This window comes from Pseudomonas sp. HR96 (assembly GCF_034059295.1).
Lineage (GTDB): Bacteria > Pseudomonadota > Gammaproteobacteria > Pseudomonadales > Pseudomonadaceae > Aquipseudomonas.
Map to the genome: position 1 here is coordinate 4,597,481 of NZ_CP139141.1, position 55,911 is coordinate 4,653,391.

A 55,911-nucleotide genomic window follows, 5' to 3' on the forward strand; every position below is an offset into this window, starting at 1 on the left:
CCATTGGTTCGCCGCCTACACCCTGGCGCACCATCACCTGAACTTCGCCACCCCCGGCAGCACCCGGCGCCTCTGCGCCCCGGCGGTGATGGAACAGGAGCAGCGTTTCCTCAAGGCGCTGGAGACCGTGCAGCGCTGGGACATCCAGCCCAACGAGCAACTGCGCCTATGGCCGGAGAATGGCCAGCCATTGCGGCTCTGGCCCGAGGAAGGCTGACCAGGGTCAGGCAGGCCCGGCGGCCGCTCGGGGGCTTGGCCCCCTGCCAGGGCGGCCGCCACCGAGTCGATCCTACAACCCTCCGGCAGCCTTGAGCCGCGCCAGCACACTGCTCGCCGTCTGTTCCCCCAACAGCTGCTCGCGCACCTTGCCCCTGGGGTCGATCAGATAGGTCACCGGCAGCCCTTGGCTCTCCGGCAGGTCGAACCTGGGTGCGGGGTTTTCCGCCAGCACGGTGTAGTCGATGCCCAGGGTCTGGCTGGCCTTGCGCAGCTCCTCGCCCTGCAGGTTGTCGAAGTTGACCCCGACCACTCGCACCCCGGCAGCCTTCACCTGCTGCGCCAGGGCATTGAACTCGGGGATTTCCCGACGGCACGGGGCGCACCATTCGGCCCAGTAGTTGACCACCCGCCAATGCTGGTCGAGTTCCCCGGCAGCGACCTTGCGCCCGTGCTGATCGACACCGTAGTCGCCAGCGCCACAGCCCCCCAGCGTGAACGCCAGCAGTACCACCGCCAGCGCATGCGAAAACTGCCTTGCCACTGCCCTCTCCTCTTCATCGGGATGACGTATCACCAGCCGCCACGGTTAGAATAGCCACCTCTTCAGGCTGGATGCGACTGCCCCATGACCGATCTGACGCTGTACCACAACCCACGCTGCTCGAAATCCCGGGCTGCCCTCGAGTTGCTGGAGGCCCGCGGCCTGCAGCCGACCGTGGTGCGCTATCTGGAAACACCACCCGACGCCGCCACTCTCCAGCACCTGATCGACCTGCTCGGCATTGGCGCGCGGCAGTTGCTGCGCACCGGTGAAGACGAGTACAAGGCGCTGGGCCTGGCCGACGCCAGCCTGGATGACGGCCAGCTTGTCGCGGCCATGGTCGCCCATCCAAAGCTCATCGAGCGGCCCATTCTGGTCAACGGCAACCGCGCCGCCATTGGGCGGCCCACCGACAACCTGCTGGAGATCCTGCCGTGAGCGCCGGTTACATCCTCGTGCTGTATTACAGCCGCCATGGCGCCACCGCCGAGATGGCCCGCCATATCGCCCGCGGCGTCGAACTGGGCGGCCTGGAAGCGCGCCTGCGCACGGTGCCCGCCATCTCCGCCGAGTGCGAAGCGGTGGCCGCGGACATTCCCGAAAGCGGAGCCTTGTACGCCAGCATCGACGACCTTAAACACTGCGCAGGCCTGGCGCTGGGCAGCCCGACGCGCTTCGGCAACATGGCCGCGCCACTCAAGTACTTTCTCGACGGCACCAGCACGCTGTGGCTCAACGGCGCGCTGGTCGGCAAGCCGGCCGGGGTGTTCACCTCCACCGCCAGCCTGCATGGCGGCCAGGAGTCGACGCTGCTGTCGATGATGCTGCCATTGCTGCACCACGGCATGCTGATCACCGGCCTGCCCTACAGCGAGTCGGCGCTGCTGGAGACTCGGGGCGGCGGCACCCCCTACGGCGCCAGCCACCACGCCGGTGCCGACGGCAAGCGCGCCCTGGACGAACAGGAAATCGCCCTGTGCAAGGCCCTGGGTTCGCGCCTGGCCGCCACCGCTGCGCGGCTGGAACCCTGAGCGTTCGCCGCTGCCTTACGAAGCCCGGTCGAGGATGTGAAGTAGATGCAGGATTACAAATGGCTTAACGAATACTGCCTGAACCGGTTCGGCTCGGCGAAGGCGTTGCAGGCCCAACTGCCGGTAGCGCAGACCCCGGCCCAGCTGCGCAGCATTGGCGCCGATCGGTACCTGTCGACCATGGCCTTGCGGGTGTTCCGGGCGGGCCTCAAGCACAGCCTGGTGGACGCCAAGTGGCCGGCGTTCGAGCAGGTGTTCTTTGGTTTCGACCCGGAAAAAGTCGTGCTGATGGGGGCCGAGCACCTGGAGCGACTGATGCAGGACACCCGCATCATCCGCCACCTGGGCAAGCTCAAGAGCGTGCCGCGCAACGCCCAGCTGATTCTCGACGTGGCCCATGAGCACGGCAGCTTCGGCCAGTTCATCGCTGACTGGCCGGTGACCGACATCACCGGCCTATGGCAGTACATTGCCCGGCATGGCAACCAGATGGGCGGTCTGTCTGCGCCGCGCTTTCTGCGCATGGTCGGCAAGGACACCTTCATTCCCAGCTGGGACGTGGTCGCGGCGCTCAACGCGCAGAACATCGTCGACAAGGTGCCGTCGAGCAAGCGCGACCAGGCCGCCGTGCAGGCGGCGTTCAACCAGTGGCACGCCGAGAGCGGGCGACCAATGTGCGAGCTGTCGGCCATGCTGGCTTTTACCGTGAACCACTAGCCGGAGCGAGGGTAGCGTGGCTGTTTAGAGATTGACCACCGAAACGAACCGCGATGCCGCCGTCTCGTCGATCTTCAACCCGCCGAAATCGAACAGGTTGCGATCCGCCAGTTGCGACGGCACCACGTTCTGCAGGCCGCGGAAGATGCTGTCAGTGCGCCCCGGGTGCTTGCGCTCCCACTCCACCAGCATGTCCTTGACCACTTGGCGCTGCAGGTTTTCCTGGGAGCCGCAGAGGTTGCACGGGATGATCGGGAACTGCTTGAAGTCGGAGTAGGCCTGGATGTCCTTCTCGTTGCAGTAGGCCAACGGGCGGATCACCACGTTGCGGCCGTCATCGGCCCGCAACTTGGGGGGCATGGCCTTCAGCGAGCCATTGAAGAACATGTTGAGAAAGAAGGTTTCGACGATGTCGTCGCGGTGATGCCCCAGGGCCATCTTGGTTGCGCCGATCTCGTCGGCAAAGGTGTACAGCGTGCCGCGGCGCAGGCGCGAGCACAGCGAGCAGGTGGTCTTGCCTTCGGGAATCAGCTCCTTGACCACCGAATAGGTGTCCTTCTCGACGATGTGGTACTCGATGCCCAACTCCTTGAGGTAGGCCGGCAGCACATGCTCGGGAAAGCCGGGCTGTTTCTGATCCATGTTCACCGCGACGATCTCGAACTTGATCGGCGCCACCTTCTGCAGGTGCATCAGCACGTCGAGCATGGTGTAGCTGTCTTTGCCGCCGGACAGGCAGACCATGACCTTGTCGCCATCCTCGATCATGTTGTAGTCGGCGACCGCTTCCCCGGCCAGGCGACGAAGACGTTTCTGCAATTTGTTCTGACTGACCGAAAGAGTGCCCATCTGGAATCCGCGCGAAAGGTATGGCAAAGCCGGGCATTTTACCTGCAAAGGCCGAGCCGCTGTCACCCCATGCCGACCAATTACGCATTGCCGCTTACCGCCACAAGACATCAGATTGAAAGAGCGATTCGCTCTAAAAAACCTGCCCCCGCTGGCTCATACTCGTGGCAGGCATCCCATGGAGCACCGTCATGATTCATCACGTCGTGGGCTTGTTCACCCACCCCGATCAAGAATGGCAAGACATCCGTGGCGACAGGGAAGTCAGCCTTGGCCGGCTGTACTTCACCCACACCCTGATCCTCGCCCTTGTTCCGGCCATTGCCGCATTCATCGGCACCACCCGCACCGGCTGGGTGATCGGCGAGCGCCCTGCCGTACTGCTCAGCGGGGGTGATGCGCTGTGGATGGCCGGCATGTCGTACCTGGCAATGCTCGCCGGGGTGGCAGTGATGGGCATGTTCATCCACTGGATGGCCCGCACCTACGATGCCTACCCCAGCTTCGCGCGCTGCGTGGCCTTCGCCACCTACACCGCGACGCCGCTGTTCATCGGCGGTCTGGCCGCGCTGTATCCGCATCTGTGGCTGGGCATGCTGACCGGCACGGCGGCGATCTGCTACACCGTCTACCTGCTTTACGTCGGCCTGCCGACCTTCATGAACGTGGCCCGTGACGACGGCTTCCTGTTCGCCAGTTCGGTGCTCGCCGTCGGCCTGGTGGTGCTGGTGGCGATCATGGCGCTGACCGTGATCATCTGGGGGCTGGGGGTCGGCCCGGTGTATGTGCCGTGAGCATGCCGCATGTCGCCGGGGGCTCATCAAGCGGTCGGCAGCGGCCGGGTGATGGGGCATAATTGCTCGATCCGGAGATTGACCCAGCATGCCCGAGCAACTCGAGTCCCGCGTCGAAGCCTGTTTCCAGCAGGCTGAAGACTTTTTCAAGCGCTCATTCAAGCGACCGCACGTCAGCCTCAAGCTGCGAGGGCAAAAGGCCGGCGTCGCCCACCTGCACGAAAACCTGCTGCGCTTCAATTCGCAGCTGTACCGCGAGAACCGCGAAGACTTCCTGCGCCAGACTGTGGCCCACGAGGTGGCGCACCTGGTGGCCCACCAGCTGTTCGGCGACCGGATCCAGCCCCATGGCGAGGAGTGGCAGCTGATCATGCGCGGCGTCTACGAGCTGCCGCCCAACCGCTGCCATACCTACGAGATCAAGCGCCGCGGTGGCACCCGATATATCTACCAGTGCCCTTGCACGCCGGAATTCCCCTTCACCGCGCAGCGCCATGGCCTGGTGCGCAAGGGCCGGCGCTACCTGTGCCGACGCTGCCGGGCGCCGCTGGTGTTCAGTGGGCAGACGCGGGTGGAGTGAGTGTGGCCGTTGGTCAAGCCCGCGTTCCCTGGCTTGCAGGCGGAACAAACCGGCCTGGCGGCCTCTCGGGGGCTTTGCCCCCTCCCACCGGCAGGCAGCTTTGCCCGCCCAACAAAAAGCCCATCCGAAGATGGGCTTTTTTTGTCGCTAAATGACGCTTAGCGTTGGTTGACGACGGGTGCTTCAGCCACACCCAGGTCGTCTTCCGGCACCAGATTGGTCAGCGGCGGGCTGCCGGCGGCCAGTTCAGCGGTCATGCGCGACTCGTCCAGCTCGCCGACCCACTTGGCCACTACCAGGGTGGCGACGGCGTTGCCGACCAGGTTGGTCAAGGCGCGCGCCTCGGACATGAAGCGGTCGATGCCCAGGATCAGCGCCAGGCCGGCAACCGGCAGGGTGCCCACAGCCGAAAGGGTGGCAGCCAGGACGATGAAGCCGCTACCGGTAACACCCGCTGCGCCTTTGGAAGACAGCAGCAGCACCAGGATCAGGGTGATCTGGTGAGTGATGTCCATGTGCGTGTTGGTTGCCTGGGCGATGAACACCGCAGCCATGGTCAGGTAGATCGAAGTACCGTCCAGGTTGAACGAATAACCGGTCGGAATCACCAGACCCACCACGGATTTCTTCGCCCCCAGGCGCTCCATTTTCACCAGCATGCGTGGCAGGGCCGACTCCGAGGAGGAGGTACCCAGCACAATCAGCAACTCTTCACGGATGTAGCGGATCACCTTGATCACGCTGAAGCCATGCAGCCGCGCAATGAAACCTAGCACCAGCAGCACGAACAGCAGGCAGGTGATGTAGAAGCAGGCCATCAGCTGGCCCAGCTGCACCAGCGAACCCACGCCGTAGGCGCCAATGGTGTAGGCCATGGCGCCCAATGCACCGAGCGGCGCCAGCTTCATGATCATGTTGATGATGTTGAACATGGCGTGGGCGAAGCGATCGATCAGGTCCAGCAACGGCTTGCCGTAGGCACCCAGGCGATGCAGGGCGAAACCGAAGATCACCGAGAACATCAGCACCTGCAGAATGTCGCCGTTGGCGAAGGCGCTGAAAATGGTGTTCGGGATGATGTTGAGGATGAAGCCGACCACGCTCTGATCCGCGCCCGCCGCTACATAGGAGGCGACTTTGCTGACGTCCAGCTTGGTCGGATCGATGTTCATGCCGGCACCTGGCTGCACGACATTGACCACGACCAGGCCGATGATCAGGGAAATGGTCGATACCACTTCGAAGTACAGCAGCGCGTAGCCACCGGTCTTGCCCACCGACTTCATGCTCTGCATACCGGCAATGCCGCTGACCACGGTGCAGAAGATGATGGGGGCGATGATCATCTTGATCAGCTTGATGAAGCCGTCACCCAGGGGTTTGAGCGCAACGCCGGTTTGTGGGTAGAAATGCCCGATCAGGACACCGACGATGATCGCGAGGATCACTTGGAAATACAGGGATTTGTAGAGTGGCTGACGAGTCGTCATGGCAAATTCCTCAAGCGTACCGTTCGGCATCCATCCACTGGTGCCTTGATACCCGAACACGAACCCTCCTGCGCTGGAGGGATTTTTGTTTTGTCGAGCTGCTGGTGAGCAGGACTCTAGGGCGTTGTATCGCAAACCCCATGCCACAAGTCGAATTTGTCCTATTGACGTTGTGGCAAAGGCACCGGAACCGTTTGAGCACTGAATGCCGCGCCAGACATTCGGCGGTTTTTCGCCACATCAACGCCAAACCGGGTTCGCAGTGGCGGCAAACCGCCATCTCAGAACCGGTTCAGTCGAGGTCGATGTCGTCTTTAGTTACAGTTATAGCCCATGGCGAATGCATGGGGCGGGGGGGCGAGCGGCGAGCGGGGCCGCCAGGGTCAGACGGGTTGCAGGCGAACCCGGAAAGCGGCGCCGCCCAGGCTGGAGTCGCCCAGGGTCAACTGCGCGCCGTAGCTTTCGATGATGTCCTTGACCACCGCCAGGCCGATGCCTTGGCCGGGGTTCTGCCGGTCCAAACGTTCGCCACGCTTGAGAATGCGCTCGCGTTGACTGACCGGGATGCCGGGGCCGTCGTCTTCGACCCACAGTTCAAGCCCTTCCTCCAGATAGATCAGGCGCACACGCACTTGGCCCAGGCATAAGCGATAGGCGTTTTCCAGCAGGTTACCGAGCATTTCCAGCAACCCGCCCTGCTCCATCGGCACCAGCCCGGGGGCCGGAACATCGAAGCTGGCGCGCACGCGCTTGTCGCGATAGACCTTGTCGAGGGTGCTGCACAGGCTGTCGAGCAGCGGCTGCAGTGCCACCTGGTGGCGCACCAGGCCACTCTTGCGCAGGCTGGCACGCTGCAGCTGGTAGCCGATCTGCTGGCTCATGCGCTCGATCTGAGCCTGAAGAATGCGCGCCTGCTCCAGGTCCTGGGGGCGCTGGGCAATGGTTTCGCTGACCCCTTGCAACACCGCCAGTGGGGTTTTCAGGCTGTGCGCCAGGTCACCCAGGGAGTCGCGATAGCGCCCGCGCTGCTCACGCTCGCTGCGCAGCAGGCGGTTGAGTGAGTCGGTCAGGCGCAGCAGCTCGCGGGGGTGCTGCTCGCTCAGGCTCTCGCGCTCGCCCGACTCGATCTGGTCGAGCTCCAGGCTGAGCTGACGCAGCGCGCGCAGGCCCCAGGTCATGCCGCCCCAAAGTAGCAGCAGCAACACCAGCAGGGCCAGGCCGAAGCCGAACGACAGCTTGGAGCGCAAGCCGGAGAGGGTTTTCTGGTAGTCGCGCACCGGCTGGAAGGCGACGATGCTGTAGGCCGCACTACGGCCGCCGAGCAATTTGACCTCGACGTCGTAGACGAAGAATTCGGTGCCGTCGGGCTGATGGGCGCGGGAAAAGACGTTGCCGCCGCCGTCGTAGCGTGGTTTGTAGTCGATGTTCTCGTTAGCCGACGCCCGCGAGCGCCAGACCATGTTGCCCTGGCGGTCGTAGATGTAGCCCAGCAAACGGCTCTCGGGCAGGTTGAACTGCTCGTCGGGGAGCAAGGCTGGCATCTGCAGCTGGTCGTTCTCGATGCGCGCGGCAGAGATCAGCGTGGTCACGTCCGAGGCCAGGCGCTGCTCGATGGACTCACGCAGCGCCAGGCTGAAGGCCTTCTGCAAGGCCGGCAGCAGGGCGATCATGAACAGCACGGCGAGCAAGGCCGCCGCTGCCATCAGCCGCAAGCGCAGTGATCGAATCATCGGCAGCGCTCGGTAAACAGGTACCCCAGGCCCCTGACCGTGTCGATCGGACGAAACCCGCGATCGCCTTCGAGCTTGCGCCGCAGACGCCCGACCAATACCTCGATGACGTTGGGATCGCGCTCCTCGTCATCGGGGTAAAGCTGCTCCATCAGGCGGTCCTTGGCCACCACCTGTTGGTGATGGCGCATGAGGTACTCGAGGATGCGGTATTCGAAGGCGGTCAGCGCCAGGGGCTGCTCGTCGAGACTGGCCTGCTTGCGGTTGATGTCCAGTACCAGCGGGCCGGCGGTGATGGTCGATTGGGTGAAACCGCTGGAACGCCGCAGCAAGGCGTTCAGGCGTGCCTCCAGCTCTTCGAACTGGAAGGGCTTGACCACGTAGTCGTCGGCGCCGGTGGCCAGGCCCTGGACCTTGTCTTCCCAGTTGCCGCGAGCGGTCAGGATGAGGATGGGAAACGTCTTGCCCTCGGCGCGCAACTGGCGGATCAGGTCCAGGCCGCCCATGCCCGGCAGGCCGAGGTCGACCACAGCCAGGTCGTGGTTGTACTGCTGGGCGTGGTAAAGCGCCTCTTCGGCATTGGCCACGGCCTCGACCACATGGCCGCTGGCGGACAGTCGGGTCTGCAGGTGATGACGCAGCAGGGCCTCATCTTCAACCACCAACAATTTCATAGTGCACTCCGGGAATGTAGGCAGCGTATTGCAACGCGCAGCAGGCCGCCAGCTTAAGGGGGGAGCGCTGAACCCCTCCTGAACCCGAATAATCCTGTTACAACGACTTGTGCGGTGATTTGCGCTGCAAATTCGCGCAACCCACGGCAAAATGACGCCATGACTACCTTCACCCCCACCTGCTGCACCGCCCCTCGTCGCCACTGGCCCCTGCCGGTCAGCCTGCCCGGTGTGGTGCTCACCAGTTGCAGGTTTGACCCCAGCCTATGGACCGCCGACGACTTCACCCGCAGTGCCATCGAGGCGCCGGCGAGCATCCAGCGCTCGGTGGCCAAGCGCCAGGCAGAATTCCTCGCCGGGCGCCTGTGCGCCCGCGCGGCGTTGCAGGCGCTGGGCTGGCAGGGACCGGCGGCGGCCATGGTACCGGCGATCGGCGAGGATCGCGCGCCGGTTTGGCCGCCTGGCGTATGTGGAGCAATCAGCCACGGCGGCGGCTGGGCCGGGGCGATGGTGGCTCACCAGCAGGCCTGGCGCGGGCTGGGCATGGACATGGAGACTTTGCTCAAGCCCGAGCGGGCGCTGCACCTGCACGGTGAAATCCTCACGGCCCCCGAGCGCGCACGCATGGCGCAGCGGTCGGCCGACGAGGTGGGCATGATCGTCACCCTGACGTTCTCGCTCAAGGAGAGCCTGTTCAAGGCCCTCTATCCGCTGGTGCTCAAGCGGTTCTATTTCGAGCATGCCGAAGTGCTCGACTGGCAGGCCGACGGCACGGCACGCCTGCGCCTGCTGACCGACCTGTCGCCGCAATGGCGCGCGGGCGCCGAGTTCGATGGCCAGTTCCGGGTCGAGGATGGGCAGCTGCTGAGCATGGTCTGGGTGCCCCTGTAAGACCGGTCCTACAGGGAACCCTCGCGCAACTCACGGCGCAGGATCTTGCCCACCGGCGTCATCGGCAGTGAATCGCGCAGCACGATGTGCTTGGGCACCTTGTAGCCGGTGAAGTTGGCCTTGCAGTAGGCCTTGAGCTCTTCGAGCCCCAGCCCGCCTTCGCGTGGCACCACGAACAGCTTGACCGCCTCGCCGGTGCGCTCGTCGGCGATGCCGATGGCCGCGCAGTTGGCCACCTTGGGGTGGGCCATCACCACGTCCTCGATCTCGTTGGGGTACACGTTGAAACCCGACACGATAATCATGTCCTTCTTGCGATCGACGATGCGCACGAAGCCATCAGGGTCGATGATGGCGATGTCACCGGTGCGTAGCCAGCCGTCCGCACTCATTACCTCGGCGCTGGCCTCGGGCTGCTGCCAGTAGCCCTGCATCACTTGCGGGCCGCGAATGCACAGCTCGCCGCGTTCACCCTGGGACAGCTCGGCGCCGTCTTCATCGACCACCTTGAGGCCGGTGCCGACCACCGGAATGCCCACCGTACCCAGCCGCCCGCGCTCGCCATAGGGGTTGGTGCACGCCACCGGCGAGGTTTCCGTGAGGCCGTAGCCTTCGATGATGCGGCAGCCGGTGATCTGCTGCCAGCGGTCGGCCGTGGCCTTGACCAGCGCAGTGCCGCCGGAGTTGGTGACCTTGAGGCTGGAGAAGTCCAGCGCAGCGAAGTCCGGGTGCTCCATCAAGGCCACGAACAGCGTATTGAGGCCGATCATGGCCGAGAACCGCCACTTCTTCAGCTCCTTGATGAAGCCGCCGATATCCCGTGGGTTGCTGATCAGCACGTTGTGGTTGCCAGTGACCATCATGCACATGCAGTTCGCCGTGAAGGCGTACACATGGTAGAGCGGCAGCGGCGCGATCATCACCTCCTGGCCCTCCTGCAGCATGGGGCGGCCGAGCTCGTCGAGTTGCTGGAAGCAAGCCTGCACCTGCTGCATGTTGGCCACCAGGTTGCCATGGCTGAGCATGGCGCCCTTGGCCAGGCCCGTGGTACCACCGGTGTACTGCAGCACTGCGGTGTCCTCCAGCTGCAGCGCCACCGGCCGCAGCGCCTCGCGTTGGCCCGTGCGCAGCACGGTCTTGAATGACACCGCCTGAGGCAAGGCATAGCGCGGGACTTTTTTCTTCACCTTGTCGACCAGGGTGTTGACCAGCCAACCCTTGGTGCTGGGCAACAGATCGCCAAGCCTGGCCTCGATCAGAAACTCGATGTCGGTGTCCGCCAGCACCTGCTCGACCAGATGCCCGAACAGGTTGAGGTAGACCAGCGCGCGGGCGCCGGAGTCCTTGAATTGGTGACGCATCTCCCGCGCGGTGTACAACGGGTTGGTGTTGACCACGATCAGCCCGGCGCGCAGGGCACCGAACACGGCGATGGGGTATTGCAGGATGTTGGGCATCTGCACCGCGATGCGATCGCCTGGCTGCAAGTCCGTGTGCTGCTGCAGCCAGGCGGCGAAGGCCTGGCAATGGCGGTCGAGCTCGGCGTAGCTGAGGGTCACGCCAAGGTTGCTGAAGGCCGGGCGGTCGGCAAAGCGCTGGCAGGAGCGCTCGAACACCTCGACCACCGAGGCATAGCCGCCCATATCCAGTTGGGTGGGCACGCCAGGAGGGCGTTTGTCATTCCAGAATTCAGGTTGCATTATTATTGTCCTCTAGCCTGAACGAGCCGTTCTGCCCGCAACTTAGCAGCAAACGACAGGCGGATCTAACAACAATAAGGCGTCATCACGCTTGTGAATCGGCGGGCTGTCTTGCCGCCCGATGCCACTGGGCAATGCGCTACGCAAATGAAGGAACGCGATGGCCTCGCAGCGCTTTACCCTTGTCACTGATGACAGCTTGGATTTACACGTCCACAGCTGGCTGCCCGCCGCCAGCCCCCGCGCCGTGGTGCTGCTGGCCCACGGCATGGCCGACCACGCCGGGCGCTACGCCGCTCTGGGCGCAGCCTTGACCGCGGCCGGTTATGCACTGTATGCCCACGATCAACGCGGCCACGGCCAGACCGGCGCTGCCGGGGTGCCCGGGCTGTTCGCCGCCTGTGATGGCTGGCGCCGGGTAGTCGCCGACCTGAGCCTGCTGCGCGCCGAAATCGCCCGCCGCCTCCCCGGCACGCCCGTGGTCCTGCTGGGCCACAGCATGGGCAGCTATATCGCCCAGGCCTGGTTGATCGAAAACGCCAGCCAGGTCGCGGGCGCAGTGTTCAGCGGTTCCAACTATCAACCGGCGAGTCTTTATCACAACGCCCGCCACATCGCCCGCTTCGAGCGTTGGCGTCAGGGCCCCCTGGGACGCAGCGCGCTGATCGAGTGGTTGACCTTCGGTTCGTTCAACAAGGCGTTCAGGCCCAACCGCAGCGGCTACGACTGGCTCAGCCGCGACACCGAGGCCGTCGATCGCTACATCGCCGACCCCTTGTGCGGCTTTCGCTGCACCAACCAGCTGTGGTTCGACCTGCTCGGCGGGCTGGCGCACATCAGCACGGAAGCGAACCTGGCGCGCACACGGCCGGGCCTGAAGCTGCTGATTATCGGCGGAGAATGTGATCCGGTCAGCGCCGGCAAGCGTCTGACTGATCTGGGCAATGCCTGGCGCCTGTCGGCCAGGGCGCAGGTGCGGACAATTATTTACCCGCAGGCGCGCCATGAAGTGTTCAATGAGCTCAACCGAGCACAGGTCGTCGGCGACCTGATCGCCTGGCTCGACACCCTGGGCGCCACCGCGCCGACCGATGAGCCTATTAACCCGTAAGGATTGGATACCGATGACCGAGGTCAGCAATACGCCGTACGAAGCACTTGAAGTGGGCCAGACCGCCCAGTTCAGCAAGACCGTCGAAGAGCGCGACATCCAGCTGTTCGCTGCCATGTCGGGCGATCATAACCCGGTGCACCTGGACGCAGCCTACGCCGCTGGCACCATGTTCAAGGAGCGCATCGCCCACGGCATGTTCAGCGGCGCCTTGATCAGCGCGGCAGTGGCCTGTGAGCTGCCAGGGCCGGGAACGATCTATGTCAGTCAGCAGATGAGCTTCGAAAAACCGGTCAAGATCGGCGATACCTTGACCGTGCGCCTGGAAATTCTGGAAAAGCTGCCGAAGTTTCGCGTGCGCATCGCCACCCGCGTGTTCAACCAGCGCGACGAGCTGGTAGTCGATGGCGAGGCGCAGATCATCGCGCCGCGCAAGGGGCAGACCCTCACCCTGACCGAGCTGCCACCCATTTCGATTGGCTGAAGCCGCCCGTCCATGGCGCCTGCGTTGAACGGCTGCAGTCGCCGGCGAAGGGCTGCAAAGCGGCCCTGACCTCAGGCAAAGAGAGATCAGCGCTTCTTGGGTTTGTTCGCCTTTTTCGCCTTTTTCGCCGCCTTGCCCAGCGGCATGGCCTGTTCGAACTGCTGGCGCATCTCGTTGAGGCGCTTGTCCTTGAGATCATGGATGCGCTTGGCGCGTTCGCTGTTGAAGTCGATGATCGGCGTTTCGTCCTGGCTCATGGCTCTAAGTGCTCTGGTCGGTAAGGCATGGGCCATGATGGGGGTTGCGGGCGCCTCTGCCTAGATCTGAATATCCACCCACAGCCCTTGCCGCGGCTCGTTCTCGATCAATGGCGCGACCGGCACGGTATTGTCGGCGTTGAGTTCGGTGCCCGGAAGCGGCAGGTGCTGCTCGGGGTCGACGTGCTCGATGATCTGCCCGTCCTGGCGCTCGCGCTTCTGGCGGCGGCGCTGTTCCTCGCGCAGGCGGTCGGCCGACTCCTCGGCGTCGCGCTGGCGCAGGTCGACTTGGCTGTCGCCGGTCACCGGCTGCGCGGGCGCCACCGGCGGCACGATCGGCGCCGTCTTGGCAGGATCGAGCTGCGAAGTCACCGCGATCTGGTTCATGGGTAGTACGGATGACAGCATGAAGGGTCTCCTCTCTCAGTCTGTCTTTCGGCGTCGGCCAGCCAGACTTGAGCAGCACAATGCTCAATGTATCGACTCCGTCACACAACCACCAGGCGCGGATTCGCGGTAAATTGTCCGCTGGGCGCCGGAGTCTTTGGCCTCGGGGCCCCGTATCCGTTAGAATCGTCGGCTTTTTACAGGCGGGAGTCGAGCAACATGGCGCAGCAGTATCAACCAGGGCAACGCTGGATCAGCGACAGCGAAGCCGAGCTGGGCCTGGGCACGGTCCTGGCACAGGACGGGCGCCTCTTGACGGTGCTCTACCCGGCCACCGGCGACACCCGCCAGTACGCCCTGCGCAACGCACCGCTGACACGCGTGCGCTTCTCTCCAGGCGACCTGATCACCCACTTCGAAGGCTGGAAGCTGACCGTCCAGCAGGTCGAGGACGTCGACGGCCTGCTGGTCTACCACGGCCTCGATGGGCAGAACAAACTGTGCACCCTGCCGGAAACCCAGCTGTCGAACTTCATCCAGTTCCGCCTGGCCAGCGACCGCCTGTTTGCCGGCCAGATCGACCCGCTGGCGTGGTTCTCGCTGCGTTACAACACTCTCGAGCACACCAGCAAACTGCTGCAGTCCTCGCTGTGGGGCCTGGGCGGCGTGCGTGCGCAACCCATCGCGCATCAGTTGCACATCGCCCGCGAAGTGGCCGACCGCATTGCGCCACGGGTGCTGCTGGCCGACGAAGTGGGCCTGGGCAAGACCATCGAGGCAGGCCTGGTGATCCACCGCCAGCTGTTGGGCGGCCGCGCCAGCCGCGTGCTGATCCTGGTGCCGGAGAACCTGCAACACCAGTGGCTGGTGGAGATGCGCCGGCGCTTCAACCTGCAGGTGGCCCTGTTCGACGCCGAACGCTTCATCGAAAGCGATGCCAGCAATCCGTTCGAGGACGCGCAGCTGGCGCTGGTCTCGCTGGAGTGGCTGACCGAAGACGAGAAGGCCCAGGACGCCCTGTTCGCGGCCGGTTGGGACCTGCTGGTGGTCGACGAGGCGCATCACCTGGTGTGGCACGAAGACAAGGCCAGCCCGCAATATTCGCTGGTCGAGCAGCTGGCCGAGGTCATCCCTGGCGTGCTGCTGCTGACTGCCACCCCGGAGCAGCTGGGCCAGGACAGCCACTTCGCGCGTCTGCGCCTGCTGGACCCGAACCGTTTCCACGACCTGGCGGCGTTTCGCGCCGAGAGCGAGAACTACCGCCCGGTGGCCGAAGCCGTGCAGGAACTGCTCGACCAGGGCCGCCTCTCGGCCAAGGCCCACGCAACCATTCACGGCTTCCTCGGTGCCGCAGGCGAAGCCTTGCTGGCCGCTGTCAATGACGGCGACGCACAAGCCGGTGCGCGCCTGATCCGCGAGCTGCTCGACCGCCACGGCACCGGCCGCGTGCTGTTTCGCAACACCCGCGCGGCGGTTCAGGGCTTTCCCGAACGCAAGCTGCACCCCTACCCGCTGGCCAACCCGGATCAGTACATGGAGCTGCCGCTGGGCGAACACGCCGAGCTGTATCCGGAAGTGGCCTTCCAGGCGCAAGGCAGCGGCGAGGAGGCCGATCGCTGGTGGCGCTTCGACCCGCGCGTCGAATGGCTGATCGATCAACTGAAGATGCTCAAGCGCACCAAGGTGCTGGTGATCTGCGCCCATGCCGAAACCGCCATGGACCTGGAAGACGCCCTGCGCGTGCGCTCCGGCATCCCGGCGACGGTCTTCCACGAGGGCATGAACATCCTCGAGCGCGACCGCGCCGCCGCCTATTTCGCCGACGAAGAGTTCGGCGCCCAGGTGCTGATTTGCTCGGAAATCGGCAGCGAAGGCCGCAACTTCCAGTTCTCCCATCACCTGGTGCTGTTCGACCTGCCCGCCCACCCGGACCTGCTCGAACAGCGCATCGGCCGCCTCGACCGGATCGGCCAGAAGCACATCATCGAACTGCACGTGCCCTACCTGCAGGACAGCCCGCAGGAGCGCCTGTTCCAGTGGTACCACGAAGCACTCAACGCTTTCCTGAACACCTGTCCGACCGGCAACGCCTTGCAGCATCAGTTCGGCCCACGCCTGCTGCCGCTGCTCGAAGGCGGCGACGACGACGCCTGGGAAGCGCTGGTGGGCGAAGCCCGTGGTGAGCGCGAGCGCCTGGAAAGCGAGCTGCACACCGGCCGCGACCGCCTGCTGGAGCTCAATTCCGGTGGCGCGGGCGAAGGCAAGGCGCTGGTCGAGGCGATCGAGGAGCAGGACGACCAGTTCGCGCTGCCGATCTACATGGAAACGCTGTTCGACGCCTTCGGCATCGACAGCGAAGACCATTCCGAAAACGCCCTGATTCTCAAGCCGAGCGAAAAAATGCTCGACGCCAGCTTCCCGCTGGGTGACGACGAAGGCGTGACCATCACCTACGACCGCCACCAGGCGCTGTCGCGCGAGGACATGCAGTTCATCACCTGGGAACACCCCATGGTGCAGGGCGGCATGGACCTGGTCCTGGCCGGGTCCATGGGCAACACCGCCGTGGCACTGATCAAGAACAAGGCCCTCAAGCCGGGCACCGTGCTGCTCGAGCTGCTGTATGTCAGCGAAGTGGTGGCGCCACGTGCCCTGCAATTGGGTCGCTACCTGCCGCCGGCCGCCTTGCGCTGCCTGCTCGACACCAACGGCAACGATCTGGCAGCGCGGGTCTCGTTCGAAACGCTCAACGATCAGCTTGAAAGCGTGCCCAAGGCCAGCGCCAACAAGTTCATCCAGGCCCAGCGCGACGTGCTGGCCCCGCGCATCAACGCCGGCGAGGCCAAGGTCGCCACGCGTCACGCCGAGCGCGTAGCCGAGGCCAAGCGTCGCCTGGCAGCGGAAACCGATGAAGAGCTGTCGCGCCTGACCGCCCTGCAGGCGATCAACCCGACCGTTCGCGACAGCGAACTGGTAGCGCTGCGCAAGCAACGCGAAGACGGCCTGGCGATGCTCGACAAGGCAGCGCTGCGCCTGGAAGCGATTCGGGTGCTGGTGGCGGGCTGATCCACAGCCCTCTATGGCCATGGGCTTCGTTATGAACTGTCTTGAGGCGGGAAGGAGCACAGCCTTCTCGAAGGGCGCCCCGGCCGGTCTGATCTTGCAAGATCAAGACTCGGGGCGTGCTGCCTTCCCCTCTATTCAAGCCGCCAGGATGACCCACCCGAGCCGCACCAAAACGGCTCACTCCATCAGGCGGCCGCCCTCTCCTGGATCACCACCCAAGGCGCTACCACCACCGCCCAGAGTTCCGGGTCGCGCTCCACAAAGCCCAGCGCCCGCGACTCAGAGAGCTTCTCGACCCGCCCACCGGCCAGCCACTCGGCTACCTTGGGGCCATCGTCCGCCGCCAGTGCCTCAGCCACGGCGATCAAATCCAGCGTGTTGTCGACCCACAACAGGGCACCACGCGCAAAAAACGGTTGCAATTCTTTCCACGGGATTACTGCGGTTTCACCGAGCAGTTTGGCATAGAGGGTGCTAGGTTCTTCACCGAATGCTTGATCGAAAGTGGTGTCTGTCTGGCGGCTCATGGGCATGTCTTCCGGAAAATCGTACGCAATCATAACGTGCTGTTTTTCGACGACAAACCCTGACTCACAAGCGGCCTTGCCGGAACCACCGGTGTTTGGTCAGGATGACTGGCGAAGGTTGCCAAGCGAGCGCCGTTATTCTGTATCTTTCTTTCGATAAAGCGACAGGTTACAAGTTTGTCCCCAGCCTCCAGCTTTCCAAGCGACAAACCGGCGCTCTACACTGTACCGGTACAGTTTCGAGGGGCTGGCCGGGTGGATTCAACCCACGACAGGGGCGCAGGGGTAGGCGCCACCACGTGGGAAGTCTCGGTTCCGCAGCCTCGGTCTGTTGACCTGGGTTGTCCGAACTATAAAAAAGAAAACACTAGAGTGGAGCATCAATGAATAAGCGGATTTCCAAACTGTTTGGCGCCATGATCCTGGCCGGTGTAGCCAGCCATTCGTTCGCCGCCGACACCATCAAGATCGGCATCGCCGGCCCCAAGACCGGCCCGGTGGCGCAGTACGGCGACATGCAGTTCAGCGGTGCGAAAATGGCCATCGCCCAGATCAACGCCAAGGGCGGTGTCGACGGCAAGCAGCTCGAAGCGGTCGAATACGATGACGCCTGCGATCCCAAGCAAGCCGTCGCCGTGGCCAACAAAGTGGTCAACGACGGCGTCAAGTTCGTGGTTGGCCACCTGTGCTCGAGCTCCACTCAGCCTGCTTCGGACATCTACGAAGACGAAGGCATCGTGATGATCACCCCCGCAGCCACCAGCCCGGACATCACCGCGCGTGGCTACAAGATGATCTTCCGCACCATCGGCCTGGACAGCGCCCAGGGCCCGGCTGCCGGCAATTACATCGCCGACCACGTCAAGCCCAAGGTCGTCGCGGTCATCCACGACAAGCAACAGTACGGTGAAGGCATCGCCACCGCCGTGAAGAAGACCCTTGAAGGCAAGAACGTCAAGGTGGCCGTATTCGAAGGCATCAACGCCGGTGACAAGGACTTCTCTTCGCTGATCGCCAAGCTCAAGCAAGCCAATGTCGACTTCGTCTACTATGGCGGCTACCACCCAGAGCTGGGCCTGATCCTGCGCCAAGCCCAGGAAAAAGGCCTGAACGCCAAGTTCATGGGCCCTGAAGGGGTCGGCAACGACTCTATTTCGCAGATCGCCCAGGGCGCCTCCGAAGGCCTGCTGGTGACCCTGCCCAAATCCTTCGACCAGGACCCGGCCAACGTGGCGCTGGTCAAGGCCTTCAAGGACGCCAAGCAGGATCCAAGCGGCCCGTTCGTGTTCCCGTCCTACTCCGCCGTACAAGTGATTGCCGACGGTATCACCGCCGCCAAGAGCGAAGACGCCGCCAAGGTGGCCGCTGCCATCCACGCCGGCTCTTTCAAGACCCCGACCGGCGATCTGAGCTTCGACGCCAAGGGTGACCTGAAAGACTTCAAGTTCGTCGTATACGAGTGGCATTTCGGCAAGCCGAAAACTGAAGCCAGCCCTCAGTAAACCGCTGTCGATCACCACAAGGCCCACTGCGTAACAGCAGTGGGCCTTGTTTTATAACCCATTCGTTTGATACCGAGCCTGCGGCCGTGATCCGGCTGCCGATTCACCTGAAAATCTCAAAACCGTTATCAGCGGTTCGCTGGCATCCCGGCCACCTGCCCCCAGGCAGCACCCCCGGCTGGAAAGGACTCCTCCAGTGAAATGCGTACAGGTTTCAGGAGCGCTGTAATGCCCGACATTTACCACTTTTTCCAACAGCTGGTTAACGGCCTGACCGTTGGCAGCACCTATGCCCTGATCGCCATTGGCTACACCATGGTGTACGGCATCATCGGCATGATCAACTTCGCCCATGGCGAGGTGTACATGATCGGCTCCTACGTCGCCTTCATCGCCCTGGCGGGCCTGGCCATGCTGGGTATCCACAGCCTGCCGCTGCTGATGATCGCCGCCTTCGTCGCCAGCATCGTGGTCACCAGCGCCTACGGCTACAGCATCGAGCGCATCGCCTATCGGCCGCTGCGCGGCAGCAACCGCCTGATCCCGTTGATCTCGGCGATCGGCATGTCGATTTTCCTGCAGAACACCGTGCTGCTCTCGCAGGACTCCAAGGACAAATCCATTCCCAACCTGATTCCCGGCAACTTCTCCTTCGGGCCAGGCGGGGCACAGGAAGTGATGATTTCCTATATGCAGGTGCTGGTGTTCGTCATCACCCTGCTGGCCATGCTCGGCCTGACCCTGTTCATCTCCCGTTCCCGCCTGGGCCGCGCCTGCCGCGCCTGCGCCGAGGACATGAAAATGGCCAACCTGCTGGGCATCAACACCAACAACATCATCGCCCTGACCTTCGTCATCGGCGCCGCACTGGCGGCTGTCGCCGCCGTATTGCTGAGCATGCAGTACGGCGTGATCAACCCCAACGCCGGGTTCCTGGTCGGCCTCAAAGCGTTCACTGCGGCCGTGCTCGGCGGTATCGGCAGCATCCCGGGCGCCATGCTCGGCGGGCTGGTATTGGGTGTGGCCGAAGCCTTTGGCGCCGACGTGTTCGGTGACCAGTACAAGGATGTGGTGGCTTTCGGCCTTTTGGTTCTGGTCCTGTTGTTCCGGCCGACCGGCATTCTCGGCCGTCCGGAGGTTGAAAAAGTATGAGTCGTTCTCTCAAACAGGCGCTGTTCAGCGCCCTGCTGGTATGGGCCGTGGCCTACCCGGTGCTTGGCTTGAAGCTGAGCATTGTCGGCATCCACCTGGAAGTGCATGAAACCAGCAGCACCACGCTGATGATCATCGCCCTGTGCTCGGTGCTGATGTTCCTGCGCGTGCTGTTCAACGAGCGGATCACCTCGGCCCTGCGCAGCTCTTCGCGCGGCCCGCTGATCCCGGCCAGCGCGAGCAACTTCCTGACCCTGCCTTCGACGCAGAAGTGGCTGCTGCTGGCACTGATCGTCGCCGCATTCGTCTGGCCGTTCTTCGGCTCGCGGGGCGCGGTGGACATCGCCACGCTGATCCTGATCTACGTGATGCTGGGCCTGGGCCTGAACATCGTGGTCGGCCTGGCCGGCCTGCTCGACCTCGGCTACGTCGGCTTCTACGCCGTGGGTGCCTACACCTACGCGCTGCTGTCGCACTACTACGGGTGGAGCTTCTGGATCTGCCTGCCACTGGCAGGCCTGGCGGCGGCAACCTTCGGCTTCATCCTCGGCTTCCCGGTGCTGCGCCTGCGCGGCGACTACCTGGCCATCGTCACCCTGGGCTTCGGCGAGATCATCCGCATCTTCCTGCGCAACCTCACCGACCTGACCGGCGGCCCCAACGGCATCAGCAACATTCCCAAGCCGACCCTGTTCGGCCTCAGCTTCGACCGCACCGCGGCCGACGGCATGCAGACCTTCCACGAGTACTTCGGCCTGGAATACAACTCGATCAACAAGGTGATCTTCCTCTACCTGATCGCCCTGCTGCTGTCGCTGGCCGCGCTGTTCGTGATCAACCGCCTGCTGCGCATGCCCATAGGCCGTGCGTGGGAAGCGCTGCGCGAAGACGAGATCGCCTGCCGGGCACTGGGCTTGAACCCGACCATCATCAAGCTTTCGGCCTTCACCCTCGGTGCCTGCTTCGCCGGGTTCGCCGGCAGCTTCTTTGCCGCCCGTCAGGGCCTGGTGACCCCCGAGTCCTTCACCTTCATCGAATCGGCGATCATCCTCGCCATCGTCGTGCTGGGTGGCATGGGCTCGCAACTGGGCGTGATCCTGGCAGCGATCGTGATGATCCTGCTGCCTGAATTGATGCGCGAATTCAGCGAATACCGCATGTTGATGTTTGGCGCCATGATGGTGCTGATGATGATCTGGCGTCCGCAAGGCTTCCTCCCCATGCAGCGTCCGCATATGGAGTTGAAGAAATGACCCGGGAAATCCTCAAGGTAAGTGATTTGAGCATGCGCTTCGGCGGCCTGCTCGCGGTCAACGGCGTAGGCCTCACGGTCAAGGAAAAACAGGTCGTGGCGCTGATCGGCCCGAACGGCGCCGGCAAGACTACGGTGTTCAACTGCCTGACCGGCTTCTACAAGCCCACCGGCGGTAGCATCCTGCTCGACGGTCAGCCAATCCAGGGCCTGCCCGGGCATCAGATCGCCCGCAAGGGCGTGGTCCGCACCTTCCAGAACGTGCGCCTGTTCAAGGAGATGACCGCAGTCGAAAACCTGCTGATCGCTCAGCACCGGCACCTGAACACCAACTTCCTCGCCGGTCTGTTCAAGACCCCGGCGTTTCGCCGCAGCGAACGTGAAGCCATGGAATACGCCGAGCATTGGCTGGAGCGCGTCAACCTCAAGGAATTCGCCAACCGTACCGCCGGCACCTTGGCCTACGGCCAGCAGCGCCGCCTGGAAATCGCCCGTTGCATGATGACGCGCCCGCGCATCCTCATGCTCGACGAACCGGCTGCTGGCCTCAACCCACGGGAAACCGACGACCTCAAGGCGCTGATCGGCACTTTGCGCGAAGAGCACAACGCCACGGTGCTGCTGATCGAACACGACATGAAACTGGTGATGAGCATTTCCGACCACATCGTGGTGATCAACCAGGGTACGCCCCTGGCCGACGGCACGCCGGAACAAGTCCGGGACAACCCGGCGGTGATCAAAGCCTACCTGGGGGAAGCGTAAATGCTGCAATTCGACAACGTTTCCACCTTCTACGGCAAGATCCAGGCGCTGCACAGCGTCAACGTGGAAGTACGCCAGGGCGAGATCGTCACCCTGATCGGTGCCAACGGAGCCGGCAAATCGACCTTGCTGATGACCCTGTGCGGCGCCCCGCGCGCGCATTCGGGCAGCATCCGCTACCTGGGCGAGGAATTGGTCGGCCAGGACTCGGCGCAGATCATGCGCAAGAGCATCGCCGTGGTGCCCGAAGGCCGCCGGGTGTTTGCCCGTCTTACCGTCGAGGAGAACCTGGCCATGGGCGGGTTTTTCACCGAAAAGGGCGACTATCAGGAGCAGATGGACAAGGTGCTGGAGCTGTTTCCGCGGCTCAAGGAACGCTTCACCCAGCGCGGCGGCACCATGTCGGGCGGCGAACAGCAGATGCTTGCGATTGGCCGCGCGCTGATGAGCAAGCCCAAGCTGTTGCTGCTCGACGAGCCATCACTGGGGCTGGCACCGATCATCATCCAGCAGATCTTCGACATCATTGAACAGCTGCGCAAGGACGGTGTGACGGTGTTCCTGGTCGAGCAGAACGCCAACCAGGCATTGAAGATCGCCGACCGGGCCTATGTGCTGGAAAACGGGCGGGTGGTGATGCAGGGCAGCGGCGAAGCCTTGCTGACAGATCCGAAGGTCCGTGAGGCTTATCTGGGCGGATGACCCAGCGTACCGCTCATTGGTGAAAAAACGCTCGCGACCTGCGAGCGTTTTTGTTTCAGGGCAGGATCAGGCGTGCACCACCGCCCCTGGCAGGTCGTCGGCCATGAATCCGCTGGATGGGATAATGGCGACAGTACTGACGTCGATCATCTGCCAGGCCGCCTTGTCTTCGCCCATGTCGGCCTCAGTCAGAACCAGTTCGACAGGCTCCACCATTGGCGGCAAAGGCGACGATGGCGCCAACAGCGGCGCCTGCGGATCGGTCAGCAAATGCTCCAGTGACAGCTCGGTCGCGCTGTCGGACATGCCCGCCTGGCCGGCCTCGTTTGGCTCGGCAGGCGGCAGGATGTAATCGAAGCCATAACCCATGCTCCACTGCCCACCCGACTGAACGAAGTAGGTGTTCTGGCCCAGTGAAGCCGGAATGTTCTGGCTCCAGTCACCATTGCCGTCAGCTTGCACCACGATCGGCCGCTGCGAGCCGGTCAGATAGATTTCGACCATCGCCCAGGATTGCGCCTTGCCAAATGCAGTGAAACTGGCGCCAGCCGCCTCGCCGCCGTTGCCAATCAACGCGCCCTGCTCGTCACGGATACCGGTAATAGTGGGCGCGTCCTGCAGAGTCAAGACAAAGGGCTCCGAACGGGTCCCGTCGACAACCACCTGCAGCTCGTTGCGTCCGTCGACCAGGGTCGGGCGGTAGGTCCATTGGCCATAGGCGTCGGCTTGCACGGTCGCGACAATCGCGCCGTTGTGCAGAACCGTGACCCACGCGCCGGGGGTGGCAGAGCCCATCACCCTGGGCTCGGCATCATCCAGCGCGCCGCCGTTGGCCACGCGCGCCTGCTGGCCGACTAAATCCTGGGCGTGGCTGATTTCCGGCTTGGGCGCTGCCGGCGGCGCGTAGTCGATGTGATAGGGCTCGCTGGTCTGCCCGTCGGCACTGGCGGTGATCTGGTTGGCGCCGGCCTCGAGCGTCACCTTGACGTGCCATTTGCCGTCGTGCCGGGCCGTGACCAGATACTCCGTGCCGTTGACCATGACCGTGACCTGGGCCCAGGGCGTGGCAGTGCCTTGCACCTGCCCGGCACCTGGCTCGATGGCACTCCATTCGCTGAAATGGGTGATTTCCGGCGCTGGAATGGCTGGCGGCGTGTAGTCGACAAGATAGGGCTCGCTGGTCTGGCCATCCGCCGAAGCGGTGATCTGGTTGCTGCCCGCCTCGAGCGTCACCTTGACGTACCATTTGCCGTCGTGCCGGGCCGTGACCAGATACTCGGTGCCGTTGACCATGACCGTGACCTGGGCCCAGGGCGTGGCAGTTCCTTGCACCTGCCCGGCACCTGGCTCGATGGCACTCCATTCGCTGAAATGGGTGATTTCCGGTGCTGGAATGGCTGGCGGCGTGTAGTCGACAAGATAGGGCTCGCTGGTCTGGCCATCCGCCGAAGCGGTGATCTGGTTGCTGCCCGCCTCGAGCGTCACCTTGACGTGCCATTTGCCGTCGTGCCGGGCCGTGACCAGATACTCGGTGCCGTTGACCATGACCGTGACCTGGGCCCAGGGCGTGGCAGTTCCTTGCACCTGCCCGGCACCTGGCTCGATGGCACTCCATTCGCTGAAATGGGTGATTTCCGGTGCTGGAATGGCTGGCGGCGTGTAGTCGACAAGATAGGGCTCGCTGGTCTGGCCATCCGCCGAAGCGGTGATCTGGTTGCTGCCCGCCTCGAGCGTCACCTTGACGTGCCATTTGCCGTCGTGCCGGGCCGTGACCAGATACTCGGTGCCGTTGACCATGACCGTGACCTGAGCCCAGGGCGCGGCAGTGCCTTGCACCTGCCCGACGCCTGGCTCGATGGCACTCCAATCACTGAAATGGGTGATTTCCGGTGCTGGAATGGCTGGCGGCGTGTAGTCGACCACATGCTCCGAGCTGGTCTGGCCTTCGGAGCTCGCGGTGATCTGGTTGGTACCGGGCTCCAGCGTGACATTGGCATGCCATTTACCGTCGTGCCGGGCCGTGACCTGATACTGAGTGCCGTTGACCCATACCGTGACCGGCGCCCACGGCGCGGCGACGCCGTGAACCTGGATGAACGCATCGAACGGATTGGGCGCGCCGACGTAGGTAATTTCCGCCCGTGGGTCCGCAGGCGGGTAGTGATTGATGGTGTAGGGGTCGGCCGTCTGCCCTTCGGACGAGACGGTGATCTGGTTGCGGCCATCGTTCAGGGGCAAGGTGATACGCCAGACGCCGTCGGCATCGGCGGTGATCGAATGGAACGTACCGTTGTAGCGCAGAAAAACCGTCGCCCCCGGATTCGCGGTGCCCTCGAACACGGCATTGCGATCATGAGAGATATCCCCGCTGCCGATCGCCTGGCTCGGATCGGCCGCGGACCACACCCCCGTGATCACTGGCTTGCTGGCAACTGTCGAACGAAAAGTGTCGGAGACTTGCGGGGTCGATGCTGCAGAGGTGACGCGTTGTTCGGCCATATCAAGGGTCCTGATCAATAAAGGGGAAAAGCTCCGGGCTGGGAAGCCCGGTCTCCTGGCAGTATCAGTCGGTCAGGTGGCCTTGCCTTTGAGACGGGTCTGGATTTTTGGCAGGCCTTGGGTTACCGGATTTGGCCGTCAGCGTCCGCCGCGCAACCACTGGATCAACGCGCCCGCTGCGGAGTACTGGCGCATGATGGCCTGGTAGCCCTCGAATCGGCTGGTGATCTCGTTGACCTGATTGGCGAAATGATCGCTTTCAGCGCCCAGCACATCGAGCAGGCTGCGCTTGCCCAAGTGGTACCACTGCTGATGGAACGCCAGGCGAATGGCATCCGTTTCGCCGACCAACGCCTGATACAGCTCGGCACGCTGCAGCGAAGCCTGAGCCAGCTGATGGGCCGAGCCGATATGCAGTCGCAGCTCCTCGCGCAGCTGCTCGGTCTGCTCGCGGCCCGCTTCGGCGCGTTGCAGCTGCGCACGCTCGGCGGCGCGCAAGGAGCCGCCGCGAAAGGCGCTCCAGTTGAGGGTCAGCGCGGTCTGCCACGGCTGGTCACGGCCCAGCGCGTCCTTGCCGGTATTCTTGTTGATCACCCAATCGAGCCGCGGCAACGCCGAAGCTCGCACGATGCTGGCCTGCAAGCGGGCCGCTTCGGCGCCGGCCTCGCTGCGCTGGATGCCCGGATGCCCATCGACTTGGGCCAGTAGGATGGCGAGGTCGGCCGGGGGAATATTCCAGTCACGCGTCCTCGGAATCGCCATCGGACGCTCGCCCACCAGCCTGTGCAATTGGATCTGCGCCGTCGCCGCCTGGCTCTCGGCGTTTTCCCGCGCACTTTGCGCCTGCAGCAACCGCGCCCTGGCCTGGACCAGCTCACTGGAGCGCCCGGGGTCGGCTGCCGCAATGCGTGCCAACCTGTCGACCAACTCGCTCATGCGCGCCTCGAACTGCTCTGCCAGTTCGATGATGACCCGTTGTTTGCCCAGTTCCAGCAGCGTGGTGGTGACGGCGTAGGCGCTGTCTTCCAGCTCCACCTCGATCGCGGCAGCGGCGGCCTGGGCCAGCAGTTGGCGACTGGACAGCGTATGGGCGATCCGCCCCCAGTCGTAGACCGGGGTCACCAGCTGGATGTCCAGCCCCTGGCTGGATGCGTCGCTGAACTCGCTGCCAGCCCCCCATTTCAAAGGCCTCGAGCGGGTGCCCAGATCCAGCTGCGGCAAGCGCTGGCCCCGGGCTTCGGTAACATCGCTGCTGGCAGCCTGATGCTCGGCCTGCAACCGACGTAGCTGCGGGCTGCGGTCGGCGGCCGCTTGCACGGCCTGCCAGAACAGCTGCCGCACCTCGGCTTGCGAAGGGCCCGCCTGCCCGGAGCGCCCAACGAGGGAACTTGCCCCCGGCGGCGTCAGGGCCAGCGCAGAGGCGCCGGGCAAGACTCCCGGCTCCTCGGCCAGCACTGTGCTGGCGCAAACCCAGGCCGACAGGCAGATCGCCCCCAGCCCCTTGACCCTCCCACCGCGCCGGGCCCCAACATTGAACCACCGAGCGATTTTCATCTAACGCTCCCGGAACGCTTCGCGCGCCTTGAGCACCGGCTTGAGCAGATAGTCCAGAACGGTCTTTTCGCCGGTCCGGATATCCACTGACGCGAGCATCCCGGGCAGAATCGGCAGCTGCCGTCCGCCAGCCTCCAGGGCAGCGCCATGGGTGCGCACCAGCACCCGATAATAGGTATCGTCCTGGCGCCCTGCGGCGGCCCTCTGGTCATCCTTGAGAGTGCCGGGACTGAGATGCTCGACCTGCCCTTTCAGGCCACCATAGATGGCGTAGTCGTAAGCCGTGAGCTTGACCGTGGCCGGCAGGCCTGGGCGCAGGAAGGCGACGTCGGCCGGGCGGATCCTGCCTTCCACCAGCAGTTGTTCTTCCAGCGGGATGATTTCCAGAATCGGCTCACCGGGCTGGATGACACCCCCCAGGGTGTTGAAGCGCACGTTCTTCACCGTGCCGCGTACCGGCGCCACCACCACGGTGCGCTCGACCACATCAGCGCGGCCCAGCAGGGTCTGCTCGGCCTGGCCGAGCTCAAGCTCCATGCGGCTGAGCTCGGCGTTGGCATCGCTGCGAAACCTGGTGCTGCGCTCGACGATCTGCGCGGTGATTTCATTGGCTTGACGCTGCATGCGCAAGAATTCGACCTCGGACATCAGGCCCTGAGCCACCAACGGCTCGGCCAGGCGATTTTCCCGCAGCGCCAACTCGTGGCTGCGCTCAAGCACGGCAATGCTGCGCGCAAGGGCCTGACGGCGAGCTTCGAACGCCTGGGTTTCCTGAGCCACCAGCGGTGCCTGCGCGCTCACCTGGTCGTCGAAACTCAAGGGCACCGCGTAGGCTTCGGCGCGCAGCCGCGAGACGCCCGCCCGCAGGCCGAGCACCTTGGCCTGCGCCTCTCGGTAACTGGCTTGGGCGCGGGTGGCGTCGATCTTCAGCAACAACTGCCCCTTGTCGACCACCGAGCCCTCGCGGACCTCCATGGCCTCGAGAATGCCGCCCTCCAGACTCTGGATCACCTGCTCGCGGCTCAAGGAAATCACGGTACCCTCGCCCCGGGTAATCTCCTCGACCCGCGCCTGGCTGGCCCAGAGCAGCGCGCCGAGCAGCACCACCACGATCAGGTAGAGCATCCGCCGCGAACCAGGCGTGGTCTGGCCGAGCAAGGACTCCTGCATGTCGTTCAGGTAGGCCGCATCGCCCGGCAGCAGCCTGCCAGTGTCAGGCCTGCGTCGCCAGATCGCCCTCATCATCGGCCCGCTCCCGGCACCGTGGCAACGCTGGGCAGGCTACCCAGCACCTTATCCTTCGGGCCGTCGGCGACCACCTTGCCCTCTTCGACCACGATGATTCGCTCCACCAGGGTCAGCAGCGAGGGCCGGTGAGTGACGATTACCAGCGACTGGCCGACGGTGGCGCGCTTGAGATGTTCCAGAAACAGCGCTTCGGTCTGACTGTCCATGGCGCTGGTGGGCTCGTCGAGCAGCAGCAGCCTGGGCCTGGCGAGCAGGCTGCGGGCCAGAGACACCAGTTGACGCTGGCCGCCGGACAAGCCTTCCCCCTGTTCCGCAATGGGCAGGTTGATGCCTTGCGGATGCCTGGCCGCGACTTGATCGAGACCTGTCAGGCGCAGCACCTGCAAGAGCTCGTCGCTGGTGGCCTGGGGACGGCCCATCAGCAGGTTTTCCCGCAATGAGCCATGAAACAGGCGCGCCTCCTGGCCCACGTAGCCCACGGCATGGCGCCAATCGGCCGGGTCGATCTGCTGGACGTCGAGGCCGTCCCCCAGCATTTGCCCGCTGACCGGCTGGTAGAGCCGCGCCATGATCTTGAGCAAGGTCGACTTGCCACTGCCGATGCGCCCCAGGATGGCCACCCGCTCGCCTGCACGAATGCTCAGGTTGACGTCCGCGAGCACCACCGGGTTGGATTGCATGGGGGGCGCCGGGTAGGCGAACCCTATGTGCCTGAGGGTCAGCTGGCCGCTCAGCCTGGGCTTGGCCAGATAGGAAGTACCAGGGTCGCGATCAGTGGGCAGGGCCATCAGCCGATTCAACGACTGCAGGGCCGCCTTGGCCTGCTGGAAGCGCACCGCCAGGCCAACCAATTGACCCAAAGGCGCCGTGGCACGCCCGGCCAGCATCACCGTGGCGATCAGCGCGCCCATACTCAACTCGCCGGCATCGATGAGGTAGACCCCGGCGATGATCAGCGCCACCGTCTGAAACTGTTGAAAAAAAGCGAATGCACCCGTGGCCCCGCTGCTCAACTGCCTGGACTTGAGCGCAGTTGTCGAGGCCAGCGCACAAAAGTGTTCCCAGCGCCTCTGCATCGCGCCCTCCCCGCCCACCGCCTTGAGGGTTTCCAGGCCCTCGACCGCCTCGATCAGCAAGCCCTGCTTGAGCGAGGACTCGCGCAGGTTCTCCTGCATGACGCGCGCGAGGGGCCACTGAATGATGACGCCGACGGCCAGAATCAGCGGAATCATCATCAGCGGTATCCAGCCGAGTGACCCACCGACGGCAAAGATGACGGCGACGAACATCAGCACGAACGGTAGATCGGACAGGGTGGCGAGGGTGGCCGAAGTGGTGAATTCGCGCACCGACTCGAACTCGCGCAGCTGGTTGGCGAAGGCGCCGGAGGAGGCGGGTTTGTGCTCCAGTCGCACCGCGAGCGCCTGCTTGAACAGACGGGCGCCGAGCACCAGATCGGCTTTCTTGCCGGCGACATCCAGCAGCCAGGCCCGCAGGTAGCGGGCGATCGCCTCGAACACCATGGCCAGGGTCACCCCGATACCCAGCGACCACAGCGTCACGAAGGCCTGGTTGGGCACTACGCGGTCGTAGACGTTCATGGTGAAAAAGATGCTGGCCAGGGCCAGCACATTGATCAGCACCGCGCCGAGGGCAGCGCTGCGGTAGTAGCGGCGATAGTGCCATAGCGTGCCGAACAGCCAATGCCCGGCCGGGGCTTGTGCCTGCTCTCCGGCGCGCGTATCGACCCCGGCAGCGGGCTTGATCAGCAGGGCATGGCCGGCGTAGAGCTGGTCCATCTCCTGCTGGCTGAGCTCGACCGGGCTCGTACCGATCTCCGGAATGATCAGGCGATAGCGATACCGGGGCCGGTGGTCGGCGCCCAGGTCGCTGGCGCGACCGAGCAGCACGCAGCCACCGCCCCCCTGGCGCAGTAAAAGCAGCGGCATCAACGGCTCAGGCAAGGACTGCGCAGGCCGCGCAACCAGCCCTGCGCTCAGGCCGGCGTTGGCCAGCGCGGCAATCGCCAGGCTGGCATTCCAGGCGCCAGCGACGGGCAGACCGGCGGCCAGGGCCTGGGCCGAGCTGGCCAGACCATAGTGCTCACAGAACCAGCCGACACTGCTCAGCAGCGAGTCCTGCGGCGGCTGCAGGGCGTGGCTATTCTCGGCCATGGCTGGGCAACTCCCCCAACTGGCTGTTGATCCGGAAAAGCTCCAGGTCCCGGCTCAGGCCCAGCTTGCGCAAGGCCGACTGCTTCTGGCCACTGATGGTCTTGCGACTTCGCACGAACTTGGCAGCGATCTGCGACACCGACAGCCCCTCCAGGCAACAGCGCAGCACTTCCAGTTCGCGCGGTGTCAGGCTGGGATTGGAGAGCAAGGAAATTTCCGGATTGATGCGCAGTGCAGCGTCGGCTGCCGGGTCGACTTCGCTGGCCAGCCCCTGCATCTCGGCTTGCATCGCCGGGCTCAGGTAGATGCGCTCCCGGGCCACCGTACGCACCGCCTGCGCCAGGTCATCGAGGCCCTGCGACTTGCCGATGAAGCCACGCGCGCCAGCGCGCAGGACCACCGACACAGTCGCCGGGGACTCCATCACCGAGCAGATCAGCAGCCGCAGCTGCGGCTGACGAATCCGCAGCAGGCGGATCAGGCCCAGGCCATCGAATTCGTTGACGCCCAGGGCGTAGTCCAGCACCAGCACATCGATGCGGTCCTGCGCCAGTTGCGCCAGTGCCTCACGGCTGGAGCCATAGGTCGCCACCACGTACAGATCACGCTCCTGCTGCAGGCGCACCAGCAAACCCATGCGGATCAGGGCATGGTCGTCCAGTACCGCGATGCGCAGTGGATTCAACTTCGACCAGTTCACAGCCTGCTCCGTCCCGTGGTCCACAGGGCTGGCATCTTGCTGAATTCCGCGCGACAGGTATCTGAGAAGTGTCTGAAAAAAAGCGATCTCGCCTGGCCAGGCCAGCTCTTTGCACTCGTTTTTTCAGGGAGTGGCTGCCAAGAACATTTTGCGGACAAACCGAATGCTATAAATTCGCCCATCGACTTCGGAGACCTGCGATGCGCACCGCCCTGCTGTTAGCCACCCTGCCCTTCTTTGCCGCCTGCCAGCTGTTCACACCGGTCCCGCAGAACCCCAACGCCGGCCTGACCCGCATGCAGGGCGAACTCGGCGGCGAGAACGGCCAACTGCTGTTCCAGCCCTGCAACGAGCATCGCCGCTACGTGGTCACGGACACCGGCCACACCAGCCTGCTGCAGGAGGCAGCGACCCTGGCCAGCCGGCCAGGCAAGCTCTATGTCGACCTGCGCGGCAGTTTCAACGCCAGCAGCGGCGGCGGCACCGATGGCCAGGTCAACCTGCAGCAGGTGTATCGCCTGGCGCGCTCGGACAGCGCCTGCAGCGACCCCAACTACAAGACGCTGGTCCTTGCCGCCAATGGCCAGGCGCCGCACTGGAGCGTGCGGGTCAACGCCAAGGGTATGGAAATCCAGCGCCCGGGGCAGCCTGACCTGGCCCTGCCAGTGCTCGAGGAAACCCTGCCAGACGGCCGCCTGAGCCTGTCCACCGAGGCCAACGACCTGCGCATCGAGCTGTGGCTGGCGCCGCAGCGCTGCGTGGACTCGGCCACCGGTACCGTGTCGTCGCTGACCGCCGAGCTGCGCATCAACGGGCAGGTCCAGCGCGGCTGCGCCTGGTTCGGCGGCGCGCGCAACGACTGACGGCGCACATTTAGCATGACGCCTGCCCGGACTGGCAGCTTATAATTGCCGGTTCGTGTAAAGCCGCCGGGCCGTTCTCCCGTGGCCCGGATATTGGACCCTGTCATGCTAAGAATCACCGAACTCAAGCTGCCCCTGGATCACTCCGACGAAGCCCTGCGCCCCGCCATCGTGCAGCGCCTGGGTATCGCCGACGATCAGTTGGTGGATTTCACCCTGTTCAAGCGCAGCTACGACGCGCGCAAGAAAAACAGCGAACTGCAATTCATCTACACCATCGACCTGAACCTCCACGACGAAGCGGCGGTGCTGCAACGCTTTGCCGGGGATCACAACGTCAATCCAGCCCCCGATGTCAGCTACAAGGTAGTGGGCCATGCCCCCGCCGGGTTGACCGAGCGCCCGCTGGTGGTGGGCTTCGGCCCCTGCGGCATCTTCGCCGCGCTGCTGCTGGCGCAGATGGGCTTCAAGCCGATCGTGCTGGAACGCGGCCGCGAAGTGCGCCAGCGCACCAAGGACACCTGGGGCCTGTGGCGCAAGAACGTGCTCAACCCCGAATCCAATGTGCAGTTCGGTGAGGGCGGCGCCGGAACCTTCTCCGACGGCAAGCTTTATAGCCAGATCAAGGACCCGCTGCACCATGGGCGCAAGGTGCTGCACGAGTTCGTCAAGGCCGGCGCGCCGGAGGAGATCCTGTACGTCAGCAAGCCGCACATCGGTACCTTCCGCCTGACCGGCATGGTCGAGACCATGCGCCGCGAGATCGAGGCGCTGGGCGGCGAAATCCGCTTCGAACAGAAGGTCACCGACCTGCTGGTCGAAGGCGGCCAGGTACAGGGCGTGGAACTGGCCGGCGGTGAGCGCATCGCTTCGCGCAACGTGGTCATGGCGTTAGGCCATAGTGCCCGCGACACCTTCCGCATGCTGCATGCGCGGGACGTGTTCATGGAAGCCAAACCCTTCTCGATCGGCTTTCGCATCGAGCACCCACAGTCGGTGATCGACCAGGCTCGCCTGGGCAAATACGCCGGCCACCCCAAGCTCGGCGCTGCCGATTACAAGCTGGTGCACCATGCGCAGAACGGCCGCTCGGTCTACAGCTTCTGCATGTGCCCCGGCGGCACCGTGGTCGCCGCCACTTCCGAGCCCGGACGCGTAGTCACCAACGGCATGAGCCAGTACTCGCGCAACGAGCGCAATGCCAACTCCGGCATCGTCGTCGGCATCACCCCCGAACAGGACTACCCGGGCGGTCCGCTGGCGGGCATCGAGCTGCAGGAAGCACTGGAGTCCAAGGCCTATCTGCTCGGCGGCAGCAACTACGAGGCCCCGGCGCAGCTGGTCGGTGACTTCATCGCCGGCGTGCCCTCCACCGCACTGGGCAGTGTCGAGCCTTCCTACAAGCCGGGGGTGGCCCTGGGCGACCTGGCGCTGGCTCTGCCGGCGTTTGCCATCGAAGCCATTCGCGAGGCGCTGCCGGCCTTCGAGAAGCAGATCAAGGGTTTCTCGCGTCATGACGCCGTGCTCACCGGTATCGAGACGCGCACCTCCTCGCCCCTGCGCCTGACCCGCGGCACCGACCTGCAGAGCCTCAACACCCGCGGCCTGTTCCCGGCCGGCGAAGGCGCGGGCTACGCCGGCGGCATTCTCTCGGCCGGCGTCGACGGCATTCGCATCGCCGAAGCGGTGGCGCGCAACATGCTCGGCCTGACCGAGCAACGCTGACGACCGCTGGTCTTTTTAGGATTATTCCTAAAGACCGGTTCTTGCGGAGCGAGTTAAATCCCCTCGCTCCGCAAGAATGAACCCCTTGCTGGCGCCACCCTAGGTTACAAATACCAATACAAAAAATGTATCAAGCAGTGGCATGAGTCGCTAGGGTGGCTATTTCCGCCTTCACAGGGAGTATTTCCATTGGCGCTGCGCAGCACATTCACCCGATTCTTCAAAATGGAGGCCGCCAGCGGCCTGTTGCTGATCGCGGCCGCCGCCCTGGCCCTGATCGTCAACAACTCTCCCCTCAGCGCGCTGTACAACCATTTCCTCGAAGTGCCCGTGGTCGCCGGCGTCGGCGCCGTAGTGATCGCCAAGCCCCTGCTGCTGTGGATCAACGACGGCCTGATGGCGTTGTTCTTCCTGCTGATCGGGCTTGAGGTCAAGCGCGAAATCCTCGAGGGCCAGCTGGCGGACCCGGCGCAAGTGATCCTGCCAGGCGCCGCTGCCATCGGCGGCATGCTGGTACCCGCCCTGGCGTACTGGTTCATCAACCGCGACCACCCCGACGCGCTGGGCGGCTGGGCCATCCCCATGGCCACCGACATCGCCTTCGCCCTGGGCGTGCTGGCCTTGCTCGGCAAGCGCGTGCCGACCTCGCTGAAGCTGTTCCTGATGACCCTGGCGATCATCGACGACCTCGGCGCTATCATCGTCATCGCATTGTTCTATTCCAGCGATCTGTCCGGGCAAGCCCTGGCCCTGGCCGGCGCCTGCATCGTCGCCCTGATCGCCATGAATCGCCTGGGTGTGGTCAAGCTGGCACCCTACCTGCTGGTGGGTCTGGTGCTGTGGGTCTGCGTGCTCAAGAGCGGCGTGCATGCCACTCTCGCCGGGGTCACCCTGGCGTTCTGCATTCCCCTGCGCACGCGCCAGGCCGGGGTGTCGCCGGTGCGCTACCTGGAGCACGCCCTGCACCCCTGGGTCAGCTACGCGATTCTGCCGTTGTTCGCCTTCGCCAACGCGGGCGTCTCGCTGGCCGGGGTCAACCTGGAAAGCTTCACCCACCCTGTGCCGCTGGGAATTGCCGTGGGCCTGCTGCTGGGCAAGAGCGTCGGTGTGTTCGGCCTGACCTGGCTGGCGATCAAGCTGCGCCTGGCCAGCCTGCCCCAGGGCGCCAACTGGGGGCAGGTATTCGGGGTGGCCATCCTCTGCGGCATCGGCTTTACCATGAGCCTGTTCGTCGGCTCGCTGGCCTTCGTGCCGGGGATGAGCGAGTACGCTGGGGAAGACCGTATGGGTATCCTGACCGGGTCGATCCTGGCGGCGTTGATCGGCTATGCGTGGACGCGGGCGGCGTCGCGCAAGGCCTGAGGGCGCTGCAGGCCTGTGCAGGGCGACATAAAAAAGCCCCAGACCTCGCGGTCTGGGGCTTTTTTTGTTGCAGCGCGGTTTAGTGCGCTACGCGGCTGGTGCCGTCCACGGTCATGATACGCACCCGCTCGCCGACCCGGAAAATCTCGTTTTCCTGAACCTGCTGGACATAGGCACGCATGCTGCCGTCATCTTCACGCACGGTGATTTCCACGCCCTGGGCGCGGGTCAGGCCGTCTTCGGCGGCCGAACCCAGCAAACCGCCAGCCACAGCACCGATCACCGCCGTGATGATGCTGCCACGGCCGCCACCCACCGCGCTGCCGGCGACGCCGCCGACTACGGCACCGGCGCCAGCGCCGATCGGGGTCTTGGTGCCCTCGATTTTCACCGGACGCAGGGATTCGATGGTCCCCATGCGCACGGTCTGGACGCGACGGGCTTCGTCACGCGAATAGCTGTCGCCACTCAGGTTGGAAACGCAACCGCCCAAGAGCAGGGAGAAAGCCGTGATGCTGGCAGCCAGCAGTAATGATTTACGCATGTGAAAAAATCTCCAAAGGGCAGACGCACATTAGACGCCGTGCGCCAATACGTGTCACCAGAGTGACAGTATAAAGTTGTTTCCATTCAGCTGGCAGTCAGCGAGCCAAGCGAGCCGAGGCGGCAATATAGCGCAACACAAGCCCGTGGTGGCGATGATGTTCTGGACCCTGCAGGCGGGTGATCGGTTCGAGTGCGTGGTGAGCGGCTCAGGGGGCCAGGCGCTCGCGGGTCCAGGCGTCGCCTTGCAGGCGGTAGTCGAGTCGATCGTGCAGGCGACTGGGACGGCCCTGCCAGAACTCGATGCGGTCGGGCACCAGGCGGTAACCGCCCCAATGTTCCGGGCAATGCGGCGCCGTGTCGGCAAAGCGTGCCTCGGTAGCCTTGAGCAGCGCCTCGAGCTCCGCGCGATCAGCGATCACCTGACTTTGCGGCGAAGCCCAGGCGCCCAGGCGACTGCCCAGTGGGCGCACCTGGTAGTAGGCGTCGGACTGCGCCGCGCTGACCTTGACCACTCGGCCCTCGATGCGCACCTGACGCTCCAGGGTCGGCCAGAAGAAGGTCAGCGCGCCGAAGCCGCTGGCATCGATCTGCTGGCCCTTGGCACTCTGGTAGTTGCTGAAAAAGGTGAAACCCTGCTCGTCGAGCCCCTTGAGCAGCAGCACCCGGCAGTGCGGGCGGCCTTCGGCGTCGACCGTCGCCAGGGTCATGGCATTGGCCTCGATCGGCGCCTGCTCGGTCTTTACCGCCTCGCCGAACCATTGCCGAAACAAGGCGAAGGGCTCGGCGGGGGCCTGGGCTTCGGTGAGGCCGTCGCGGGTATAGTTGCGACGCATGTCAGCCAGGGACTGAGTCATTGCAGCGGGCCTCGGCTATCAGTTGGACGCGGAATCGTCGCTGGTTTTCTTTTTCGCCAGCGGCGGCGTGGCTTTCTTGGCGGCAGCAGCCTTGGCCGGCGTGGCCGGCTTCTTCTTGGCCACGGCGGGCTTGGCCGGCGCTTTCCTGGTGCTGGCGGCCTTCTTGCTCGGGGTCGCCTTCTCAGTCGCAGGCGGCAGCGCCTGCACCTCCTGGGCCGCGAGCATCTGCGAGGCTGGCGGGGTCGGCTGGCTGTACTTGGCGAGCAAGGCGACCATGGTGTCTTGTGGGGTCAGGACCATTTCCACGCGGCGGTTGAGCGAGCGGCCCTGGACGCTGTCATTGGCCGCACGCGGCATCAGCGAGCCCATGCCACGCAGGTTCAGGCGGTCGCGCTGCAAGCCGCTGAGGCGGAAGATCGCCGCCACCGACTGCGCGCGTTCCTGGCTGAGCTTCTGGTTGGCCGGCGCCGCGCCACTGGCGTCGGCATGGCCGAGTACCAGCACCGCCGTGTGTGGGTCGGCTTCCAGCACCTTGGCCACATTGGTGATCGGCGACAGGGTGATCGGCATCAGCATGGTCGGGCGGTTCGGGTTGAAGGTGCTGTCGATCGGCGCGATCACCACCAGCACGTCTTCACGGCGCTCGACGGTGAAGGGGCTGCCCTTGACCGCTTCGCGCAGCTTCGGCTCATTGGCGTCCAGCCAGGCCTGGGTGACCTTGGGATCGGGCATCGGCACTACCGCCGCGGTGGCGACACCGGCCGCCGCCGGTTTTTTCGCTGCGTCACCGAACGGCCACCACCAGCGGCTCTGCTGGTCGGACTGAGCCTCGGATTGCACCACCTTGTCATTGACCGCCTTCTCGACGTCCTTGTCCGCTACCTTTTCGGCGGCATTGTCGGCACCGAACGGCCACCAGCCATGGCCGGCGGCGGCCGTCTGGTTCTGCGGGGTCTGGGCGCACCCGGCGGCAGCCAGGCAAACAGCGAGAGCGAGGGTCTTGTAGGCGGACATGGTGGCTTCCAAAATGAAGTGAAGATAAATCGGGTTAACAAACCCGCATAAACGATTGATTCGAGGGTAGAACAGTCGAGCGAAATACTGAAGACCGTCGGTCGATTCGTCCAGTCGACAGTGTTACCACCGTTTCACCGGGCGGCACTCACAAGCAGCTGCCCAGCACCCTTGCCAGCTTCTGCGCACGAGGGTCCATGAGGATGTAGGGGCCCAGGGTGTTGGTGACGAAACCGAAGGCAACGTCGCGCTCGGGATCGGCAAAGCCCACCGATCCGCCGGCGCCCGGGTGCCCGAAGGCGCGCGGCCCCAGGCCGAAGGTGGCATTGGCCAGGTGCGGCTGGTCGAGCATGCAGCCCAGGCCGAAACGGGTCTGGGTCAACAGGGTGAGGTCCTGGCCGAGGCTGTGCTCGCGGGTCAGTTCGCCGAGCAATTCGGACTCCAGCAGGCTGCCATCGAGCAGCCCACTGTAGAAACCGGCCAGGCTGCGCGCGTTGCCGTGGCCATTGGCGGCGGGTTGTTGCATGCGCCTCCATTCCGGCTTGTTGGTGCTGGTCAGAATCGACGGGGGGTTGGTGAAGGCTCGCGTGGACAGCGCCAACGGCTCGCGCATGGTCACGGCCAGCAGGCGCTTGGCCGCCTCATCGCCGGTATTGCCCTTGCCACGGGCGATGTGGGCGACCCGGTGAAACTCCTCGTCGGCCAGGCCGACGTGAAAGTCCAGGCCAAGGGGCTTGGCCACCCGGGCCACGATCGACTCACCCGGCCCGCGCCCATCGGCGCGGCGCAGCAGCTCGCCGATCAGCCAGCCGTAGGTGATGGCAGCGTAACCATGGGCGCTGCCCGGCTGCCACCAGGGCGTCTCGGCCGCCAGCGCGGCGGTCATGGTCGACCACTGGTACAGCGCTTCGGGGGGTAACGGCTCGCGCACAGCCGGCAGGCCGGCGCGGTGGCTGAGCAATTGGCGCAAGGTGACGTCCTGCTTGCCTGCGGCGGCGAATTCCGGCCAGTAGCGCGCCACCGGCGCGTCGAGTTCCAGTTTGCCCTCGGCCACCAGCTGCAGCGCGGTGACGGCGGCGAAGGGCTTGGTGCAGGAGAACAGGTTGAGGATGGTGTCGGTGTGCCAGGCTTGACTGGCGTCCTTGTCCGCCGTGCCGGCCCAGAGGTCGAGCACGGTTTCGCCGCCGATCTGCACGCACAGGGCAGCACCGCGCTCCTGCGAGTCGTCGAACAGCGCGGCGAAGGCCTCGCGCACGGCTTCGAACTGCAGCTCGAAATGACCCTGAATCTGCATCCTCGAATTCTCCGTGGCGGTGGTTGGCAAATGCCGTGCATTGTTCCAGCTAGCACGGCATTTGTGAACCGCGCGAAGACATCAAGGACGCGGCTTGGCACCTTTGAGCTGGCGGGCCAGGGACACCTGGGTATCCAGGTTGCTCCTGCGCACGGCGGTGATGAAACCGCCCCACGGCACATCGGTGATGCCGACCAGGCCGAAGTGGCCGTTCTCGCCGTCCAGCAGGCGACCGGTGACCGGTTGGTCGAGGTACTGGAACCAGTGGGCGCCGACGATATTGCTGTCGTCGCTGGCGGCCTTGATGAAGCCGGCGTAGGCGGCCCCGCGATCTTCCTCGCGGGCCACCGGCATCAGCCCGGGCCAGAACGGCCCGCGGTCGCTGGAGCCGAAGTGGAACTCAGTGATCAGCACCGGCTTGTCGAGCGCCTTGAGCGCCTGGAAGTCATAGCCGTCCTGCGGTTTGGGGGTGTAGAAGTTGAAGCTGAGCACGTCGCAATACTGCGCGCAGGAGGCCACCGCTTCCGGCGTGCTGGCGGCGAAACGACCGCCAAGCAGGAGATGGTTGGGGTCATGCCACTTCAGCGAGTCGGCGATGATCTTGAAATAGGCATCGGCGAAGGTACGCTGGAAATGCTGCAGGTCGGCCTCGATCTCTGGGTGTTGCGGGTCCGGCAGCGGCGGCTCGAAGCCCGGGTCTTCCATCAGCTCCCAGGCGGGCAGGTCGATGCCCCAGGCCTTGGACAAGCCCTGCTGGTTGCGGTACTTGTCGCGCAACTGCTTGAGGAAGGCGCGCTTGGCCGGCACGTCGGTGGTCAGGCGCAAGGTGCCGTAGGCCAGGGCATAGCGAGCCTTGGGATCGTTGCCGGCGCCGGTCCAGGCCAGCTCGTTGTCGGCGAAGTAGCCGATCAGCCAAGGGTCGTCGCGGTGGTCGCGAGTGGCGATGGCCACGGCGCGCTCGGCGGCCATGGCAAAACGCGGGTCGAACGGATCGGGCATGCGCCCCCACCAGTCCATGCCGGTGCTGATGCTCGCGTAGTCGCCGACGATCGACAGCGGCAAGGTATAGGGCACTCGCTCGTGGTTTTCCAGGCCGCTGTCGCTCCAGTTGCCGACCGTGTTGAAGCCCCAGGCCTGCAGCCGATCGAGGCTGTGCTTCTGCCAGCGTTTGGCATCCAGCCCGGCGGTGCTGCGCCCATAGGTGCGTTCCAGATTGGCGGCGTAGAAGTCGAACCAACGACCGCTATTGAAGCCCATGCCCTGACTGGCGCCACTGCCGGTACGGCTGTCGCTCTGGCCGTAATAGCGGGCCAGCGGCGCCGCACTGTCGGGCAGGCCGCTGAACATCCAGGTGCGGTCCTGGACGTAGGTGCGGCCGCCGTCGGCAGCCATGGCGTTGACCCCGAGCGAGAAGAATGGATGGCCGTCCGGGGTGACCAGCAGCCAGCGACCATCGCGTTTGAGGGTGTGAAAGAAACCGCTGGCCTTCTCGGCGTCGACCGCAGCGATGCCCCCATAACGATCCAGCCCCTGCCTGCCTCGTTCAGCCAGCCAGCCCTTGAGCTGTTGCTGCTCCTTGGCGGCCGCACTCTTGAGCTGTTCGTCACGGGTGATCTTCTCTGGCCACTTGCCGCGGCTGTACTGCCCGTAGGCATCAACGATGTCCGCGTACGCGGCCTTCTGCACGGTATCGTCCTGCAGCGTGCCAAAGCGCTCGATCAGCACGTTCTGCGCCGCTGCGGGCTTGTCCATCGCAATGCTGACCGAAGCGATCCGGGCCAGGGTCGCCTCGCCGCTGCTGCTGGTGAGCAAGGTCCGCTGGCCTTCGTAGACCCATGGCATCGGCGGCCCGGCGCGCATGCCCTGACTGCCCGGCGAATTGGCCATAAGCGGGATGACCAGGGTCTGCGCCGGGCCGGCCGGCATGTCGACACGGCTGGTCAGGGTCTTGCCGTCACTGCTCTGGACGGTCACGTAGAGCGTCTGCGCCCAGTCCTGGGCGCTCTGCACACGCAAGGTGATGGCGCTGCTGCCCGACCAATCCCAGGTGCCGGCCGCAGGCTTGAGGGTGAGCCTGGGCGTGGCCACCGGGTTGAACACCACCCGGCGCAGCACCTCGCCTTCGGCGGTCTGTTCGCCGTTGGCCTGGGGCAGGCTGGTGTCGTCGGTGACCACCTGGACCCCATCGGTCGGGCGCACGAAGTTGAACAGCGTCTGCTGCGGGGCGGGTGCGGCCAGCAATGGCATGGCGCAGATCAGCGAGAACGCTGCAGGCAGAGAACGGCGAAGCATGAGGACTGGAAACTCCTTGTCTCGGGGAATCAGGGTGGCAAAAGCCAGAGCCGGTGATGGGTCAATAGACATCACTGGGTATCGGAACCGTGACGTCCTGATAAAAATAGTTACCAGGACGCCAGGAGCGGTTGTATCAAGAGATTTCCCGACGAAACGGCGGCAGCGCGTCGAGGATCGCCTTGCCATAACGCTGGGTCACCACGCGACGGTCCAGCAGGGTGATGGTGCCGCGGTCCTGCTCGGTGCGCAGCAGCCGCCCGCAGGCCTGAATCAGGCGCAACGAGGCATCGGGCACGGCGATTTCCATGAACGGGTTACCACCACGCGCCTCGATCCATTCGGCCAACGCTGCCTCGACCGGGTCGTCCGGCACGGCGAAAGGAATCTTGGCGATGACCACGTGCTCGCAGTAGGCCCCGGGCAGGTCGACACCCTCGGCGAAGCTGGCCAGCCCGAACAGAACGCTGGAATCGCCGCCATCGACGCGGGCCTTGTGCTTGTTGAGGGTTTCCTGCTTGGACAGGTTGCCCTGGATGAACACCTGCTTGCGCCAGTCGCGCTCCAGGCCGTCGAACACGTCCTGCATCTGCCGCCGCGAGGAAAACAGCACCAGGGTGCCGCGCGAGCCTTCGACCAGCTGCGGCAGCTCGCGAATGATGGCAGCGGTGTGGGCGGCCGCATCACGTGGGTCGGCGCGCAGATCCGGCACCCGCAGCACGCCGGCATCGGCATGGTGGAACGGGCTGGGCACCACCGCCGTAACGGCGGCGCGCGGCAGCCCGGCACGCATGCGGTAGCGATCGAACTTGCCCAACGCGGTCAGCGTGGCCGAGGTCACCAGGGCCCCATGGGCGACGTTCCACAGATTGCGCCGGAGCATTTCGGCGGCGAGGATCGGGCTGGCATTGACCTCGATATCGAACATCGCGCCGCTTTCGGCCAGGGTCAGCCAGCGCGCCATGGGCGGGCTGTCTTGCGGATCTTCGGCGGTAAAGGCAGTCCACAGCTCCCAGTTGCCCTGGGCACGGGCCAGCAGGCTGCCGAACAGCGGGTACCATTCCTCGGCCTGGTGGCTGGCGATGCCGATGTTGACCTCGCCATCCATGCCTTCCTTGAGGAGCTCGGCAAGCCGGGTGAACAGGTCGGTGAGCTTGGAGAAGCCCTTTTTCAGTTCGATGCCCATCTCGCGCATGTGCTCGGGCACCACCCCGCCGACGAAGCGATGGCGCGGCCGCTCGCGCCCTTCCATGTCCTCGCCGGCGCGAAAATCGGCGAGTTGCTCGCAGGCGCTGAACATGAACTGCTGCTGGGTCTTGATCTCCCGCGCCAGCTCCGGCACCTGCTCGATCAGGCGCCCGAGGTCGCCGGGCAGTGGGTGCTGGGCCAGCAACTTGGCGAGGTTCTTGGCGGTTTGCTCAAGCCAGTCGGCGGTGGAACGCAGGCGCGTGTAGTGGGCGAAATGGCCGATGGCCTTGTCTGGCAGGTGGTGACCTTCGTCGAACACATAGATGGTTTCGCGCGGGTCGGGCAACACCGCACCGCCGCCCAGCGCCAGGTCGGCGAGGACCATGTCGTGGTTGGTGACGATGACGTCGACCTTGCCCATGCCTTCACGGGCCTTGTAGAAGGCGCACTGCTGAAAGTTCGGGCAATGGCGATTGGTGCATTGGCTGTGGTCGGTGGTCAGGCGCGACCACTGCTGGTCTTCCAGCGCCTGGGGCCAGCTGTCGCGGTCGCCGTCCCATTTATTGCCGGCAAGCTTTTCGATCATGCTGGTGAACAGTTTCTGGCTGGCCTCGTCGACCTCGATGCGAAAGCCCTCTTCCTCGAACAGCTGCGCGGTGGCCGTCTGGGCGTGGCCCTCCTGAAGCAGCACGTCGAGCTTGGACAGGCACAGGTAGCGGCCACGCCCCTTGGCCAGGGCGAAGGTAAAGTTCAGCCCGCTGTTCTTCATCAGGTCGGGCAGGTCCTTGTAGACGATCTGCTCCTGCAGGGCGACGGTGGCCGTGGCGATCACCAGGCGCTTGCCCGCAGCCTTGGCGGATGGGATCGCAGCCATGCTGTAGGCCACCGTCTTGCCGGTACCGGTGCCCGCCTCGACAGCGACCACGGCCGGGTCGCCACTGCGCCGCCCTTCGTCGTCGACGGCGATATCCCCCAGCACCTTGGCGATTTCAGCGATCATCAGGCGTTGGCCGTAGCGCGGCTTGAGGCTTTTAGCCTCGAGAAAGCGCGTGTAGGCCCCCTGGATCTGGCTTTTGAGTTGATTACTGATCATGGTCGGAAAGCGCGCAAAGGCTGGATAAATTTTCAGTGGTTTTGGTCGGCCGCTATCATACCCCGCTAATCCATCCTGTGCAGAACGGAGATTCCCTTGTCATTCGATGCTTTGCTGTACACCGTGCATTTGCTCGCCGCGTTGATCTGGGTCGGCGGCATGTTCTTCGCCTGGACGATCCTGCGCCCCGCCGCCATTGCAGCGCTGCCGGGGCCGCAACGCCTGCAGTTGTGGGCCCAGGTGCTGCCGCGGTTTTTCGTCTTTGTCTGGCTGGCGGTGGCGATTCTTCCGATAAGCGGCGTCGCCATTGTCCGCATGCGCTTCAGCGGTCTGGAGACCGCGCCGCATTACGTGCAAGTGATGATGGGCTTGTATCTGGTGATGGTCGCGATCTTCCTGCGCATCCAGACCTTGCTGCTGCCGGAGCTGCGCAAGGCGGTGCTGGCCGAGGATTGGCCGGCCGGCGCGGCCGTCATGGGTACGATCCGCCGCTGGGTGGGGGTGAACCTGTTGGTGGGCCTGGCGGTGGTGATGGTGGCGGGGTTGCGGATCTGATCGGCATCCCTGGGTCTTTTTCACGTGGGAGGGGGCGTAGACCCCGAGAGGCCGACAGGCCGGTTTCCTGGACAGCAATCAAAGGCTCGCGGCCTATGCCCGCTCCCAGATCAATAGCCCGCCTCCCCCGCTCACTCAATCGCGCAACAACACAAACTGCCCGGCCGGCCCGGCGGGCCCTGGCTGTCCGGTGAGGCCTGGGTGGCCGGCCTTGCCCGAGTCGGCCTGGTAGATCAGGCAACCCTTGCCCGAGCCGCCCTGGCCCGCCTTGCCTCCCGCACCAGCCAAGCCGCCGGCGCCGCCGTCCACGCGCACCTTGATCTGCTCCTGCGGATAACTGGCGGGAACCTGCAGGCGCACCATGGCGCCGGCCGAGCCCGGATGCCCGTCGGTGCCGTTCTCGCCGTTGTAGCCGCGGCTGGCCGAACCCCATAGGCATCCGGCCGGATCACCATAGGCGCCATCCAGGCCGACGAACCCCGGGGTGCCCGAGCCACCGCGGGCATCAACCGACAGTTCGGCTGCCTGCAGGGCGAAAATCTGCACATCTAGGTCGCGGGCCGGCAAAGGCGGTTTTTCATAGGTACCGGGCGCCCCTCGGGACACGATCTGGCTGCCCGGTTCGAACTCGGCCTGCTGGATGCTCAGGTGCAGCGCATTGGGGTTGGGGACGATGGCGATCCGCGCCTCATGCCCCAGGTGCAGATGGGCCACCTTGAGTTCGGCCAGATTGGCCGGAACCAGCAGGGTGCCGTATTCGGCCACGTCCAGGCGCTGCAGCTGCAGCACCGTGGCGTTGTCCGCCAGGCGCACCAGCGAATTGGCGGCCACTGCGACGTCCTGGGCCATCGCCAGCGGGCACAGCATCGTCGCCAGCAGCCCCAGACCCAGCCGCCCGCGGCCTTGTGCAAATAAGCCCATCATCCCCGCCTCTCCCTGAATTGACTGGGCGCACAGTAACGGCACTGGCAGGGCTTGTACCAGAGGCTCTGGCAATTATTCGATACGATCACTCGATAAAAAGGCCCCGATGCTTGCGCACCGGGGCCTTCACACAACCCAAAGCCATTCGATCAATGACTCAAGTGCAGCTCCACGCGGCGGTTCTGCGCGCGTCCTTCGTCGGTGCCATTGTCGGCCACCGGCTCGCTTTCACCCTTGCCTTCGCTGGACAGCTTGGCAGCTGGCACCTGTTGCGACTCCAGGTAAGTCACCACGCTGGCGGCACGCCGTTCGGACAGCTTCTGGTTGTAGTCATCGCTGCCTACGCTGTCGGTGTGGCCGACCACGCGGATAGCGGTCACGTCATCACCCTTGAGCTTGGGCAGCAAGGCCTGCAATTGGCCGAGTGCCTCGGGGGTGAGGTTGGACTTGTTGAAGTCGAACAGCACCTTGCCACTGGTATCGCGCAAGGTGATCACTTCTTCGTGCTGAGGCGCGACCGGTGCTGGCGCCGCCTTGACCGCCGGCGGATATTGCGGCAACGGGCAGCCGTTATGGCCGACCGGGGTGCCAGGTGGCGTGTGTGGACACAGATCGCGGCGGTCGAACACCCCATCGCCGTCCTCGTCGCCGTCTTGCGCAAAGCAGATCAGGCCGCCGGCTGCGGCGCCCAAAACGGCCCCCGCCCCTGCTGCCACACCACTTCTGATTGCTCCCAGGCCACCACCCACCAGGCCGCCAAGAAGACTGCATACAGGCCAAGTTCGCGAGTTGAGAGGCGCACCACTTTCAGGGGTGGACGCACAACCCGCCAGAACACTGCTGACCAGAAGAACGGGTATCACTGCCCGCGAGAACACTCTCATTATGTATTACTCCTGTGTCGCCGGCCTTGTGCCGGTAACACAGGAGTAAAGCCCGCCTGTCTGAACAAAACAAGGACGAACGGTCGGACATGTGTCAACGCTGTATCAAAATTTCCGTGCGGCGGTTCTGCGCGCGCCCTTCGGCAGTCTTGTTATCGGCCACCGGCTGGCTTTCACCCATGCCCTTGACGGAGACGAACTCGCCGCGCGGCACACCGCCGCTGACCAGGTATTCGGTCACCGAATGGGCACGCTTGTCGGACAGCTTCCTGTTGTAGGCATCGCTGCCGACGCTGTCGGTATGCCCGGTCACGCTGAGCTTGGCCGTCGACGCTTCGCTTTTCAGGCGGGTGGCGATCTTGTCCAGCTGGCTCTTGTCGGACGGAGTCAGCTTTGCCGAATCGAACTCGAAGTGCACATCGCGAATCACGATGGTCTCCTCTTTGGCCGGCACCACCGCCGGCGCCGGCGCCTCTGCCACCGGGGCAGTCGGTGCCGGTGGCGGGCAACCGTCGGCATCGACCGTCACGCCCTTGGGCGTGTGCGGGCATTTGTCGCGGCTGTCCGGCACGCCATCACCGTCTTCGTCGCCATCGCCGTGGGCATAGCACCAACCGGCCGCCACCGCGCCGCCGACCAATGCCCCCGGGCCGATCCAGGCGCCGGTCTTGATGGCGCCCAGCGCAGCGCCGGTCACACCCCCGACAGCGGCGCACATGGGCCAGTCGGTCTTTTGCAAACCCGCACAACCAGTCAACACGCTGGTTAGCAGGACCAGGGGTACAGCTGTCCGAACCATGCTCATCGAGGTCTCTCCTTATGGTCGTCGGCAACGATGCCAACGTTATTGGCCAACGCTCTTTTTGGTCGTCGGCAAGCACACCGACGCACCTGGAGTAAAGACCGCCGATCGGCTATGCGCCAGCATTGAGCCATAACCCTTTTCAAGGCTAGTCTTGCGGGCTATGACGAGGACTTTCGATGACTGAGGCTTTTTCCACGCGAACCCCGCAACAGGCGTTGGCCGCCCTGCTCGACCAGCAGGCGCCGGCCAGCCTGTTGCTGCTCGGCGCCAGCACGTTTCCCGCCCTGCAAGCCTTTGCCCAGGCGCATCCGCAAAGCCGCGTGACCCACGTTGCCCCAGGCCCGCTGCCCCCGGAAGTCGCCGGGCAGCGCTTCGACCTGGCGCTGGCCGTCGACTGCCTGGAACACCTGCCCAAGCGCGACGGCCTGCAACTGCTGGGCGGCATCCGCAACCTCAACGCCAGTCGCATCGCGGTCCTCGCCGACCTGGGTGCCTGCGGCTGGAGCAATACCGACTTCTACTCGCTGGCTCTGCAGGCCAGCGAGCGCTTTGCCCGTGACGGCCAGGTGGTGACCCTCTACACCTACGACGTGCGGGAATACAAACAGGTGCCGGACTGGCTCAACGCCAGGTTCTGGGCCAACCCGGAAAACTTCGGCAAGTATTGGTGGTAGATAGGATGAGTGTCTCGATTTGTCCCTGCGGCAGCGGCAACCTGCTGGACGCCTGTTGCGGGCATTACCACGCCGGGCACCCGGCGCCTGACGCGCGCACCCTGATGCGCTCGCGTTACAGCGCCTATGTGCTGGGTCATATCGATTATCTGGTGGCCACCACCCTGGCGGCGCAACAGGCCGGGCTGGATCGCGACGCCATCGCCCAGTGGAGTGCCCAGAGCACCTGGCTGGGGTTGGAGGTGGAAGGCGCCGAGGTGTTCGGCGGCCAGCCCGAGCATGCCTTCGTCACGTTCAGCGCGCGCTGGCACGACCAGGCGGGAGAGCACTGCCATCGCGAGCGCTCATCCTTCGTCCAGCATCAGGGCCGCTGGTACTTCATCGACCCCAGCGTGCCGCTCAGGGCTGGCCGAAATGACAACTGCCCCTGCGGCAGCACGCAGAAATTCAAGAAATGCTGCGCCAGCTACCTGACGATCCAGCCACCCGCCTATTGAGATGCGCTACTGGATGATCTTCAGGTGCGAGGTGTCCGGCGCGGCCGGCGCCGGCGGTGCCTTGACCTGGCCCATGTCCGCACCGGCCGGGGCGACGCTGAACTGGCCGAGGTCCAGCTGCGGCGCGCGGGCCACGGGCTTGGCTTCCTGCAGGTCGGCGCCGACCGCCGCCATGGGAAAGTCCGGCGCATCGACGGCCACGAACGCCGCCATGTAAACGTCGCGCGGGGTCACCTGGGCCCGCGGCAGTGCCGCAGGTGGTGGCGGTGGCGCGGTCATTTCGATCTCTTCGATTTCTGCGGCCATGGCCACCACCAGCGCCCGGGCTCCGGCGCGCTCCAGGGTGGCGCGGTATTTTTCCGCAGCGGCGTCGTCCAGATTGTTCTTGAGCACCAGGCGGCGCCCGGAGAACAACAGGGCCACGCGATGCTCGTCGGCCTGGAACAACCGCGCCAGATTGCTGCGTACCTGCTCTACGGGGACCCCGGGCACGGTTTCACCGCTGAAAACGATCTCGAAAAGACTCATCACCTGCTCCTGCTCGTCGGCGCCTCATGGGCGAGCTATCGTGGCAGTATGGCGCAGGTTAAATGTTTGCCCAATACGCAGGCCCCGGGAGTCGTGAAAATGATGTCACGCCAGCACTTCGTCAGCGCGCTCTGCCTGCTCGCCCTGCTGCAGCTCTGCGGCTGCTCTACCTGGTTGACCGGCAACTACCAGGACCCGGACCTGCAGCTGGTCAAGGTGGAAGTGGTCAAGGCGCGTCTGCTGGAGCAGCACATCGTGCTGCACTTTCGCATCGACAATCCCAATGACTCCAGCCTGGCGGTACGCAGCCTGACGTATCGAGTGTACCTGGGCGACCTGTTGCTGGCCGACGGCTACAGCGAACAGTGGTTTACCCTGGCGGCCAACCACAGCGGCTATTTCGAAATACCGGTGCGCACCAACCTGTGGGAACACCTGCGCGGGCTGGTCAAACTCATGCGCCATCCCGACCAGCCTGTGCCCTATCGGCTGGAAGGTGAACTGGAAACCGGAATGTTGTTCGGCCATACCCTGCAATTGGCGCGAGTTGGTGAGATAATTCCCGGCAATTTCATTCCGGAGAAACATCGATGACCCAGCAACCCCACGTCCATGGCCCTGATTGCAACCACGACCACGACCATTCGGCGCACACCCATGACCATAGCCATGATCACGGTCACGTGCATGGGCCGCATTGCAACCACGCGCCCCAGGAGCCCGTGCGCAACACCCTCAAGGACGTCGGCCGCAACGATCCCTGCCCGTGCGGCAGCGAGAAGAAATTCAAGAAGTGCCATGGGGCCTGATCGAGGAATGCGCGTCGAAGTGTCCAACAGGGCCACCTTCGGCCGCCTGCGGTGCCTATCGCCCTTGAGTGGGACTTGATGAAATAAACACCCGGCAACGCCTTGCATCGCTCCTGCGGGCTCACTAACGTAGCGCCTTTGCGCCACCACCCCCCGCAGGAGCTTCGCCATGGCCTCGCCAGCCCCCAACCCTACCGCCCCTCGTCTTCGTCGAGCCGCCGCCCTGGTCGCCCTGTTGGGCCTGGCCGGCTGCCAGACCGACGGTCGCGACGCCGACAGCCTGCCGCCTACTACTGGCGTGCAACCGCTCAAGGGCCTGGCGCAGAACGTCTCGGTGCGGCGCAACAGCCTGGGCATGCCGCTGATCGAGAGCAGCACCTTTCACGACGCGCTGTTTGCCCAGGGTTATGTCAACGCCAGCGATCGCATCGAACAAATGGTCCGCATGCGCCTGCTGGCCCAAGGCCGGCTCGCGGAAATGCTCGGCCCGGACGCACTGGACGTCGACCGCCTGATGCGCTCGATCAACCTCAAGCGCAGCGCCGACCAGCTCTATGAAGCCTCTTCGCCGCGCCTCAAGCGGTTCTTCGAGGTGTACGCACGCGGGGTCAACGCCTACCTGTTCCGCTACCGCGACAACTTGCCCAAGGACCTCGCCGACAGCGGCTACCGCCCCGAGTACTGGAAACCCGAAGACTCGGCACTGGTGTTCAGCCTGCTCAGCTTCAACCTCTCGGTGAACCTGCGCGAAGAAATTTCGGCGCTGGTGCTGGCGCAGAAGGTCGGGGCCGACAAGCTCGCCTGGCTGCTGCCGACCTACCCCGATGAACCTCTGCCGCAAGGCGAAGCCGACAAGCTCAAAGGCATCAGCCTGGCCAGCCAGCTCCCTGGCTTGAGCAAGCTGGACGACACCTCGGCACAACTGAGCGCGCTGAGCCTGACCGGCAGCGGCAACGCCAGCAACTGGGCCATCGCCCCGCAGCAGGCGCGCGCCGGCCAAAGCCTGCTGGCCGCCGACATGCAACTGCCGACGCGCCTGCCAGGGCTTTGGAACACGCTGCAGATACGTGCACCGAAATATCAGGTGGCCGGCCTGTCGCTGGCCGGCATCCCGGGGGTGCTGAGCGGTTTCAACGGCAAGCTGGCCTGGAGCCTGAGCGCCGTGCGCGGTGACAACCAGGATCTCTACCTGGAAAAGCTCAAGAGCGAAGGCAACCGCCTGATGTATCAGGTCAATGGCCAATGGCAGCCGCTGGCCGCACACAATGAGACCTATTTCATCAAGGGCCAGCGGCCGGTGCGCGAGATCGTCTACGAAACCCGCCACGGCCCGCTGCTCGACCTCGCCGTCAATGGCGTGCGCGCCGGTCAGACCGGCTACGCCCTGGCCTTGCAACTGCCCGATGGCAAGGACGACAAGAGCCTCGACGCGCTGTTCGACCTGTCCCGTGCGCAATCCATGGAGCAGGCCTCGGATGCCAGCCGCGAGGTGCATGCGCTGGCTGCCAACATCGTCTTCGCCGATGCCGGCAACGTCGGCTGGCAGGTCACCGGCCGCTACCCCAACCGCCGCGACGGCCTTGGCCTGGTGCCTTCGCCAGGCTGGGAGAACCAGTACGACTGGGACGGCTACGCCGACCCGATGCTGTTCCCCTACGACCAGAACCCGACTCAGGGCTGGGTCGGCACCGCCAACCAGCGCACCGTGCCCCATGGCTATGGCATGCAGCTGTCCAACTCCTGGGCCGCACCGGAGCGGGCCGAACGCCTGGCGCAGCTGGCCTCGGCGAGCAAGCAGGACAGCCGCAGCAGCATTGCCATGCAGTACGACCAGACCACCCTGTTTGCCGCCAAGCTGAAGAAGATGTTCGAAGCACCCGGAATGGCGCAGCCGCTCAAGCAGGCGATCGAACGCCTGCCCGAGGCCGACCGGGCCAAGGCGCGCGAAGCCTACAGCCGCTTGCTGGCCTTCGATGGACGCCTGACGCCGACCTCCGCCGATGCGGCGGTGTACGAGCTGTTCCTGCAGCAGAGCGCCCGGCAGATCTTCCTCGACGAGCTGGGGCCGCAAGACAGCCCGAGCTGGAAGGCCTTCGTCGCCAACGCCGGACTGTCCTGGTCGGCCCAGGCGGACCACCTGCTGGGCCGCGAGGACAGCCCGTTCTGGGATGACGTGGGCACCGCGCAGAAGGAAGACAAGCCGGCCATCCTGGCCCGCAGCCTGGCCGCCGCCATGACCGCCGGCGACGCGCAACTGGGCGCCGACCACAAGGCCTGGCAATGGGGCCGCCTGCACACCTACAACTGGCTGGCGCTGGACGGCAAGCCCCTGCGCCCGGCGATCGAGGCCGGTGGTGACCAGAGCACGCTCAATGGCGCCGGCTATGCCTGGGGCAGCGACTTCACGGTGAACAGCGCCTCTTCGCTGCGCATGATCGTCGACTTCGCGCAGAACGAACCAATGATGGTGCAGAACGCCGGCGGCCAGTCCGGCAACCCGGCCAGCCCCAACCATGCCGACGGCATCGATCCATGGCTGAAGGCGCAGTACGTGCCGATTCCGCTGCAGTTGCAGAACTACGAGCGGGCCTACGGGGTGAAGCGGCTGACGCTGGTGCCGGCCAAGTAATCGGCCCTGGCTGTAAAAAGCTCGGAGTTTTTGCCTCCGAGCTGCGCAGGCCCGCAGCGGCAATGAACGAATTGCTGCCCTGCTCCCTCAAAACCGACAAGTCCCCCATCCAGGTTGAGCCATGGACCTTGTCGTCGCCCGCCCCGAAGGCCTGTACTGCACCGCCGGCGATTTCTACATCGACCCGTGGCGCCCGGTGGAGCGTTCGGTCATCACCCATGCCCATGGCGACCACGCCCGCACCGGCAACCAGCACTATCTGGCGGCGGCGCCCGGCGAGGGCATCCTGCGCTCGCGGCTGGGCCAGGACATCAACCTGCAGACCCTGGCCTATGGCGAACGCCTCAAGCACCACGGCGTGACCCTGAGTTTCCATCCGGCCGGCCACGTACTCGGCTCGGCCCAGGTGCGCCTGGAATACGAAGGCGAAGTCTGGGTCGCCTCGGGCGACTACAAGGTCGAGCCCGATGGCACCTGCGCGCCGTTCGAGCCGGTGCGCTGCCACACCTTCATCACCGAATCGACCTTCGGCCTGCCGATCTACCGCTGGCAGCCACAGGCGCAGATCTTCGAGGAGATCAACCAGTGGTGGCGCGCCAACGCCGCCGCCGGCAAGGCCAGCGTGCTGTTCGCCTATTCGTTCGGCAAGGCGCAGCGGATCCTGCACGGTATCGACGCCAGTATCGGCCCCATCCTGGTGCACGGCGCGGTCGAGCCGCTGAACCGGGTGTACCGCGAAGCCGGTATCCATATTCCCGAAACCCAATACGCCGGTGATTTCAAGAAGACCGATCCGGCGCTGCGCTCGGCCCTCATCCTGGCGCCACCCTCGGCCGGCGGCAGTACCTGGATGCGCCGCTTCGGCGAGTTCAGCGACGCCTTCGCCAGCGGCTGGATGCGCCTGCGCGGCAGCCGCCGGCGGCGCGGCGTGGACCGCGGTTTCATCCTCTCCGACCACGCGGACTGGCCCGGGCTGCTCTGGGCCATCGAAGCGACCGGCGCCGAGCGGGTCATGGTGACCCACGGTTCGGTGGCCATCCTGGTGCGTTATCTGCGGGAAATGGGCCTCGACGCCGCCGGCTTCAGCACCGAATACGGCGACGAGGAAGACGCCGCTGTCAGCGAGGAGCCGGCCCCATGAAAGCCTTCGCCGAGCTCTACGCGCGCCTCGACGCCACCACCTCCAGCAACGCCAAGCTGGCGGCCCTGCAGGACTACTTCAGCCAGGCGGCGCCGGCCGACGCGGCCTGGGCGGTGTACTTTCTGGCCGGCGGTCGGCCGCGCCAACTGGTGCCGTCGCGGCTGTTGCGCGAGCTGGCGGTGCGTATGTCCGGCCTGCCCGAATGGCTGTTCGAGGAGAGCTACCAGGCGGTCGGCGACATGGCCGAGACTTTCTCCCTGCTGCTGCCGGAAAACCCCCACAGCTCCGATGCCGGCCTGGCCTTCTGGCTCGAGGAACGGCTGTTGCCCTTGCGCGGCCTGCCACCCGAGGAGTTGACCGAACGCCTGCCGCCGCTGTGGGCGCAGCTCGATCAGCAGAGCCTGATGGTCTGCCTCAAGCTCATCACCGGCAGCTTTCGCGTCGGCGTGTCAAAGCTGCTGGTGACCCGGGCCCTGGCGCAGATGGCCGAGCTTGACAGCAAGCGCGTGGCGCAACGGCTGGTCGGCTACACCGACCTGTCGCATCGGCCCACTGCCGAACGCTACCTCAAGCTGATCGCCGCCGAGTCCGCCGACGAACATGCTCAACGCGGCGGCCAGCCCTACCCGTTTTTCCTGGCCCATTCGCTGCAACAGCCGGTGGAGCAATTCGAGGCCTTGATAGGCCCCAGCGACGCGTGGCAGGTAGAGTGGAAGTGGGACGGCATCCGCGCGCAACTGGTCAAGCGCGACGGCCGTCTGTGGATCTGGTCGCGCGGCGAGGAGCTGGTGAGCGACCGCTTTCCCGAGTTGCATTCGCTGACCGAAGCACTCCCTGACGGCACGGTGATCGACGGCGAGATCGTGGTCTGGAAGGCCAGCGAAGTCGGCCGCGCGCCTTCGGTGCAGCCATTCGCGCTGCTGCAGCAACGCATCGGCCGCAAGACCCTGGGCAAGAAGATTCTCGAGGAAGTACCGGTCGCGGTACTGGCCTACGACCTGCTCGAATGGCAGGACCATGATTGGCGCAGCCGCCCGCAGCAGGAGCGCCGCGCGCAACTGGAGCAAGTCGTGGCGCAGGCCGCCGACCCCGGCCTGCAGTTGTCGCCGTTGCTCAGCGGGGACTCCTGGGCCGACCTCGCCCGCCAGCGCGAGGCATCGCGCAGCCTGGGCGTCGAGGGCATGATGCTCAAGGCCCGCGACTCGCTGTATGGCGTGGGCCGCACCAAGGACATGGGCGTCTGGTGGAAGTGGAAGGTCGACCCGTTCAGCGTCGACGCCGTACTCATCTATGCCCAGGCCGGCCACGGCCGCCGCGCCAGCCTCTACACCGACTACACCTTCGCGGTCTGGGACAACCCGCCGGGCAGCCCTGAGCGCACCCTGGTGCCTTTCGCCAAGGCCTACTCGGGGCTGACCGACGAAGAAATGCGCAAGGTCGACGCCATCGTGCGCAAGACCACCGTGGAGAAGTTCGGCCCGGTGCGCAGCGTCACCCCGACCCTGGTCTTCGAGCTGGGTTTCGAGGGGATTGCCCTGTCAAAACGTCATAAAAGCGGCATTGCCGTACGTTTTCCGCGCATGTTGCGCTGGCGACTGGACAAACCCGTCGACGAAGCCGACAGTCTCGCCACCTTGCAGGATTTGCTGAGCTGACGCACCATTGTGGGTCGCGCTCCAGGGTGTGACCGATTATGGGCATGAGCGCCAGCAGCCCTCGCCTGCCGCATTCCATTAAAACGATCGTTTGTGGACTATGGTGCGAAAATTGCTGTCGGAATCGAGTCTGGCATTTGCCGGTAACGAGCGTCGCGTGCCCCGCACGCATCTAAATGGTTTTAAGGACTGCACAATGAAAAAAGCATTGCTGACCCTTTCTGCGCTGGCCCTGGCTTTCTCCGCCGCAGGCGCCATGGCCAAGGACTACAAGGAATTGCGTTTTGGGGTCGATCCGTCCTACGCGCCCTTCGAATCGAAAGCCGCCGACGGTAGCCTGGTAGGCTTCGACATCGACCTGGGCAACGCCATCTGCGCCGAGCTGAAGGTCAAGTGCAAATGGGTCGAAAGCGATTTCGACGGCATGATTCCTGGCCTCAAAGCCAACAAGTTCGACGGCGTGATCTCGTCGATGACCGTGACCGAAGCTCGCGAGAAGGTCATCGACTTCTCCGCCGAACTGTTCTCCGGCCCGACCTCGCTGGTCTACAAGAAGGGCTCGGGCATCAGCGCCGACGTTGCTTCGCTCAAGGGCAAGACCGTCGGCTACGAGCAGGGCACCATCCAGGAAGCCTACGCCAAGGCCGTACTGGACAAGGCCGGGGTGACCACCAAGGCCTACGCCAACCAGGACCAGGTCTACGCCGACCTGACCTCCGGCCGTCTCGACGCCTCCGTGCAGGACATGCTGCAAGCCGAACTGGGCTTCCTGAAATCGCCAGCCGGCGCCGACTACGAAGTCAGCAAGCCGATCGACGACCCACTGCTGCCAGCCAAGACCGCCGTTGGTATAGCCAAAGGTAACAAGGAGCTGAAAGCACTGCTGGACAAGGGTATCAAAGCGTTACACGCCGATGGCACCTACGACACCATCCAGAAGAAGCACTTCGGTGATCTGAACCTGTACAGCGGCAAGTAATATCTTGTGACAACGCCCACGGCTCGCAAGAGCGTGGGCGTTTTTTCGACCGGCAAAGGCCTGATTCATGTTCGATGACCTTTTGCAGCACCTGGGGCTCGCCGCGTTCAGCTTGAAGGGCTTCGGCCCGTTGCTGCTGCAAGGCACCTGGATGACTCTCAAATTATCCATCCTGTCGCTGTTGGTGAGCGTTGTGCTCGGCCTGCTCGGCGCCAGTTCGAAATTGTCGAGCGTCGCGCTGCTGCGCGTGCCGGCGCAGCTGTACACCACCCTGATTCGCGGCGTTCCCGACCTGGTGCTGATGCTGCTGATCTTCTACAGCCTGCAGACCGGGCTGACCAGCCTGACCGATGCGCTGGACTGGGATTACATCGAGATCGACCCGTTCGCCGCCGGGGTCATCACCCTGGGCTTCATCTACGGCGCCTATTTTACCGAGACCTTTCGCGGGGCGATTCTCGCCGTGCCGCGCGGGCAACTGGAAGCCGCCACCGCCTATGGCCTGAGCCGCAAACAGCGCTTTCGCTTCGTGATCTTCCCGCAAATGATGCGCTACGCCCTGCCGGGCATCGGCAACAACTGGATGGTCATGCTCAAGGCCACCGCGCTGGTATCGATCATCGGCCTGGCCGACCTGGTCAAGGCTGCCCAGGATGCCGGCAAGAGCACCTATCAGCTGTTTTACTTCCTGGTCCTTGCGGCCGTGATCTACCTGTTGATTACCAGCGCCTCGAACTTCGTGCTGCGCAGACTTGAACGCCGTTACAGTGCCGGCACCCGGGAGGCCGTACGATGATCGAACTCTTGCAGGAATACTGGCGCCCATTCCTTTATTCCGACGGCCAGCACATCACCGGCCTGGCCATGACCCTGTGGCTGCTGAGCGCGGCGCTGCTGTTCGGTTTTTTGGTGTCCATCCCGCTGTCCATCGCCCGCGTTTCGCCACGTGCCTACGTGCGTTGGCCCGTGCAGTTCTACACCTACCTGTTCCGCGGCACGCCGCT

General features: G+C 64.7%; 53 protein-coding genes (2 of these 53 only partly in view). 29 read left to right on the forward strand and 24 right to left on the reverse strand.

The genetic code is table 11. The features are described from left to right. A protein-coding gene (locus tag SFA35_RS20545; protein ID WP_320572348.1) for an META domain-containing protein crosses the window boundary here: on the forward strand, positions 1-217 show its 3' portion. It extends 191 nt beyond the left edge of the window; 217 of the gene's 408 nt are visible here — the last part of the coding sequence; its start codon lies beyond the left edge, outside the window; its stop codon occupies positions 215-217. A 72-nt stretch (positions 218-289) separates the two neighbouring features. Here SFA35_RS20545 and SFA35_RS20550 read toward each other — a convergent pair whose 3' ends face one another. Next, complete coding sequence (locus SFA35_RS20550) at positions 290-760, reverse strand: TlpA disulfide reductase family protein (protein ID WP_320572349.1); 471 nt, start codon at positions 758-760, stop codon at positions 290-292. An 84-nt stretch (positions 761-844) separates the two neighbouring features. Here SFA35_RS20550 and arsC point away from each other — a divergent pair, with 84 nt between their 5' ends. From arsC to SFA35_RS20565, 3 genes are read left to right on the forward strand one after another with little or no spacing between them, the layout of a single operon-like run. After that, positions 845-1,198 (forward strand): arsenate reductase (glutaredoxin), encoded by a 354-nt coding sequence (gene arsC / locus SFA35_RS20555; RefSeq protein WP_320572350.1) that lies wholly within the window; start codon positions 845-847, stop codon positions 1,196-1,198. After that, on the forward strand, positions 1,195-1,791 hold the full coding sequence (gene wrbA, locus SFA35_RS20560) for an NAD(P)H:quinone oxidoreductase (protein ID WP_320572351.1): 597 nt from the start codon (positions 1,195-1,197) through the stop codon (positions 1,789-1,791). The genes arsC and wrbA overlap by 4 nt, the downstream gene beginning before the upstream one ends. A gap of 45 nt (positions 1,792-1,836) precedes the next feature. Beyond that, entirely contained in the window at positions 1,837-2,508 is a 672-nt protein-coding gene (locus SFA35_RS20565; protein ID WP_320572352.1) for a DNA-3-methyladenine glycosylase I, read from the forward strand. A gap of 24 nt (positions 2,509-2,532) precedes the next feature. Here SFA35_RS20565 and ttcA read toward each other — a convergent pair whose 3' ends face one another. Beyond that, positions 2,533-3,357, reverse strand: coding sequence for a tRNA 2-thiocytidine(32) synthetase TtcA (gene ttcA / locus SFA35_RS20570; RefSeq protein WP_320572353.1), 825 nt, complete (start codon positions 3,355-3,357; stop codon positions 2,533-2,535). Positions 3,358-3,548: 191 nt separating this feature from the next. Here ttcA and SFA35_RS20575 point away from each other — a divergent pair, with 191 nt between their 5' ends. Next, complete coding sequence (locus SFA35_RS20575; RefSeq protein WP_320572354.1) at positions 3,549-4,151, forward strand: Yip1 family protein; 603 nt, start codon at positions 3,549-3,551, stop codon at positions 4,149-4,151. A gap of 88 nt (positions 4,152-4,239) precedes the next feature. Further along, positions 4,240-4,731, forward strand: coding sequence for a SprT family zinc-dependent metalloprotease (locus SFA35_RS20580; RefSeq protein ID WP_320572355.1), 492 nt, complete (start codon positions 4,240-4,242; stop codon positions 4,729-4,731). Between the two features lie 158 nt (positions 4,732-4,889). Here the strand turns inward: SFA35_RS20580 and SFA35_RS20585 are convergent, their stop codons facing one another. The 3 genes from SFA35_RS20585 to SFA35_RS20595 form a co-directional block, all read right to left on the reverse strand. Beyond that, the gene (locus tag SFA35_RS20585; protein ID WP_320572356.1) at positions 4,890-6,221 is read right to left on the reverse strand and encodes a dicarboxylate/amino acid:cation symporter; all 1,332 of its coding nucleotides are present in this window, start codon (positions 6,219-6,221) and stop codon (positions 4,890-4,892) included. Positions 6,222-6,604: 383 nt separating this feature from the next. Next, on the reverse strand, positions 6,605-7,951 hold the full coding sequence (locus SFA35_RS20590) for an ATP-binding protein (protein WP_320572357.1): 1,347 nt from the start codon (positions 7,949-7,951) through the stop codon (positions 6,605-6,607). Continuing rightward, on the reverse strand, positions 7,948-8,625 hold the full coding sequence (locus SFA35_RS20595) for a response regulator (protein ID WP_320572358.1): 678 nt from the start codon (positions 8,623-8,625) through the stop codon (positions 7,948-7,950). Before SFA35_RS20595 ends, SFA35_RS20590 begins: the two co-directional genes overlap by 4 nt. A 159-nt stretch (positions 8,626-8,784) precedes the next feature. Between SFA35_RS20595 and SFA35_RS20600 the strand changes: the two genes are divergently transcribed. Beyond that, entirely contained in the window at positions 8,785-9,516 is a 732-nt protein-coding gene (locus tag SFA35_RS20600) for a 4'-phosphopantetheinyl transferase family protein (RefSeq protein ID WP_320572359.1), read from the forward strand. 8 nt (positions 9,517-9,524) lie between these two features. Here SFA35_RS20600 and fadD2 read toward each other — a convergent pair whose 3' ends face one another. Continuing rightward, complete coding sequence (gene fadD2, locus SFA35_RS20605) at positions 9,525-11,216, reverse strand: long-chain-fatty-acid--CoA ligase FadD2 (RefSeq protein ID WP_320572360.1); 1,692 nt, start codon at positions 11,214-11,216, stop codon at positions 9,525-9,527. A gap of 160 nt (positions 11,217-11,376) precedes the next feature. Here fadD2 and SFA35_RS20610 point away from each other — a divergent pair, with 160 nt between their 5' ends. Together SFA35_RS20610 and SFA35_RS20615 are read left to right on the forward strand one after the other, a co-directional pair. Beyond that, positions 11,377-12,327 carry an alpha/beta hydrolase gene (locus SFA35_RS20610; protein WP_320572361.1) on the forward strand — a complete coding sequence of 317 codons (951 nt, stop codon included), beginning with the start codon at positions 11,377-11,379 and terminating at the stop codon, positions 12,325-12,327. A gap of 13 nt (positions 12,328-12,340) precedes the next feature. After that, positions 12,341-12,811, forward strand: a complete 471-nt coding sequence (locus SFA35_RS20615) for a MaoC family dehydratase (RefSeq protein ID WP_320572362.1) — start codon at positions 12,341-12,343, stop codon at positions 12,809-12,811. An 86-nt stretch (positions 12,812-12,897) separates the two neighbouring features. Here SFA35_RS20615 and SFA35_RS20620 read toward each other — a convergent pair whose 3' ends face one another. Both SFA35_RS20620 and SFA35_RS20625 read right to left on the reverse strand, forming a co-directional pair. Further along, complete coding sequence (locus SFA35_RS20620) at positions 12,898-13,068, reverse strand: hypothetical protein (protein ID WP_320572363.1); 171 nt, start codon at positions 13,066-13,068, stop codon at positions 12,898-12,900. Between the two features lie 60 nt (positions 13,069-13,128). After that, positions 13,129-13,476 (reverse strand): aspartate-semialdehyde dehydrogenase, encoded by a 348-nt coding sequence (locus SFA35_RS20625; protein ID WP_320572364.1) that lies wholly within the window; start codon positions 13,474-13,476, stop codon positions 13,129-13,131. A 198-nt stretch (positions 13,477-13,674) separates the two neighbouring features. Between SFA35_RS20625 and rapA the strand changes: the two genes are divergently transcribed. Further along, on the forward strand, positions 13,675-16,521 hold the full coding sequence (rapA, locus tag SFA35_RS20630) for an RNA polymerase-associated protein RapA (protein ID WP_320572365.1): 2,847 nt from the start codon (positions 13,675-13,677) through the stop codon (positions 16,519-16,521). Between the two features lie 185 nt (positions 16,522-16,706). Here the strand turns inward: rapA and SFA35_RS20635 are convergent, their stop codons facing one another. After that, positions 16,707-17,048, reverse strand: a complete 342-nt coding sequence (locus SFA35_RS20635) for a DUF2288 domain-containing protein (protein ID WP_320579152.1) — start codon at positions 17,046-17,048, stop codon at positions 16,707-16,709. A gap of 383 nt (positions 17,049-17,431) precedes the next feature. Here SFA35_RS20635 and SFA35_RS20640 point away from each other — a divergent pair, with 383 nt between their 5' ends. The 5 genes from SFA35_RS20640 (at position 17,432) to SFA35_RS20660 (ending at position 22,421) form a co-directional block, all read left to right on the forward strand. Next, on the forward strand, positions 17,432-18,550 hold the full coding sequence (locus SFA35_RS20640; RefSeq protein WP_320572366.1) for a branched-chain amino acid ABC transporter substrate-binding protein: 1,119 nt from the start codon (positions 17,432-17,434) through the stop codon (positions 18,548-18,550). A gap of 228 nt (positions 18,551-18,778) precedes the next feature. After that, positions 18,779-19,702, forward strand: coding sequence for a high-affinity branched-chain amino acid ABC transporter permease LivH (gene livH / locus SFA35_RS20645; RefSeq protein ID WP_320572367.1), 924 nt, complete (start codon positions 18,779-18,781; stop codon positions 19,700-19,702). Next, positions 19,699-20,955 carry a high-affinity branched-chain amino acid ABC transporter permease LivM gene (locus SFA35_RS20650; RefSeq protein ID WP_320572368.1) on the forward strand — a complete coding sequence of 419 codons (1,257 nt, stop codon included), beginning with the start codon at positions 19,699-19,701 and terminating at the stop codon, positions 20,953-20,955. The genes livH and SFA35_RS20650 overlap by 4 nt, the downstream gene beginning before the upstream one ends. Further along, positions 20,952-21,719 (forward strand): high-affinity branched-chain amino acid ABC transporter ATP-binding protein LivG, encoded by a 768-nt coding sequence (gene livG / locus SFA35_RS20655; RefSeq protein ID WP_320572369.1) that lies wholly within the window; start codon positions 20,952-20,954, stop codon positions 21,717-21,719. Before SFA35_RS20650 ends, livG begins: the two co-directional genes overlap by 4 nt. Beyond that, on the forward strand, positions 21,720-22,421 hold the full coding sequence (locus SFA35_RS20660; RefSeq protein WP_320572370.1) for an ABC transporter ATP-binding protein: 702 nt from the start codon (positions 21,720-21,722) through the stop codon (positions 22,419-22,421). A gap of 66 nt (positions 22,422-22,487) precedes the next feature. Here SFA35_RS20660 and SFA35_RS20665 read toward each other — a convergent pair whose 3' ends face one another. The 5 genes from SFA35_RS20665 to SFA35_RS20685 all read right to left on the reverse strand — a co-directional run bounded on the left by SFA35_RS20665 (position 22,488) and on the right by SFA35_RS20685 (position 30,596). Beyond that, positions 22,488-24,920: a hypothetical protein gene (locus tag SFA35_RS20665; RefSeq protein WP_320572371.1), complete on the reverse strand. Its 2,433-nt coding sequence runs from the start codon at positions 24,918-24,920 to the stop codon at positions 22,488-22,490. 138 nt (positions 24,921-25,058) lie between these two features. After that, on the reverse strand, positions 25,059-26,474 hold the full coding sequence (locus SFA35_RS20670) for a TolC family protein (protein WP_320572372.1): 1,416 nt from the start codon (positions 26,472-26,474) through the stop codon (positions 25,059-25,061). Further along, the gene (locus SFA35_RS20675; RefSeq protein WP_320572373.1) at positions 26,475-27,719 is read right to left on the reverse strand and encodes an HlyD family efflux transporter periplasmic adaptor subunit; all 1,245 of its coding nucleotides are present in this window, start codon (positions 27,717-27,719) and stop codon (positions 26,475-26,477) included. Continuing rightward, positions 27,716-29,896, reverse strand: a complete 2,181-nt coding sequence (locus tag SFA35_RS20680) for a type I secretion system permease/ATPase (protein ID WP_320572374.1) — start codon at positions 29,894-29,896, stop codon at positions 27,716-27,718. The genes SFA35_RS20675 and SFA35_RS20680 overlap by 4 nt, the downstream gene beginning before the upstream one ends. After that, positions 29,883-30,596 (reverse strand): response regulator transcription factor, encoded by a 714-nt coding sequence (locus SFA35_RS20685; RefSeq protein WP_320572375.1) that lies wholly within the window; start codon positions 30,594-30,596, stop codon positions 29,883-29,885. Before SFA35_RS20685 ends, SFA35_RS20680 begins: the two co-directional genes overlap by 14 nt. Positions 30,597-30,796: 200 nt before the next feature. Here SFA35_RS20685 and SFA35_RS20690 point away from each other — a divergent pair, with 200 nt between their 5' ends. The 3 genes from SFA35_RS20690 (at position 30,797) to nhaA (ending at position 34,546) form a co-directional block, all read left to right on the forward strand. Then, the gene (locus tag SFA35_RS20690; RefSeq protein ID WP_320572376.1) at positions 30,797-31,459 is read left to right on the forward strand and encodes a hypothetical protein; all 663 of its coding nucleotides are present in this window, start codon (positions 30,797-30,799) and stop codon (positions 31,457-31,459) included. A 105-nt stretch (positions 31,460-31,564) separates the two neighbouring features. Next, complete coding sequence (locus SFA35_RS20695) at positions 31,565-33,184, forward strand: NAD(P)/FAD-dependent oxidoreductase (protein WP_320572377.1); 1,620 nt, start codon at positions 31,565-31,567, stop codon at positions 33,182-33,184. A 189-nt stretch (positions 33,185-33,373) separates the two neighbouring features. After that, positions 33,374-34,546, forward strand: a complete 1,173-nt coding sequence (gene nhaA, locus SFA35_RS20700; RefSeq protein ID WP_320572378.1) for a Na+/H+ antiporter NhaA — start codon at positions 33,374-33,376, stop codon at positions 34,544-34,546. Positions 34,547-34,625: 79 nt separating this feature from the next. On the opposite strand, the gene SFA35_RS20705 is transcribed toward nhaA, so the two are convergent. The 6 genes from SFA35_RS20705 to dinG form a co-directional block, all read right to left on the reverse strand. Then, positions 34,626-35,090, reverse strand: a complete 465-nt coding sequence (locus SFA35_RS20705) for a glycine zipper 2TM domain-containing protein (RefSeq protein ID WP_320572379.1) — start codon at positions 35,088-35,090, stop codon at positions 34,626-34,628. A gap of 208 nt (positions 35,091-35,298) precedes the next feature. Continuing rightward, complete coding sequence (gene pdxH, locus SFA35_RS20710; RefSeq protein WP_320572380.1) at positions 35,299-35,946, reverse strand: pyridoxamine 5'-phosphate oxidase; 648 nt, start codon at positions 35,944-35,946, stop codon at positions 35,299-35,301. 18 nt (positions 35,947-35,964) lie between these two features. Then, a complete protein-coding gene (locus tag SFA35_RS20715; RefSeq protein WP_320572381.1) occupies positions 35,965-36,960 on the reverse strand; it encodes an OmpA family protein in 996 nt (331 codons plus the stop codon). Positions 36,961-37,108: 148 nt separating this feature from the next. Beyond that, on the reverse strand, positions 37,109-38,254 hold the full coding sequence (locus SFA35_RS20720) for a serine hydrolase domain-containing protein (RefSeq protein ID WP_320572382.1): 1,146 nt from the start codon (positions 38,252-38,254) through the stop codon (positions 37,109-37,111). Between the two features lie 81 nt (positions 38,255-38,335). Then, positions 38,336-40,546: a beta-agarase gene (locus SFA35_RS20725; RefSeq protein WP_320572383.1), complete on the reverse strand. Its 2,211-nt coding sequence runs from the start codon at positions 40,544-40,546 to the stop codon at positions 38,336-38,338. A 136-nt stretch (positions 40,547-40,682) separates the two neighbouring features. Further along, positions 40,683-42,827 carry an ATP-dependent DNA helicase DinG gene (gene dinG / locus SFA35_RS20730; protein ID WP_320572384.1) on the reverse strand — a complete coding sequence of 715 codons (2,145 nt, stop codon included), beginning with the start codon at positions 42,825-42,827 and terminating at the stop codon, positions 40,683-40,685. Positions 42,828-42,923: 96 nt separating this feature from the next. Between dinG and SFA35_RS20735 the strand changes: the two genes are divergently transcribed. Further along, positions 42,924-43,382, forward strand: coding sequence for a CopD family protein (locus SFA35_RS20735; protein WP_320572385.1), 459 nt, complete (start codon positions 42,924-42,926; stop codon positions 43,380-43,382). 135 nt (positions 43,383-43,517) lie between these two features. Here SFA35_RS20735 and SFA35_RS20740 read toward each other — a convergent pair whose 3' ends face one another. From SFA35_RS20740 to SFA35_RS20750, 3 genes are all read right to left on the reverse strand, one after another. Next, on the reverse strand, positions 43,518-44,303 hold the full coding sequence (locus tag SFA35_RS20740; protein WP_320579154.1) for a collagen-like protein: 786 nt from the start codon (positions 44,301-44,303) through the stop codon (positions 43,518-43,520). Positions 44,304-44,455: 152 nt separating this feature from the next. Beyond that, a complete protein-coding gene (locus SFA35_RS20745) occupies positions 44,456-45,190 on the reverse strand; it encodes an OmpA family protein (RefSeq protein ID WP_320572386.1) in 735 nt (244 codons plus the stop codon). A 94-nt stretch (positions 45,191-45,284) separates the two neighbouring features. Continuing rightward, the gene (locus SFA35_RS20750; protein ID WP_320572387.1) at positions 45,285-45,995 is read right to left on the reverse strand and encodes an OmpA family protein; all 711 of its coding nucleotides are present in this window, start codon (positions 45,993-45,995) and stop codon (positions 45,285-45,287) included. 176 nt (positions 45,996-46,171) lie between these two features. Here SFA35_RS20750 and SFA35_RS20755 point away from each other — a divergent pair, with 176 nt between their 5' ends. Beyond that, positions 46,172-46,669, forward strand: coding sequence for a DUF6231 family protein (locus tag SFA35_RS20755; RefSeq protein ID WP_320572388.1), 498 nt, complete (start codon positions 46,172-46,174; stop codon positions 46,667-46,669). Positions 46,670-46,674: 5 nt separating this feature from the next. Beyond that, positions 46,675-47,166, forward strand: a complete 492-nt coding sequence (locus SFA35_RS20760) for a YchJ family protein (RefSeq protein ID WP_320572389.1) — start codon at positions 46,675-46,677, stop codon at positions 47,164-47,166. 6 nt (positions 47,167-47,172) lie between these two features. On the opposite strand, the gene SFA35_RS20765 is transcribed toward SFA35_RS20760, so the two are convergent. Then, positions 47,173-47,694 carry a hypothetical protein gene (locus SFA35_RS20765; RefSeq protein ID WP_320572390.1) on the reverse strand — a complete coding sequence of 174 codons (522 nt, stop codon included), beginning with the start codon at positions 47,692-47,694 and terminating at the stop codon, positions 47,173-47,175. 99 nt (positions 47,695-47,793) lie between these two features. On the opposite strand from SFA35_RS20765, the gene SFA35_RS20770 reads away from it, so the two are divergent. The 8 genes from SFA35_RS20770 to SFA35_RS20805 all read left to right on the forward strand — a co-directional run. Continuing rightward, positions 47,794-48,288 (forward strand): LEA type 2 family protein, encoded by a 495-nt coding sequence (locus SFA35_RS20770; protein ID WP_320572391.1) that lies wholly within the window; start codon positions 47,794-47,796, stop codon positions 48,286-48,288. Further along, positions 48,285-48,503, forward strand: coding sequence for an SEC-C metal-binding domain-containing protein (locus SFA35_RS20775; RefSeq protein ID WP_320572392.1), 219 nt, complete (start codon positions 48,285-48,287; stop codon positions 48,501-48,503). The genes SFA35_RS20770 and SFA35_RS20775 overlap by 4 nt, the downstream gene beginning before the upstream one ends. Positions 48,504-48,672: 169 nt before the next feature. Continuing rightward, on the forward strand, positions 48,673-51,132 hold the full coding sequence (locus tag SFA35_RS20780; protein WP_320572393.1) for a penicillin acylase family protein: 2,460 nt from the start codon (positions 48,673-48,675) through the stop codon (positions 51,130-51,132). A 121-nt stretch (positions 51,133-51,253) separates the two neighbouring features. Next, positions 51,254-52,273, forward strand: coding sequence for a ligase-associated DNA damage response exonuclease (locus tag SFA35_RS20785; RefSeq protein WP_320572394.1), 1,020 nt, complete (start codon positions 51,254-51,256; stop codon positions 52,271-52,273). Beyond that, on the forward strand, positions 52,270-53,928 hold the full coding sequence (locus SFA35_RS20790) for an ATP-dependent DNA ligase (protein WP_320572395.1): 1,659 nt from the start codon (positions 52,270-52,272) through the stop codon (positions 53,926-53,928). Before SFA35_RS20785 ends, SFA35_RS20790 begins: the two co-directional genes overlap by 4 nt. Positions 53,929-54,124: 196 nt before the next feature. Then, positions 54,125-54,907, forward strand: coding sequence for a transporter substrate-binding domain-containing protein (locus SFA35_RS20795; protein WP_320572396.1), 783 nt, complete (start codon positions 54,125-54,127; stop codon positions 54,905-54,907). 67 nt (positions 54,908-54,974) lie between these two features. After that, on the forward strand, positions 54,975-55,703 hold the full coding sequence (locus SFA35_RS20800; protein WP_320572397.1) for an ABC transporter permease: 729 nt from the start codon (positions 54,975-54,977) through the stop codon (positions 55,701-55,703). Then, positions 55,700-55,911: the 5' portion of an ABC transporter permease gene (locus SFA35_RS20805; RefSeq protein WP_320572398.1), read on the forward strand. 499 nt of this gene lie beyond the right edge of the window; the window shows 212 of its 711 coding nt (coding positions 1-212); it begins with the start codon at positions 55,700-55,702; the stop codon falls past the right edge of the window. Before SFA35_RS20800 ends, SFA35_RS20805 begins: the two co-directional genes overlap by 4 nt.

What these genes read in the sequence shown, in the direction of transcription:
- SFA35_RS20790 (WP_320572395.1), top strand. Translation starts at nt 52,270, where the DNA reads ATGAAAGCCTTCGCCGAGCTCTACGCGCGCCTCGACGCCACCACCTCC.
- pdxH (WP_320572380.1), bottom strand. Translation starts at nt 35,946, where the DNA reads ATGACTCAGTCCCTGGCTGACATGCGTCGCAACTATACCCGCGACGGC.
- SFA35_RS20795 (WP_320572396.1), top strand. Translation starts at nt 54,125, where the DNA reads ATGAAAAAAGCATTGCTGACCCTTTCTGCGCTGGCCCTGGCTTTCTCC.
- SFA35_RS20715 (WP_320572381.1), bottom strand. Translation starts at nt 36,960, where the DNA reads ATGTCCGCCTACAAGACCCTCGCTCTCGCTGTTTGCCTGGCTGCCGCC.
- SFA35_RS20670 (WP_320572372.1), bottom strand. Translation starts at nt 26,474, where the DNA reads ATGAAAATCGCTCGGTGGTTCAATGTTGGGGCCCGGCGCGGTGGGAGG.
- SFA35_RS20725 (WP_320572383.1), bottom strand. Translation starts at nt 40,546, where the DNA reads ATGCTTCGCCGTTCTCTGCCTGCAGCGTTCTCGCTGATCTGCGCCATG.
- SFA35_RS20615 (WP_320572362.1), top strand. Translation starts at nt 12,341, where the DNA reads ATGACCGAGGTCAGCAATACGCCGTACGAAGCACTTGAAGTGGGCCAG.
- SFA35_RS20620 (WP_320572363.1), bottom strand. Translation starts at nt 13,068, where the DNA reads ATGAGCCAGGACGAAACGCCGATCATCGACTTCAACAGCGAACGCGCC.
- SFA35_RS20610 (WP_320572361.1), top strand. Translation starts at nt 11,377, where the DNA reads ATGGCCTCGCAGCGCTTTACCCTTGTCACTGATGACAGCTTGGATTTA.
- SFA35_RS20705 (WP_320572379.1), bottom strand. Translation starts at nt 35,090, where the DNA reads ATGCGTAAATCATTACTGCTGGCTGCCAGCATCACGGCTTTCTCCCTG.
- SFA35_RS20665 (WP_320572371.1), bottom strand. Translation starts at nt 24,920, where the DNA reads ATGGCCGAACAACGCGTCACCTCTGCAGCATCGACCCCGCAAGTCTCC.
- ttcA (WP_320572353.1), bottom strand. Translation starts at nt 3,357, where the DNA reads ATGGGCACTCTTTCGGTCAGTCAGAACAAATTGCAGAAACGTCTTCGT.
- livG (WP_320572369.1), top strand. Translation starts at nt 20,952, where the DNA reads ATGACCCGGGAAATCCTCAAGGTAAGTGATTTGAGCATGCGCTTCGGC.
- SFA35_RS20740 (WP_320579154.1), bottom strand. Translation starts at nt 44,303, where the DNA reads ATGGGCTTATTTGCACAAGGCCGCGGGCGGCTGGGTCTGGGGCTGCTG.
- dinG (WP_320572384.1), bottom strand. Translation starts at nt 42,827, where the DNA reads ATGATCAGTAATCAACTCAAAAGCCAGATCCAGGGGGCCTACACGCGC.
- SFA35_RS20600 (WP_320572359.1), top strand. Translation starts at nt 8,785, where the DNA reads ATGACTACCTTCACCCCCACCTGCTGCACCGCCCCTCGTCGCCACTGG.
- SFA35_RS20770 (WP_320572391.1), top strand. Translation starts at nt 47,794, where the DNA reads ATGATGTCACGCCAGCACTTCGTCAGCGCGCTCTGCCTGCTCGCCCTG.
- SFA35_RS20635 (WP_320579152.1), bottom strand. Translation starts at nt 17,048, where the DNA reads ATGAGCCGCCAGACAGACACCACTTTCGATCAAGCATTCGGTGAAGAA.
- SFA35_RS20785 (WP_320572394.1), top strand. Translation starts at nt 51,254, where the DNA reads ATGGACCTTGTCGTCGCCCGCCCCGAAGGCCTGTACTGCACCGCCGGC.
- SFA35_RS20780 (WP_320572393.1), top strand. Translation starts at nt 48,673, where the DNA reads ATGGCCTCGCCAGCCCCCAACCCTACCGCCCCTCGTCTTCGTCGAGCC.
- SFA35_RS20750 (WP_320572387.1), bottom strand. Translation starts at nt 45,995, where the DNA reads ATGAGCATGGTTCGGACAGCTGTACCCCTGGTCCTGCTAACCAGCGTG.
- SFA35_RS20760 (WP_320572389.1), top strand. Translation starts at nt 46,675, where the DNA reads ATGAGTGTCTCGATTTGTCCCTGCGGCAGCGGCAACCTGCTGGACGCC.
- SFA35_RS20695 (WP_320572377.1), top strand. Translation starts at nt 31,565, where the DNA reads ATGCTAAGAATCACCGAACTCAAGCTGCCCCTGGATCACTCCGACGAA.
- SFA35_RS20800 (WP_320572397.1), top strand. Translation starts at nt 54,975, where the DNA reads ATGTTCGATGACCTTTTGCAGCACCTGGGGCTCGCCGCGTTCAGCTTG.
- SFA35_RS20720 (WP_320572382.1), bottom strand. Translation starts at nt 38,254, where the DNA reads ATGCAGATTCAGGGTCATTTCGAGCTGCAGTTCGAAGCCGTGCGCGAG.
- rapA (WP_320572365.1), top strand. Translation starts at nt 13,675, where the DNA reads ATGGCGCAGCAGTATCAACCAGGGCAACGCTGGATCAGCGACAGCGAA.
- SFA35_RS20650 (WP_320572368.1), top strand. Translation starts at nt 19,699, where the DNA reads ATGAGTCGTTCTCTCAAACAGGCGCTGTTCAGCGCCCTGCTGGTATGG.
- SFA35_RS20680 (WP_320572374.1), bottom strand. Translation starts at nt 29,896, where the DNA reads ATGGCCGAGAATAGCCACGCCCTGCAGCCGCCGCAGGACTCGCTGCTG.
- SFA35_RS20775 (WP_320572392.1), top strand. Translation starts at nt 48,285, where the DNA reads ATGACCCAGCAACCCCACGTCCATGGCCCTGATTGCAACCACGACCAC.
- arsC (WP_320572350.1), top strand. Translation starts at nt 845, where the DNA reads ATGACCGATCTGACGCTGTACCACAACCCACGCTGCTCGAAATCCCGG.
- SFA35_RS20580 (WP_320572355.1), top strand. Translation starts at nt 4,240, where the DNA reads ATGCCCGAGCAACTCGAGTCCCGCGTCGAAGCCTGTTTCCAGCAGGCT.
- SFA35_RS20755 (WP_320572388.1), top strand. Translation starts at nt 46,172, where the DNA reads ATGACTGAGGCTTTTTCCACGCGAACCCCGCAACAGGCGTTGGCCGCC.
- SFA35_RS20565 (WP_320572352.1), top strand. Translation starts at nt 1,837, where the DNA reads ATGCAGGATTACAAATGGCTTAACGAATACTGCCTGAACCGGTTCGGC.
- SFA35_RS20765 (WP_320572390.1), bottom strand. Translation starts at nt 47,694, where the DNA reads ATGAGTCTTTTCGAGATCGTTTTCAGCGGTGAAACCGTGCCCGGGGTC.
- SFA35_RS20660 (WP_320572370.1), top strand. Translation starts at nt 21,720, where the DNA reads ATGCTGCAATTCGACAACGTTTCCACCTTCTACGGCAAGATCCAGGCG.
- SFA35_RS20625 (WP_320572364.1), bottom strand. Translation starts at nt 13,476, where the DNA reads ATGCTGTCATCCGTACTACCCATGAACCAGATCGCGGTGACTTCGCAG.
- SFA35_RS20640 (WP_320572366.1), top strand. Translation starts at nt 17,432, where the DNA reads ATGAATAAGCGGATTTCCAAACTGTTTGGCGCCATGATCCTGGCCGGT.
- SFA35_RS20675 (WP_320572373.1), bottom strand. Translation starts at nt 27,719, where the DNA reads ATGATGAGGGCGATCTGGCGACGCAGGCCTGACACTGGCAGGCTGCTG.
- SFA35_RS20585 (WP_320572356.1), bottom strand. Translation starts at nt 6,221, where the DNA reads ATGACGACTCGTCAGCCACTCTACAAATCCCTGTATTTCCAAGTGATC.
- SFA35_RS20575 (WP_320572354.1), top strand. Translation starts at nt 3,549, where the DNA reads ATGATTCATCACGTCGTGGGCTTGTTCACCCACCCCGATCAAGAATGG.
- fadD2 (WP_320572360.1), bottom strand. Translation starts at nt 11,216, where the DNA reads ATGCAACCTGAATTCTGGAATGACAAACGCCCTCCTGGCGTGCCCACC.
- SFA35_RS20595 (WP_320572358.1), bottom strand. Translation starts at nt 8,625, where the DNA reads ATGAAATTGTTGGTGGTTGAAGATGAGGCCCTGCTGCGTCATCACCTG.
- SFA35_RS20690 (WP_320572376.1), top strand. Translation starts at nt 30,797, where the DNA reads ATGCGCACCGCCCTGCTGTTAGCCACCCTGCCCTTCTTTGCCGCCTGC.
- SFA35_RS20590 (WP_320572357.1), bottom strand. Translation starts at nt 7,951, where the DNA reads ATGATTCGATCACTGCGCTTGCGGCTGATGGCAGCGGCGGCCTTGCTC.
- livH (WP_320572367.1), top strand. Translation starts at nt 18,779, where the DNA reads ATGCCCGACATTTACCACTTTTTCCAACAGCTGGTTAACGGCCTGACC.
- SFA35_RS20745 (WP_320572386.1), bottom strand. Translation starts at nt 45,190, where the DNA reads ATGAGAGTGTTCTCGCGGGCAGTGATACCCGTTCTTCTGGTCAGCAGT.